This window comes from Pandoraea horticolens (assembly GCF_902459555.1).
Classification (GTDB): Bacteria; Pseudomonadota; Gammaproteobacteria; order Burkholderiales; family Burkholderiaceae; genus Pandoraea; species Pandoraea horticolens.
The window spans coordinates 108,149-165,819 of sequence record NZ_CABPSM010000002.1 but is presented as its reverse complement, the minus strand read 5'-3'; the positions used below and the strand labels follow the sequence as shown (position 1 = coordinate 165,819).

50 protein-coding genes and 2 pseudogenes (2 of these 52 running past the window's edge) are annotated in these 57,671 nt (G+C 62.3%); 27 read left to right on the top strand and 25 right to left on the bottom strand.

Annotated elements, in window-relative coordinates; genetic code table 11:
* From PHO31112_RS04565 to PHO31112_RS04550, 4 genes are all read right to left on the bottom strand, one after another.
* Window positions 1-1,830: the 5' portion of an aconitase family protein gene (locus PHO31112_RS04565; protein WP_150619426.1), read on the bottom strand. Its footprint begins 198 nt before the window's first position; only the first 1,830 of its 2,028 coding nucleotides appear in the window; the start codon lies at window positions 1,828-1,830; the stop codon falls past the left edge of the window.
* 128 nt (window positions 1,831-1,958) lie between these two features.
* Window positions 1,959-3,035, bottom strand: a complete 1,077-nt coding sequence (locus PHO31112_RS04560) for an ABC transporter substrate-binding protein (RefSeq protein ID WP_150619425.1) — start codon at window positions 3,033-3,035, stop codon at window positions 1,959-1,961.
* 162 nt (window positions 3,036-3,197) lie between these two features.
* Entirely contained in the window at window positions 3,198-4,121 is a 924-nt protein-coding gene (locus tag PHO31112_RS04555; RefSeq protein WP_150619424.1) for a LysR family transcriptional regulator, read from the bottom strand.
* Window positions 4,122-4,680: 559 nt separating this feature from the next.
* A complete protein-coding gene (locus PHO31112_RS04550; RefSeq protein WP_150619423.1) occupies window positions 4,681-6,480 on the bottom strand; it encodes an ABC transporter permease in 1,800 nt (599 codons plus the stop codon).
* Between the two features lie 269 nt (window positions 6,481-6,749).
* Between PHO31112_RS04550 and PHO31112_RS04545 the strand changes: the two genes are divergently transcribed.
* The 3 genes from PHO31112_RS04545 to PHO31112_RS04535 are packed head-to-tail and all read left to right on the top strand — an operon-like array spanning window position 6,750 to window position 9,198.
* The gene (locus PHO31112_RS04545; RefSeq protein WP_150619422.1) at window positions 6,750-7,859 is read left to right on the top strand and encodes an ABC transporter ATP-binding protein; all 1,110 of its coding nucleotides are present in this window, start codon (window positions 6,750-6,752) and stop codon (window positions 7,857-7,859) included.
* 59 nt (window positions 7,860-7,918) lie between these two features.
* A complete protein-coding gene (locus tag PHO31112_RS04540; RefSeq protein WP_150619421.1) occupies window positions 7,919-8,713 on the top strand; it encodes a thymidylate synthase in 795 nt (264 codons plus the stop codon).
* On the top strand, window positions 8,710-9,198 hold the full coding sequence (locus tag PHO31112_RS04535; RefSeq protein WP_150619420.1) for a dihydrofolate reductase: 489 nt from the start codon (window positions 8,710-8,712) through the stop codon (window positions 9,196-9,198). The genes PHO31112_RS04540 and PHO31112_RS04535 overlap by 4 nt, the downstream gene beginning before the upstream one ends.
* Before the next feature lie 58 nt (window positions 9,199-9,256).
* Here PHO31112_RS04535 and PHO31112_RS04530 read toward each other — a convergent pair whose 3' ends face one another.
* From PHO31112_RS04530 to pmbA, 7 genes are all read right to left on the bottom strand, one after another.
* On the bottom strand, window positions 9,257-10,696 hold the full coding sequence (locus PHO31112_RS04530) for a sensor domain-containing diguanylate cyclase (RefSeq protein ID WP_150619419.1): 1,440 nt from the start codon (window positions 10,694-10,696) through the stop codon (window positions 9,257-9,259).
* Between the two features lie 417 nt (window positions 10,697-11,113).
* Window positions 11,114-11,827, bottom strand: a complete 714-nt coding sequence (locus PHO31112_RS04525) for an ABC transporter ATP-binding protein (protein WP_150619418.1) — start codon at window positions 11,825-11,827, stop codon at window positions 11,114-11,116.
* The gene (locus PHO31112_RS04520; protein WP_150619417.1) at window positions 11,824-12,624 is read right to left on the bottom strand and encodes an ABC transporter ATP-binding protein; all 801 of its coding nucleotides are present in this window, start codon (window positions 12,622-12,624) and stop codon (window positions 11,824-11,826) included. The genes PHO31112_RS04525 and PHO31112_RS04520 overlap by 4 nt, the downstream gene beginning before the upstream one ends.
* A gap of 18 nt (window positions 12,625-12,642) precedes the next feature.
* Window positions 12,643-13,518: a branched-chain amino acid ABC transporter permease gene (locus tag PHO31112_RS04515; RefSeq protein ID WP_150619416.1), complete on the bottom strand. Its 876-nt coding sequence runs from the start codon at window positions 13,516-13,518 to the stop codon at window positions 12,643-12,645.
* A gap of 13 nt (window positions 13,519-13,531) precedes the next feature.
* On the bottom strand, window positions 13,532-14,413 hold the full coding sequence (locus PHO31112_RS04510; protein ID WP_150619415.1) for a branched-chain amino acid ABC transporter permease: 882 nt from the start codon (window positions 14,411-14,413) through the stop codon (window positions 13,532-13,534).
* A gap of 130 nt (window positions 14,414-14,543) precedes the next feature.
* Window positions 14,544-15,695 (bottom strand): ABC transporter substrate-binding protein, encoded by a 1,152-nt coding sequence (locus PHO31112_RS04505; RefSeq protein ID WP_150619414.1) that lies wholly within the window; start codon window positions 15,693-15,695, stop codon window positions 14,544-14,546.
* A gap of 219 nt (window positions 15,696-15,914) precedes the next feature.
* The gene (pmbA, locus tag PHO31112_RS04500) at window positions 15,915-17,273 is read right to left on the bottom strand and encodes a metalloprotease PmbA (RefSeq protein WP_150619413.1); all 1,359 of its coding nucleotides are present in this window, start codon (window positions 17,271-17,273) and stop codon (window positions 15,915-15,917) included.
* A 106-nt stretch (window positions 17,274-17,379) separates the two neighbouring features.
* Between pmbA and yjgA the strand changes: the two genes are divergently transcribed.
* Window positions 17,380-17,997 carry a ribosome biogenesis factor YjgA gene (gene yjgA, locus PHO31112_RS04495; RefSeq protein ID WP_425495160.1) on the top strand — a complete coding sequence of 206 codons (618 nt, stop codon included), beginning with the start codon at window positions 17,380-17,382 and terminating at the stop codon, window positions 17,995-17,997.
* Window positions 17,997-18,617, top strand: a complete 621-nt coding sequence (gene mog / locus PHO31112_RS04490) for a molybdopterin adenylyltransferase (RefSeq protein ID WP_150619411.1) — start codon at window positions 17,997-17,999, stop codon at window positions 18,615-18,617. Before yjgA ends, mog begins: the two co-directional genes overlap by 1 nt.
* Before the next feature lie 102 nt (window positions 18,618-18,719).
* Here the strand turns inward: mog and orn are convergent, their stop codons facing one another.
* On the bottom strand, window positions 18,720-19,358 hold the full coding sequence (gene orn, locus PHO31112_RS04485) for an oligoribonuclease (protein WP_150619410.1): 639 nt from the start codon (window positions 19,356-19,358) through the stop codon (window positions 18,720-18,722).
* A gap of 102 nt (window positions 19,359-19,460) precedes the next feature.
* On the opposite strand from orn, the gene PHO31112_RS04480 reads away from it, so the two are divergent.
* Together PHO31112_RS04480 and rsgA are read left to right on the top strand one after the other, a co-directional pair.
* The gene (locus tag PHO31112_RS04480) at window positions 19,461-20,708 is read left to right on the top strand and encodes a M48 family metallopeptidase (RefSeq protein WP_150619409.1); all 1,248 of its coding nucleotides are present in this window, start codon (window positions 19,461-19,463) and stop codon (window positions 20,706-20,708) included.
* Window positions 20,705-21,646 carry a ribosome small subunit-dependent GTPase A gene (gene rsgA, locus PHO31112_RS04475; RefSeq protein ID WP_150619408.1) on the top strand — a complete coding sequence of 314 codons (942 nt, stop codon included), beginning with the start codon at window positions 20,705-20,707 and terminating at the stop codon, window positions 21,644-21,646. The genes PHO31112_RS04480 and rsgA overlap by 4 nt, the downstream gene beginning before the upstream one ends.
* A gap of 77 nt (window positions 21,647-21,723) precedes the next feature.
* Here rsgA and PHO31112_RS04470 read toward each other — a convergent pair whose 3' ends face one another.
* The 6 genes from PHO31112_RS04470 to rpsP all read right to left on the bottom strand — a co-directional run bounded on the left by PHO31112_RS04470 (window position 21,724) and on the right by rpsP (window position 26,073).
* Entirely contained in the window at window positions 21,724-22,662 is a 939-nt protein-coding gene (locus PHO31112_RS04470; protein ID WP_150619407.1) for a CobD/CbiB family protein, read from the bottom strand.
* A 135-nt stretch (window positions 22,663-22,797) separates the two neighbouring features.
* A complete protein-coding gene (locus tag PHO31112_RS04465; RefSeq protein ID WP_246177748.1) occupies window positions 22,798-23,484 on the bottom strand; it encodes a CoA pyrophosphatase in 687 nt (228 codons plus the stop codon).
* A gap of 233 nt (window positions 23,485-23,717) precedes the next feature.
* The gene (gene rplS / locus PHO31112_RS04460) at window positions 23,718-24,107 is read right to left on the bottom strand and encodes a 50S ribosomal protein L19 (protein ID WP_010807534.1); all 390 of its coding nucleotides are present in this window, start codon (window positions 24,105-24,107) and stop codon (window positions 23,718-23,720) included.
* A gap of 103 nt (window positions 24,108-24,210) precedes the next feature.
* Window positions 24,211-24,981 carry a tRNA (guanosine(37)-N1)-methyltransferase TrmD gene (trmD, locus tag PHO31112_RS04455; protein ID WP_150619406.1) on the bottom strand — a complete coding sequence of 257 codons (771 nt, stop codon included), beginning with the start codon at window positions 24,979-24,981 and terminating at the stop codon, window positions 24,211-24,213.
* Window positions 24,982-25,041: 60 nt separating this feature from the next.
* Complete coding sequence (gene rimM, locus PHO31112_RS04450; protein ID WP_246177746.1) at window positions 25,042-25,692, bottom strand: ribosome maturation factor RimM; 651 nt, start codon at window positions 25,690-25,692, stop codon at window positions 25,042-25,044.
* Window positions 25,693-25,821: 129 nt separating this feature from the next.
* On the bottom strand, window positions 25,822-26,073 hold the full coding sequence (gene rpsP / locus PHO31112_RS04445) for a 30S ribosomal protein S16 (protein ID WP_150612512.1): 252 nt from the start codon (window positions 26,071-26,073) through the stop codon (window positions 25,822-25,824).
* A gap of 310 nt (window positions 26,074-26,383) precedes the next feature.
* On the opposite strand from rpsP, the gene PHO31112_RS04440 reads away from it, so the two are divergent.
* The 4 genes from PHO31112_RS04440 to PHO31112_RS04425 all read left to right on the top strand — a co-directional run bounded on the left by PHO31112_RS04440 (window position 26,384) and on the right by PHO31112_RS04425 (window position 29,889).
* Window positions 26,384-27,481, top strand: coding sequence for a PQQ-dependent sugar dehydrogenase (locus tag PHO31112_RS04440; protein WP_150619765.1), 1,098 nt, complete (start codon window positions 26,384-26,386; stop codon window positions 27,479-27,481).
* A gap of 188 nt (window positions 27,482-27,669) precedes the next feature.
* On the top strand, window positions 27,670-28,482 hold the full coding sequence (locus tag PHO31112_RS04435) for an META and DUF4377 domain-containing protein (protein ID WP_150619405.1): 813 nt from the start codon (window positions 27,670-27,672) through the stop codon (window positions 28,480-28,482).
* A 9-nt stretch (window positions 28,483-28,491) separates the two neighbouring features.
* The gene (locus tag PHO31112_RS04430) at window positions 28,492-28,941 is read left to right on the top strand and encodes a TM2 domain-containing protein (protein WP_150619404.1); all 450 of its coding nucleotides are present in this window, start codon (window positions 28,492-28,494) and stop codon (window positions 28,939-28,941) included.
* Window positions 28,942-28,956: 15 nt separating this feature from the next.
* A complete protein-coding gene (locus tag PHO31112_RS04425; RefSeq protein WP_150619403.1) occupies window positions 28,957-29,889 on the top strand; it encodes a Rossmann-like and DUF2520 domain-containing protein in 933 nt (310 codons plus the stop codon).
* 417 nt (window positions 29,890-30,306) lie between these two features.
* Here PHO31112_RS04425 and PHO31112_RS04420 read toward each other — a convergent pair whose 3' ends face one another.
* Complete coding sequence (locus PHO31112_RS04420; protein WP_150619402.1) at window positions 30,307-30,765, bottom strand: SgcJ/EcaC family oxidoreductase; 459 nt, start codon at window positions 30,763-30,765, stop codon at window positions 30,307-30,309.
* Window positions 30,766-30,942: 177 nt separating this feature from the next.
* On the opposite strand from PHO31112_RS04420, the pseudogene PHO31112_RS27495 reads away from it, so the two are divergent.
* A pseudogene (locus PHO31112_RS27495) lies at window positions 30,943-31,390 on the top strand (integrase core domain-containing protein); the annotation flags it as partial.
* Window positions 31,391-31,549: 159 nt separating this feature from the next.
* A complete protein-coding gene (locus PHO31112_RS04410; protein WP_150619763.1) occupies window positions 31,550-37,057 on the top strand; it encodes a trifunctional serine/threonine-protein kinase/ATP-binding protein/sensor histidine kinase in 5,508 nt (1,835 codons plus the stop codon).
* Between the two features lie 36 nt (window positions 37,058-37,093).
* On the opposite strand, the gene PHO31112_RS04405 is transcribed toward PHO31112_RS04410, so the two are convergent.
* Window positions 37,094-37,702: a response regulator transcription factor gene (locus tag PHO31112_RS04405; protein WP_150619762.1), complete on the bottom strand. Its 609-nt coding sequence runs from the start codon at window positions 37,700-37,702 to the stop codon at window positions 37,094-37,096.
* 520 nt (window positions 37,703-38,222) lie between these two features.
* Between PHO31112_RS04405 and PHO31112_RS04400 the strand changes: the two genes are divergently transcribed.
* From PHO31112_RS04400 to PHO31112_RS04355, 10 genes are all read left to right on the top strand, one after another.
* Window positions 38,223-38,909, top strand: a complete 687-nt coding sequence (locus PHO31112_RS04400; RefSeq protein ID WP_150619401.1) for a hydrolase — start codon at window positions 38,223-38,225, stop codon at window positions 38,907-38,909.
* 115 nt (window positions 38,910-39,024) lie between these two features.
* Window positions 39,025-40,014 (top strand): alpha/beta fold hydrolase, encoded by a 990-nt coding sequence (locus PHO31112_RS04395; RefSeq protein ID WP_150619400.1) that lies wholly within the window; start codon window positions 39,025-39,027, stop codon window positions 40,012-40,014.
* 81 nt (window positions 40,015-40,095) lie between these two features.
* Window positions 40,096-41,967: an amidohydrolase gene (locus PHO31112_RS04390; protein ID WP_217427006.1), complete on the top strand. Its 1,872-nt coding sequence runs from the start codon at window positions 40,096-40,098 to the stop codon at window positions 41,965-41,967.
* 48 nt (window positions 41,968-42,015) lie between these two features.
* The gene (locus PHO31112_RS04385) at window positions 42,016-42,450 is read left to right on the top strand and encodes a DoxX family protein (protein WP_150619398.1); all 435 of its coding nucleotides are present in this window, start codon (window positions 42,016-42,018) and stop codon (window positions 42,448-42,450) included.
* Window positions 42,447-44,060, top strand: a complete 1,614-nt coding sequence (locus PHO31112_RS04380) for an MFS transporter (protein WP_150619397.1) — start codon at window positions 42,447-42,449, stop codon at window positions 44,058-44,060. Before PHO31112_RS04385 ends, PHO31112_RS04380 begins: the two co-directional genes overlap by 4 nt.
* 37 nt (window positions 44,061-44,097) lie before the next feature.
* The gene (locus PHO31112_RS04375; protein ID WP_150619396.1) at window positions 44,098-44,391 is read left to right on the top strand and encodes a XapX domain-containing protein; all 294 of its coding nucleotides are present in this window, start codon (window positions 44,098-44,100) and stop codon (window positions 44,389-44,391) included.
* 4 nt (window positions 44,392-44,395) lie between these two features.
* A complete protein-coding gene (locus PHO31112_RS04370) occupies window positions 44,396-45,544 on the top strand; it encodes a porin (protein WP_150619395.1) in 1,149 nt (382 codons plus the stop codon).
* A gap of 33 nt (window positions 45,545-45,577) precedes the next feature.
* Window positions 45,578-46,306 (top strand): YoaK family protein, encoded by a 729-nt coding sequence (locus PHO31112_RS04365; protein WP_150619394.1) that lies wholly within the window; start codon window positions 45,578-45,580, stop codon window positions 46,304-46,306.
* 341 nt (window positions 46,307-46,647) lie between these two features.
* Window positions 46,648-48,090, top strand: coding sequence for a catalase (locus PHO31112_RS04360; protein WP_150619393.1), 1,443 nt, complete (start codon window positions 46,648-46,650; stop codon window positions 48,088-48,090).
* Between the two features lie 531 nt (window positions 48,091-48,621).
* Window positions 48,622-49,014 carry a response regulator transcription factor gene (locus tag PHO31112_RS04355; RefSeq protein ID WP_150619392.1) on the top strand — a complete coding sequence of 131 codons (393 nt, stop codon included), beginning with the start codon at window positions 48,622-48,624 and terminating at the stop codon, window positions 49,012-49,014.
* 72 nt (window positions 49,015-49,086) lie between these two features.
* Here the strand turns inward: PHO31112_RS04355 and PHO31112_RS04350 are convergent, their stop codons facing one another.
* Together PHO31112_RS04350 and PHO31112_RS04345 are read right to left on the bottom strand one after the other, a co-directional pair.
* Window positions 49,087-49,791, bottom strand: coding sequence for a response regulator transcription factor (locus PHO31112_RS04350; protein ID WP_150619761.1), 705 nt, complete (start codon window positions 49,789-49,791; stop codon window positions 49,087-49,089).
* Between the two features lie 210 nt (window positions 49,792-50,001).
* Window positions 50,002-50,922, bottom strand: a complete 921-nt coding sequence (locus PHO31112_RS04345; RefSeq protein ID WP_246177743.1) for an AraC family transcriptional regulator — start codon at window positions 50,920-50,922, stop codon at window positions 50,002-50,004.
* Window positions 50,923-51,274: 352 nt separating this feature from the next.
* On the opposite strand from PHO31112_RS04345, the gene PHO31112_RS04340 reads away from it, so the two are divergent.
* Window positions 51,275-51,535 (top strand): hypothetical protein, encoded by a 261-nt coding sequence (locus PHO31112_RS04340; protein WP_150619391.1) that lies wholly within the window; start codon window positions 51,275-51,277, stop codon window positions 51,533-51,535.
* A 152-nt stretch (window positions 51,536-51,687) separates the two neighbouring features.
* Here the strand turns inward: PHO31112_RS04340 and PHO31112_RS04335 are convergent, their stop codons facing one another.
* The gene (locus PHO31112_RS04335; protein WP_150619390.1) at window positions 51,688-52,773 is read right to left on the bottom strand and encodes a PA0069 family radical SAM protein; all 1,086 of its coding nucleotides are present in this window, start codon (window positions 52,771-52,773) and stop codon (window positions 51,688-51,690) included.
* A gap of 87 nt (window positions 52,774-52,860) precedes the next feature.
* On the bottom strand, window positions 52,861-53,349 hold the full coding sequence (locus PHO31112_RS04330) for an Lrp/AsnC ligand binding domain-containing protein (RefSeq protein WP_010805128.1): 489 nt from the start codon (window positions 53,347-53,349) through the stop codon (window positions 52,861-52,863).
* Between the two features lie 104 nt (window positions 53,350-53,453).
* On the opposite strand from PHO31112_RS04330, the gene PHO31112_RS04325 reads away from it, so the two are divergent.
* Window positions 53,454-54,740, top strand: coding sequence for a D-amino acid dehydrogenase (locus PHO31112_RS04325; RefSeq protein ID WP_150619389.1), 1,287 nt, complete (start codon window positions 53,454-53,456; stop codon window positions 54,738-54,740).
* Between the two features lie 108 nt (window positions 54,741-54,848).
* Window positions 54,849-55,982, top strand: a complete 1,134-nt coding sequence (gene ald, locus PHO31112_RS04320) for an alanine dehydrogenase (RefSeq protein ID WP_150619388.1) — start codon at window positions 54,849-54,851, stop codon at window positions 55,980-55,982.
* A 61-nt stretch (window positions 55,983-56,043) separates the two neighbouring features.
* Here the strand turns inward: ald and PHO31112_RS04315 are convergent.
* Window positions 56,044-56,454: pseudogene (locus tag PHO31112_RS04315) on the bottom strand (efflux RND transporter permease subunit); the annotation flags it as partial.
* Window positions 56,455-57,004: 550 nt separating this feature from the next.
* On the opposite strand from PHO31112_RS04315, the gene ubiG reads away from it, so the two are divergent.
* A protein-coding gene (ubiG, locus tag PHO31112_RS04310) for a bifunctional 2-polyprenyl-6-hydroxyphenol methylase/3-demethylubiquinol 3-O-methyltransferase UbiG (protein WP_150619387.1) crosses the window boundary here: on the top strand, window positions 57,005-57,671 show its 5' portion. It continues 32 nt past the right edge of the window; only the first 667 of its 699 coding nucleotides appear in the window; its start codon is at window positions 57,005-57,007; the stop codon falls past the right edge of the window.

Here is a 57,671-nt window from a genome sequence, read left to right as displayed (position 1 = left end):
GCTGATGACCACTTCGCCCGGGGCGCGCGACACGCCGGGACCGGCGTTCACACACGCGCCGCACCCCGGCGAGAGCATCGTCACGCCTGCCGCCGCGAACACTTCGGCGTAGCCCTGTCCCTCGCACCATGCCCGCACGTCTTCGCTACCGTATTGCAGGTAGAAGCGCACGCCATCGGCCACGCAATGTCCATGCGACAGCCCCCACGCGAGCACGTCACGACAAGCCCGCAAATCGTCGCGCTTGCTGCCCGTGCAAGACCCGCCGTAAGCAATATCGATGGGCACCACCGCCGTCAGATCAGTCAGCGCCACGCCGTTGCCCGGATCGCCGGGACTCGCCACCATCGCCCCGAGACATGCGCAATCGATCTCGATGACGTGCGCGTACGACGCCTGCGCATCGTTGGTCATCCACGGCGCCAGCGAGAAGTCGATGCGGCGCCGCTCGCGCAGATACCGGACGGTCTCGGCATCGGGCACGATCAGCCCCGTCAGCCCGCCGATCTCCGCGACCATGTTGGTCAGTGTGGCGCGCTCGTCGGTCGACAGGTGCGCCACCGCCTCACCGGCGAATTCGATGATCTGGCCGATCGCACGGCCGTCGCGGATATACGGCAGACGCAGCAAGTGCAGCGCCAGATCCTTCGCCCCCGCGCCCGCCGGCAAAGACGAGCGCAGATGCACGAGGCAGGTGCCGGGTACCGCCAGACGCGCGTCCCCCGTCAGCCAGGCGTTCGCCATTTCCGTCGCACCGACACCGAAGGCGAACGCACCAACGGCGCCGCAATGCGGCGTGTGCGAATCGGTGCCGACGATCACCTGCCCCGGCAGGGCGTAGCGCTCGAGCATCAGCGCGTGACAGATGCCTTCCGAGCCGCCGCCAGCCGCGCGCCCGTGCAGACGCAGATCGTGCTGCGCGCAGAATTCACGCTGCACCGCGCCCAGACGTTTCGCCGCATCCACCAACGCCGGCGGCCGGCTGGCGTCGGCGGACACCGCGTCGAGATGGGTGAGGTGGTCCTCGAAGCACAATATCGATGCCGGATCGTGTAACTCGGGCACCGCGTCGCCGAAGGCGTGGCGCAGGAAGCTCACGGCCATCGGTGTCACATATTCATGAGAGAAGCGCCAGTCGGCGGGCACGAACACGGCGTCGCCCGCGCGCACGCGAGCCACGCCCAGCGCCTTCGCAATGAGCTTCTCGCCGTAGGTCATCGGGCCCGGCGTATGGGCGGGACGTGGCGGTACGGTGTCTCCCGCCAGACGACGCCGCGTGTAGCCGAACAGGCCCCCGCTGCGCACGATGGCTTCCCCCAACGAATCGCAGTCCTCGAGAAAGGCCTCGATCGGCACCGCTTCGCCCGCCTGCAAGCGCTCCGCAAGCGTCACGTCGGTCGACATCAGCAGCCCGAGGTTTTGACAGTTCTGCGCGTAGATGCGCTCGAAACTCTCGGCAATCACCACGCGAATGCCTGCACACCATTCGGCGAACGGACTGGCCTCCCGCGACGATCCCTTACCCCGGCGCAGCCCCGCGACGGAGAGCGCAAAACCGCCTTCACGCACCGCCTTTGGCCTGACAGGAAACACCCCGGCAGGATCTGCCGAGTCGGCACCGCACCGCAATCCGACGTAGACGTAGTCGCCCAGCGTTTCGTCGAACGCCAGACAGACCCATGCCGGTGTCATCTCGTCGGTGGAAATCTGGTCGCGTAAGGGGCCGGCTTCGGCCCGCGTCAGTGACTCGCCCTTGAGCTGCCGGGCCATGACGTCGGCACGGTCGCTCAACCACAGCACACGTCCGTTCAGTTTCACGGTGTCTTGCATAAGAGCGCTCCTCGAATGTTCCCGCATGGGTTCACCCGTTTCGATCGCAAGTTCCGTGCCGAATTGTCGTGCGGCAACGTGGGGAATGTGAAGTCATGACGTCCAAACGCGCGTTCGTCAGCAAACGCTCAGGGGTACTGCCGATTCGCCTGTATCGCGAAAGTGTTGGTCCACGTGTCGCTCAGCCGGATCTGCGACGGCTTGACCTCGGGCGTGAACGACGCGAGCGCCTTCAACGCCGTGGCGGGACCGTCGACAGGCATCATGCCGTCCGGCGAAAACGCCTCGCGGCAGTTGGCGAAGGCTTTCAGATAGAGTGTCTTGTCGCCCAGTAGATAGGGCTCAGGCACCGTCCTCAGGAGATCGGCGGCAGAGGCGCGCTGGAGCCATTTGTCCGCCCGCACGATGGCATTGGCCAGCGCCTGCACCGTACGCGGATTCTTCTGGATAAAACTTTGCGGCGCGTACATCACGGCGGCGGGCATCGGTCCGCCGAACATGGCGCGGGTGCCGGCTTGCGTACGTGTGTCGACGAGCACCTTGAGGTCGCCCGACTCCTGCAACAGTGTCATCATCGGATCGACGTTGGAGATCGCGTCGACCTGTCCGCCGCGGGCGGCGGCTACCACCGTCGCATTGCTCCCGACGCCGACTATGGACACATCGCTCGGCTTGAGCCCCACTTTCGCGAGCGCCACGTTCACCAGCATGTGCGTGCTCGATCCCGGCGCGCTGACGCCGATTCGCATCCCCTTCAGATCCTTGACCGACTTGACCTCCCCGGCCTTGGCCTTCACCACGCCGAGCACCAGTTGCGGCGCCGCGCCCAACACGGCGAACGCCTGATAGGTGAGCCCCTTGGTCTGCATCAGCAGCGTGTGTTCGAAGGCGCCGGCGCCCACGTCCGCGCTGCCGCCGACGACGGCCTGCAAGGCCTTCGAGCCGCCGGCAAAGTCGTCGATGGTGACGTCGAGCCCTTCATCCTTGAAGTAGCCGAGTTGTTCGGCGATGGTCAGCGGCAGGTAATAGAGGCCGGGCTTTCCGCCGACGGCAATCGTGACCTTCGGCTTTTCGAGCGGCTGGGCGGGCGCGGCAGACGCCCCGGCGCTTAGGCTCAATGCCACGAAGCCCAACGCAATCAGTGTGAAAACGAAAATCAGACGTCCCACGGCATCGCGCACTCGGCGCGCTTCGGCATGTGTCATCGCGTGTCTCCTCCCGCACAATGCAGGACACAGGCGCGCTCCGGCTCGTCGGCTGGAATCGCTATCGGCCCTCCCAAGCATCCACTGCCCCCAATGCCACGGCAAGTTGTGTTTCGGCATGCCAGACATCGCCAACCACGATGCTTGCCGCTACACCCTGCTTCAGGCGTTACGCTCTGTTACGTTACGCGCGCACAAATGATCGACCAGCATGCGCGATGCCACGGGCAGGGCGTCGTAGCGGCGCACGCACACGATCAGACGCCGCTGAGCCCACGGGTCGGTCAGCGGCACGATGCGCAGCGCCTCACCGTCCGTCACCTGCGAGTAGATGCCGACCGCCTCGCGCGGCGCCACCGCCAGCCCGAGATTGGCGCGCACCATGCGGCACACGGCTTCGAACGTCGACACATGGATGCGGAATTTGACGGTCTTGCCCTGCTCGGCGGCCAGGCGGCGCAGCACGGTGTACATGGCGCTGTCCGGATGCACGCCGACTTGATCGAAATCGAGCGTTTCGACGAAAGAGAGTTGCTCCGCGCTGGCCAGCGGATGTTCACGGTGCAGCACGGCCACGATCTGGTCGTGGCGATAGGGAAAGACTTCGACGTCGCGGGTATCGACGGCGTCCCAGCAAATGCCGATGTCCGTGGCGCCGTCGGCCACGCCGCGCACGACCTGCGCACTGGTGTGTTCTTCGAGGTCGACCTTCACCCCTTCATGCCGGCGCAGGAAAGCACCGAGTTCATCGGGCAGGGTTTCGACGATCGAGGAAACGTTGGCGAAGATGCGGATGTGTCCACGCACACCACTGGTGTACTCGGACAGATCGCCCTGCATCTTCTCCAGACTTCGCAGCACGTTGCGCGCGTGATGCAGCAAGGCCTCGCCCGCCGGGGTGGCACGCACGCCCCATTTGTGGCGCTGGAGAAGTGCCGAACCGACAAGTGATTCGAGGTCGTTGATACGCTTGCTGACGGCCGAGGGCGCGATGAATTCGCGCTCGGCAGCGCGGGCAATGCTGCTCTCTTCGCAAACGGCGACGAACAGTCGCAGCGAGACAAGATCGATCCGCCATAGCGCCATGCCTATCTCCCGGAGGCACTGCATTGACAGCGATTTTGCGGTGCATGTCGCAAAAACGCCACTCGCGGCCGCCCCTGACGACGCCGGAAAACAACGCCGAACCGCCAGCGAACGTTCGCAAACCCTCATGAACGACGATGAACGAACGCGGAATCCGGGGAAAAAACGGTGATTCGACGACGCGAAGGGGGAGAACGCGTCAGGCGCCGAACAACACGAAATCGACTTCAAGGCAGCAGGTTGCACGCCGCCATCAGACGTCGGGCGTCCGTCTCAACTGCCTGCGCCGGTCCCTCCCAGGACAGCCACTAGCGCATCGCTCCTGCGAGCAGAACGGCACTCCAGCCGCCGTCCGCCGTGTCGAACGATACCTCGGGCGGTGGTGCCGACGCCAAGGCCATGAACAGCCAACATTTGCAAATGACAATCGCAATCATTTTGTTGACGCTCAATCATCCCGGCTTCGTTGCCGGGTCTGCTTTGACTATAGTGCGGCACTATCAGGGCGGCAACCACCAATCCTGTCGAGAGATCACGAGACTGGGGGAGTGTTGTGCGCTCACCCGCGCCGCGCAATGGCACGGGCCAGCACCAGCACCGGCAGCAGTCCCACGAGCACGAGCGTCAAGGCCGGCACAGCGGCCTCGGCAAGGCGCTCGTCGGCCGCCAGATGGCTCGTGACGACCGCCAGCGTGTCCATGTTGAACGGCCGCAGCGCGAGCGTGGCAGGCAGTTCTTTCATAACGTCGACGAACACGAGCAGTGCCGCCGTCAGCACGCTGCCGCGCAGCAGCGGCAGATGCACCCGGCGCAGCATCGACCAGCCGCCCACACCAAGGCTGCGGGCGCTGGCGTCGAGACTGGGGGCGATGCGGGCGAAACCGGCATCTACACTTTGCAACGCCGCCGGCAGGAATCTCACGACATAGGCATAAATCAGCACGCCCCCCGTGCCCGCGAGCACCAGACCATCCGCGCCGAATACGTTGCCCAGCCAGGTGTCGAGATGCAGCACGGGTGTGAGAATGCCCAAGGCGATAACCGCACCGGGGATCGCGTAGCCAACACCCACGAGCCGTACGGCGATGCGTGTCACGCGCCCCGGCGCCAGTCGCTGGGCGTAACCAAGCACGATGGCAAAGACGCTCGCGACGAACGCCGCCACGCCCGCCAGACGCACGGTGTTGTAGACCCATTCGCCATAACGCGGCCAAGGCACCTGATCCAGTTCGGAGACCGCGAGTCGCAGCATGATGAGCGCGGGCAGCACGAAGCCGATGACGAGCGGCAGCGCGCAGGCAAGCGTTGCCAGTGCCGCACGTCCGCCTCGCAGGCGAGTGCGTCTCGACGTCGTCGGCGCCCGTCCCGGCGCCCCGTAATACCGCAGCCGCGTCCGGCTGCGCGCTTCCGCGATCAACAAGACGAGGACGGCAAACAGCAGGCACGCAGAGAGTTGCGCCGCGGCCACCCGGTCCCCCATCGACAACCACGCACGGTAGATACCCGTCGTAAACGTCGGCACCCCGAAGTAAGCGACCGCCCCGTAGTCGGCGAGCGTCTCCATGAGCACGAGCGCCACCCCCGCGACTAACGCGGGTCGCGCGAGCGGCAACGCCACGCGCACAAACGCCTGCACAGGCGTACACCCGAGCGTGCGTGCCGCCTCGAAGAAGCGCTGGCTGTGCTCCATAAAAGCGGTGCGCGCCAGCAGATAGACGTAGGGATAGAAGGCCCCCGTGAAAACCCACGCCGCGCCATACCACGAACGCACCTCCGGAAACCACGCCACACGGTCGACCGAGAGCAGCTTGCGCAATACGCTCTGCACCGGCCCGGCGAACTGGAGGAAGTCGGTGTACGCGTAGGCGGTCACATACGCGGGCATCGCGAGCGGCAGGATCAGTGCCCACTCGAGCAGACGTCGTCCGGGAAACGCATAGTGAACAACAAGCCATGCACTTGCCACGCCCATGACGAGTACCCCGGCACTCACCGCCAGCGAGATGCGCAGCGAATTGAGGGCATATTCGGGCAGCACGGTGTCCAGCATATGGGTGAGGATGGCGCGCGTATCGGCATCTCCCGCCCCCAGCGCCGCCACGATGCCGAACATCGGCACAAGCACGATCAGCGCCGGGGCCCACGCCACCCACCGCCACGCCCACACGCCGCAGAGCCTGCGCGCACGCCCGCGCCGGGCGGCAGGGGAGGCATAAGCTGAACTGCCGGGTAACGGCGTGTGTGCGGCCCCGGCGAGCGCAGCAGGCGTGACCCGGCCCTCAGCCGGATCACTCGCCCCGGGCGAAGTATCGACGAAAACAGAATCGGTGGCGGCGCGTGACGGAGGCGTCGATGACATCGGCAAATCGAGACGGGTAGCAGTGAATGGGCGGACGATCCGGTGGTGGCTTGAAATACGCCGGTGACGGCCAGTCGCCGTGCGCCTTGCATCGCCGCAAGGGAACCAGCGGACGTTCACCGGTCTAAAGCGGTGTAAATTATACGCATTCGCGATTAGGACTCTGACGCAGCAGGAAATAGAAAGTGCCCGGCCGTCAAACCAAGCCACCGATTCGCCCCCGTTCATCTGTTTCCGTTGACGTGCTCGCGTCGACACACGCTACGCCAATGCCTCTGCCTTATCTGCTGCTCGACCACATCTGTGTGAATTACGATGCCGCCGGCCACGTCCATACGGCCGTTCGCGACCTGTCGTTATCGCTTGCGCGCGGCGAAATCGGCTGCCTTCTTGGCCCGTCCGGCTGCGGCAAGACGACGGTGCTGCGCGCCGTGTGCGGCTTCGAGCCGCTGGCGGGTGGCCGCATCGTCCTCGACGCACACGAGGTGGCCAACGCGCAGTTGAGCGAGCCGCCCGAGCGTCGTCACGTCGGCGTGGTGTTTCAGGATTACGCGTTGTTCCCGCATCTGAATGTGGCCCAGAATATCGGCTTCGGCCTTGGGCGCATGGCGCGAGCCGAGCGTCAGGACCGGGTGCAGACACTCGCCGAACGGGTCGGACTGGGGGGTGCGTTGCGCAAGTATCCGCACGAACTTTCCGGCGGCCAGCAGCAACGCGTGGCGCTTGCGCGCGCACTGGCGCCTTCCCCCGCCCTGCTGCTGCTCGACGAGCCGTTTTCGAATCTCGATCTCGATCTGCGTGAACGGCTGGCGGTGGAGGTGCGCGAGATCATCCGGGAGAGCGGTGCGACGGCGATTCTTGTCACGCACGATCAGCACGAAGCCTTCGCAATGGCCGATCGCATCGGGGTGATGCATGCGGGCGCAATTGCCCAGTGGTCGCCCGCGCGTGAGCTGTGGCGTACGCCCGCCAATCGTGTGGTTGCGGATTTCATCGGCCGCGGCGCGCTGATTCCGGGCACGTTCCGGGGCAATGCCGAGGGTGGCGGCATCTCGCTCGAACTGGGGGAAATTGCCGTCGTGCCGGCGCTGGCGGATAAATTGTTGCGCGCGGCGGCGAAAGACGCGTATCCGGTGAACGTCGACGTGCTGCTGCGAGCGGACGACATTGTGCACGACCCCGCCAGTCCGTTCGAAGCCACGCTCGTGAGGCGTGCGTTCCGCGGTGCCGACCAGCTTTACACGCTGCGTCTGGCGTCGGGCCGGGAGGTGATCGCACGCGTCGACGGCGAGTTGATACACGAGGCGGGCGAGCGCGTGGGGTTACGTCTGGCGGTGCAGCATCCGGTGGCATTCACGGTCAGTGGTACCCCGGCCTGACGCGCCGGCAGCACACCGTCACTCAGAGGCTGGTAAAATCCGGCAAAATGGATGGGCCTATGAAACAGTACCTCGACTTCATGCGCCATGTACTCGAACATGGCACAGACAAGACCGACCGCACGGGCACGGGCACGCGCTCGGTGTTCGGTTATCAAATGCGCTTCGACCTGCAGGAAGGATTTCCGCTCGTCACGACCAAGAAAGTGCATATCAAGTCCATCGTGCATGAACTCCTGTGGTTTCTGCAGGGCAGCACGAACGTGCGCTATCTGCAGGAAAACGGGGTGTCGATCTGGAACGAATGGGCCAATGCCGACGGCGAACTCGGTCCGGTCTACGGCGCCCAGTGGCGCTCGTGGCCGACGCCTGACGGCGGTCATATCGACCAGATCACGCAAATCGTTGACCAAATCCGCGCCACACCGGACTCCCGCCGCCTGATCGTCTCTGCATGGAACGTCGGAGAGATTCCGCGCATGGCGCTGCCGCCGTGCCACGCGTTCTTCCAGTTCTACGTGGCAAACGGCAAGCTGTCGTGCCAGCTTTACCAGCGCAGCGCGGATATCTTCCTCGGCGTGCCGTTCAATATCGCAAGCTACGCACTGCTCACGCACATGATGGCGCAGCAGACGGGGTTGGATGTCGGCGACTTCGTGTGGACGGGCGGCGACTGCCATCTGTACAACAATCATTTGGAACAGGTCGCCACGCAACTCGCGCGTGAGCCGTTCCCGCTGCCGAAGCTCGAGATCGCGCGCAAGCCCGACTCGATTTTCGATTACCGTTTCGAAGACTTCCAGATCGCCGGGTACGAAGCGCATCCGCACATCAAGGCGCCGGTGGCCGTATGACGATTCTCACGCTGGTCGTTGCCCGCGCCGAAAACGGCGTGATCGGGCGCGACAACCAATTGCCGTGGCGTTTGCCGGAAGATCTCGCCCACTTCAAGCGGACAACGCTCGGCAAGCCGATCGTCATGGGACGCAAGACCTACGATTCGATCGGCCGTCCGCTGCCGGGACGCCGCAATATCGTAGTGTCGCGCAATCCGGATCTGAAAATCGATGGCTGCGAAGTGGCCGGCTCGCTCGTCGATGCGATGCGGCTATGTGTGGGCGCCGAGGAAATCTGCCTGATCGGCGGCGCGCAGTTGTACGCGGAGTCGCTGGCGAGCGCGGACAAGGTGATCGTCACGGAGATTGCGAGAGTTTTCGAAGGCGATGCTCACTTCCCCGATCTACCTGCGACTCAATGGCGGGAAACGGCACGTGAGACGCACCACTCCCCCGCCCCGAACGACTTCGATTACGCATTCGTCACCTACGAGCGAATTTGATGTGACGGCGCGCACGCGCGCGCCGTTCTCGCTCTCGTTCTCACGCCGGGCATCCGGGTCAGACGTGCAGGTTGGCGTGCGGCACATGCGCTGCCGCACCGCCTCCACCGTCGGCCTCCGGCACAATTCCCTCGGAAACATACACGCGGTCACGGCCGAGGCGCTTGGCCGCGTACAACGCTTCATCGGCCAATGCGATCAGGCGCTCCGGCGTATCGCCGGCATTCCCCTGCTGTGGCACGTGCGTCGCACACCCGACACTGACGGTCACAACCCCCCGTGGCCCCGGAGCGGGCCTCGCCAACGCCCGCACGCCCTCCGTTACACGCGTGGCGACGAAATATGCGCCACTCGCATCGGTTTCGGGCAGAACGATCACGAACTCTTCGCCACCGTAACGCGCCACGATATCCGCCGGCCTATGCGTCGCCCGCATGATGGCCAGCGCGACATGCTCAAGGCACTCGTCACCCACGGGGTGGCCGTACTGGTCGTTGTAACGCTTGAAGTAATCGACGTCGATCATCAACAGCGATAACGGGTGCCCGGAGCGACGTGCCTGCTCGAAGTCCTGCGGAAACCGGTCGTTGAAGTAGCGACGATTGAAGATGCCGGTGAGCGCATCGCGGTTGCTGTATTCGATCAATCGCAGATGCGCACGCGTGAGTTCTCGATACAACCGCGAGACTTCCCATACGAGCACGCAAACGAGTAACCCCGGCGCCGACATGCTGAACAGCCGCGCCATGTACCAGCCCAGCGAGAATCGCACGGTGCTCATCAGGCTGAGCACGGTGTCCGTCACGCACGCAAGGACTGCCAGCGCCATCCACAAATCCAGCACGGTACGCAGACGGCCGATCGCCAGCACGGCACCCAGCGCGACGAGATTCACCACCAGCAACACCACGCCCGCGCCCCGCGCGGAGAAGTCCCCCGGTGCCGTCGCCTGTGCCAGCGCCGGCGGCAACTGCACGGCCAATACCGTCACGCAGAGCAACACACCTACGATCAGCGGCAAGCCGACGAAAAGCCACAACGCCCGCCCCGTCGGTAGCAATTGCGTCACGGACTGCAACACGAAAAGACGCCGCGAGATCATGGCGATGAGCACAAGCAAGGGAAAACCCATGTGCCAAATCGCCCAGATCCAGCCGGATGTCGTCGGAAACGCACCAAATAAACCCTGCGGCGAGAACAGGCCCGGGAACGTCAACAACTGCATTGCAACGGTCAACGCCGTGAACGCATAGGCACCGGCAAGCAGCCCGAACACCGGTAGCCGGCTCACCTGAAACTGCGCCGCCAACAGAAACGATGCAATCGCCGCCGTCGTGAACACGGTCAACCCGCACATGGGCAAAAATGGCGCGACCGCCGGCAACGCCGCCGTCGCCCGCGGTGCCGTCAATATCAGAGCGGCAAGGATCGCGATCGCCAAACAGCCAGCCAATGCCCGCTGCCCCCTCGATGCCCGCTCCATCAGAAAGCCGTCCATGTCCGTCCCCTTCGCCGTTTTTTCGAAGCCCCGTGCAGCCCCATGCAGCCCCGGCATCATGTGGCACCGTGAACGCCCCCCCCTTCCGACTACCGTTTAGCCGCAGCATGCACCAATTCATCCCCCCTGCCAATGTGCCTTTTTTTCTCTTCGATTGTCGCTCTGACTTACCCTTAACACCCCCCTCCAGACGGATCGGGGCCCCTTTCCGCCTCTCAGACATAAACCCAACTCGCTGCAGAAAGGAGCCCCGATCCGTCTCCACCCTCGCCTTCGGGAGTCTGTTCCTTCCCCCCCCCCCATGCAAAAAACGGCGTCGACCAGCTATCGTCAGATAACCCGTCGACGCCGCATTGTCTACGTCGTCCGCTCTCCCCCCCCTCACCTGGATGAGGGGTTATGTGCTTTTTGAAGTACTCAACCGCCTAGGTACGCTTCCAGTACTCGAGGGTTACCCAGCAGGTTGCGGCCCGTGTCCTCCAACACCACTTTGCCAGTCTCCAGCACGTAACCGTGTTGCGCGATTTTCAACGCCTGCCTCACATTCTGCTCCACCAGGAAAATGGTCAGCCCATCCGCGTTGATCTCTTTTAATGTGCTGAAAATGCCCTGCACGATGATCGGCGCGAGACCCATCGACGGCTCGTCAAGCAACAGCAAGCGCGGACGCGCCATCAATGCACGACCAATCGCCAACATCTGCTGCTCGCCCCCCGACAAGTTGCCCGCCATCTGGTCGATTCGCTCCGCCAGTCGCGGGAATCGCTCCAGCACCTTGTCCAGATCCGGCTTCACGTTCTGCTTGTCTCTACGCGTGTAGGCGCCCAGCTCGAGGTTCTCGCGTACCGACATTGTCGTAAGCGTAGCTCGGCCCTCCGCCACCTGCACCAAGCCGCGCTGCACGATCTTGTTCGGCGCCAAACCACCTATCTCTTCGCCCTGGAACAGAATCGAACCGGACTGCCTCTTGATGAGTCCGGACAGCGCCAGCAGCGTCGTCGACTTGCCCGCGCCATTGGCCCCCACAAGTGAAGTGATTTCATGCTCGCGCAACGAGAAATCAACACCTTTCACCGCTTCGATATGCCCATAGGCCACCTTCAGGCCCTTCACTTCGAGCAACACACTCATGCCTTGTCCTCCGCGCCAGCCGCAAGCGCAGCCATATCGTCGTCGTCATCACGGCCAAGATATGCCTCGATGACCTGCGGGTTGTGCTTGATCTCGTCAGGGTTGCCCTCGGCAATGATGCGGCCGAAGTTCAACACCGCGATGCGTTCGCATAACCCCATCACGAAGCGCATGTCGTGCTCGATCATGAAAATCGTGTAACCACGCGCCTTGATGTTCTCGATCTCGCTCATGAGATCGACCTTCTCACCCGTATTCATGCCCGCCACCGGCTCGTCGAGCAGCAACAGCTTGGGCTCGGTCGCAAGCGCACGCGCCAGTTCGAGCTTGCGCTGGTCGCCATACGAGAGGTTGTCGGCAATGTCGTACGCCTTGTGATCGAGCTTTACCCACGAAAGCAACTCGTGAGCGCGCTCGCGCGATCGCTTCTCCATCTCCCGAAAACCCGGCAGCGAAAGCAGCAGGCCAGCCGGGCCGTAGGAAAGATGGCGGTGCATGCCAACCACCACGTTCTCGATCAGCGTCATCTCCTTGAAGATGCGAATGTTCTGGAACGTGCGGGCAATGCCCCGCTGCGTGATCTTGTGCGGCTTCTGCCCCACAAGACTCTCGCCGTCGAACGTGATGCTGCCGCCCGTCGGTTGCAACAGGCCGGTGATCAGGTTGAAAACGGTCGTCTTACCCGCACCGTTCGGGCCGATCAGACCGAAGATGGTGCCCTGCGGCACCTCGATGTTCACGTCCTGCAGAACGTGCAATCCACCGAATCGTTTGGAAATATTGGAAAGCTTGAGCATGTCGTGTCCCCCGTCCGCTTACGTGGAAGAGGCCGAACGCGCCTTGTCGGCACGGAACCAACGGCGAAATCGCATCGGATCCCAAATACCCTTGGGCAGAAACAGCACGATCAGCACCAGAATCAGGCCGTTGACCACAAGGCGGAAGTCGTTGAACGCACGCAGCAATTCGGGCAACAACGTAAGAATGGTGCTGCCCAGTACAGGCCCCACCAATCCGTTGATACCGCCCAGAATTGCCATCGTCAGAATCTCGACGCCACGGTCGAAACCGAATTCGTTCGGTCCGATGAAGAACGTCAGATGCGCATTGAGCGCCCCTGCCAACCCGGCAAGCACCGCCCCCAGCACGAACGCCAGCATCTTGTAGCCCGTGACATTGATGCCCATGAGGCCCGCTGCCGTCTCGTCTTCCTTGATGGCCTCGAAGGCACGACCGACCTTCGAGCGGCGCAGACGCCACAGCGCGGCCAGTACGATCACCACGGCAGCCGCCACGTGCCACCACTGGGTGAGCTGCGGAATGCCGTTCAGGCCCAACGCACCGCCTGTCAGGTCTTCGGTGTTGAGAATCAGCACACGCACGACTTCACCGAAGCCGAGCGTCGCCATCGCCAGATACACACCCGACAGACGCAGCGTCGGCTTGCCGATGATGAACGCGACAAGCGCCGGCGCCGCCATGCCACCCGCGAGCGACACCGCGAACGGCGTGTCGTAGTTCATCGTGAGCAACGCGGCGGTGTAGGCACCAATGCCCATGAACGCCGCATTGGCCATGGCCAGCATGCCGCACGAGAGCGTGAGGTAAATCGACAGGGCCAGCAACGCGTTGGTGCCAAGAGTCAGCACCAGATTGCTGTAAACCGCCCAGAAATTATTGAACCAGTCCATTGCGCCCCCGTGATTACGCTTTGCGTTCGAGCACTTTGCCGAACAACCCCTGCGGACGCACCAGCAGGATCAGGAACAGCAGGCCGAACGCCACAGCGTCGCGCATGTTCGAACCGATGTACGCGACCGACATGACCTCGGCAAAGCCAAGAAACAAGCCACCGATCATCGCACCACGGATGTCGCCCATACCGCCCAGAATGATCACCGCGATACCTTTGTGCAGCATCGGCTGCCCCATCAGCGGGAACACCGCGTTGGAGTACAACCCGATCAGCACGCCAGCCATGCCACCCAACCCCGCCGCCGCAAACGACGTCGCCAGGAACAGACCCTCGACGTTGATCCCGAGCAAATAGGCTGCCTTCGGCGATTCGGCGATGGCACGCAGCGCGCGGCCCAGTTGCGTCTTCTTGATCGTGGCGATAAGCACGGCCATGAGCGCAAACGAGATGAAGATGATCGCGAGTTCGAGCACCGTCATGTGAACGCCGGCGACCGTCAGGGTCTCCTGCGACACGACGTCGTACGGGAAACGCAGATTTTCCGCACCGAAAATGCCCTGCACACCGTTGTTGAGCAGAATGCCCACGCCAATGGTGGCGATCATCGGGATCAGGTGAGGCGCGCCGCGTTTGCGCAACGGCTTGAGCACCAGCACGTCGATGAGCAAACCCAGCGAGCCGGCCACGATAACCGCCGTCAGGATGGCCGCCCAAAGCGGCAGATGAAGACGCACGACGGCTTGCAGTGCCGCATAGGCGCCGACCATGAAGACCGCGCCGTGCGAAAGATTGATGACGCCAAGGATGCCGAACACGAGTGTGAACCCGAGCGCGAACAAGGCGTACACGCACCCGAGGGAGAGCGCGTTGACGAGTTGCTGTTCCAGCATGGTGTGTATTCCAGCCTGAGGGACAAAGGCACGCACCGCAAGGGGGTACGGCGTGCGCCAGAAACGCCGATGGGCGTAGCGCCTTTCGGCCCTACGCCCATGCGGACTTCTTCAAGTACTGCCGGGCTGCTTACTTCTCGATGACGTACTTGCCACCCTTCGTCACACTGACGATCGGTGCCTGTTGCGCATCGTAGCCAGCCGGCTTGCCGTTCTTGCCCATGGCCTGACGGAACGCAAACTTGCCCGTAGCACCTTCGTGCGTAACCTTCGGCAACGCGTCGCGCAGTGCCTTACGATCCGCTTCCAGGTTGCCCGAGATCTTCACGTTCTTGATGGCACCAGCCGCAATGTACATCGCGTCATACGCCTGCGCCGCGAACTGATCCGGAGTCACGTTGTACTTGGCCTTGTAGGCACCGATGAACTTCGTGTTGGCCGGCGTGTTGTTCTCGATCGACCACGGGCTACCCACCCACAGGCCATCCGAGCTGCCCTTGGCCAGATCGAACACCTTGACCGAGTTCATGCCGTTACCACCAATGAACGGCACGTTGATACCCAGTTGGCGGGCCTGCACCATGATCGGCGCACCTTCGGCAATCAGCGCCGACAGCACGATGGCGTCGGGCTTGCTCGCCTTGATCTTCGTGAGCTGTGCCTTGAAGTCCACGTCGCCCTTGGCGAACGTTTCGGTCGTCGTGACCGGGATCTTCAGATCCTCAAGCGCCTTCTTGAAGTTGTCGTAGCCGCTCTTGGTGAACACGTCGTCGTTACCGTACAGCACCGCAACCTTCTTGATGCCCGTGTGCTTGGCCGCCACCTTGATGGTCTCCGGCAGCACGTCGGCTTCCGTCACCGAGTTGCGGAAGATGAAGTCGCCGATCGACGTAATGCCGTCAGCCGTGTTCGACGTACCGAACGCCACCGTCTTGCCGGCTTGTGCGATCGGATCGGCAGCCTGTGCCGAATTCGACAGCGTCGGGCCGAACACCATGAGCACCTTGTCCTGGAAGATCAACTTCTTGAAGACGTTGATCGCCTCTTCCTTCTTACCCTGCTCATCTTCAACCTGAAGGACGAGCTTGTTGCCATTGATGCCGCCGGCAGCGTTGATTTCGTCAGCAGCCAGCTGGAAACCGTTCTTGATGGCCGCGCCATATTGCGCAGCACCGCCCGACAGTGCTTCGGCCACACCAATCTTCAGATCGGCTGCGTGGGCCGCAGCCACCATCCCCGTAGCGACAAGCGCGCTCAGCAACTTGGTCATGGTGCTTTTCATGAGTCCTCTTCCTCCAATACCTAGTCTCTAGTTATGAGAAGGCGCGCCTTATGAGCGCGCCCATTACCCTAACTACCGTGTCTGTTCTTAAGCCACGGCTTAAGAAAACTCCTAAGGATAACGCAAACCGCCTGTACCGGACACGGGGCAAAGGGTTTTTGCATTGTTATGGCGCATAAACGCAACGCGTTTATCGCGCCATAACGGCTTTTTGCAGCATCAATGACCGGCGATGGTCATTTGTTCAATCAGGATTGACCCGACCTCTTTCGTACCGCGCACGAGCGTATCGGCCCCAATCGCAACGATCTGGCGAAACATGTCGGTCAGGTTGCCCGCCAGCGTGATTTCCTCAACCGGGTATTGAATCTCGCCGTTCTCGACCCAGAAGCCCGACGCGCCACGCGAATAGTCACCCGTCACGTAGTTCACGCCCTGCCCCATCAGTTCGGTAACGAGCAGGCCCGTACCCAGCTTGCGCAACATCGCACGGAAGTCGTCCGTCGGCGCCGTGAGCTTGCTGTACATGCGCAGGTTGTGGGAACCGCCAGCGTTGCCGGTCGTCTGCATACTCAGCTTGCGCGCCGAGTACGTTGAAAGGAAGTAGCCCTGGACCACGCCGTCGCTCACGACATCGCGTGCGCGCGTCTTCACGCCTTCCTCGTCGTACGGGGCACTGCCCATGGCACGCGGCACATGCGGATCTTCGTGAATGCCCACGTGGTCGGCGAACACCGGCTTGCCCAGCGTGTCGACAAGGAACGTGGCCTTGCGGTACAGTGCGCCGCCACTCACCCCCTGCACGAACGCCCCCAGCAAACCGGCGGCGAGTGGCGCTTCGAACAGCACAGCGCATTTGCGTGTGGAGAGCTTGCGGGCGTGCAGGCGCGCCAGCGCACGCTCGGCGGCGTAGCGGCCCACCGCCTCGGGCGACGCCAGATCCTCGGCAGCGCGCTTGGACGAATACCAGTCGTCGCGCTGCATATGGCTGCCCGAACCCGCGATCGGCGAAACCGACAGGTAATGGCGCGAATACGGATAGCCCGAGAGGAAACCACGGGTCGTGCCGAGCATGAACTGCGAATGCTGCGCCGACACGCTCGCGCCTTCGGAATTGCGGATGACCGGGCTCACGTCGAGCGCCGCCTTCTCGGCGCGACGCGCCAGTTCCACCGCTTCATCCGCCGTGATGCGCCACGGATGGAACAGCGACAGATCCCGCGGATGCATTTCCAGCAGTTCGGACTCGGCGAGCCCGGCACAGTCATCCTCCGCCGTAAAACGGGCGATGTTGTAGGCGGCGTCGACCGTGTCGTGCAATGCCTTGCGCGAGAAGTCCGACGTGCTGGCGTTGCCGCGACGCTGACCGATGAAGACCGTCACGCCCACGAGCTTGTCGCGGTTGCGCTCGATGGTCTCGACCTTGCCGCGCCGCACCGAGACCGACAGACCGTCGCCCTCAGAGATTTCGGCGGCCGCATCGGTTGCGCCGAGCGAACGGGCGTATTGCAGTACGTCGCTGACGATTTCCTTGAGTTGATCCTGGGTATGCGTGAAGTGCTGGGTCGCTTGGGACATCGGCGCGATTGGGTCAGTGGCTGAATAGGAACCGCCATCTTAGCGCGACTTCCCCACCGTCGTGCGTGGGCCCAGCAACTATTTGGACGGCGCGCGCCGCGTTACAATAACGCCCATGACGCACATTCAACGCTTTAACCGTATCGCCCACAGCGAGCTTGCCGACGAAGGCCCGAGCAAATCCCAGCGCAAGCGCGAGTCGCATGCCCTCCAGGATCTGGGCGAAGAACTGGTCAACCTTGGCAAGGACGCGCTCGCCCGCGTGCCTATGCCCGATAACCTTGAACGGGCCGTCCGCGACTGCCGCAAGATCACCGCACACGAAGGCCGCCGTCGACAGATGCAGTACGTGGGCAAGCAAATGCGCACCCTCGATGAGTCCGAAGTCGAAGCAATTCGCCGCGCCCTGGATGTCATCAACGGTGTCTCGAAGGCGGAAACGGCCAAGCTGCACGCGCTCGAACGCTGGCGCGAACGCCTGCTGACCAAGGACGAAGCCCTCACCGAGCTGCTCGCCCAGCATCCGGGGGCCGATGCTCAGCAACTGCGCACGCTCGTTCGCAATGCTCGCCGTGAACAGGCTGCGCAAAAGCCGCCCAAGGCCTTCCGTGAACTGTTCCAGGCCCTCAAGGACCTGCTTGGCACCGGATCGCCCAGTACCGCCGAGTCTTCGGAAAATGCGGATAACGATTTGCCGGAATTCCCAACTCGTGAGGAAGATTGATGATCGCGCGCTCACATCCGGACGAACTCCGCGTAGGCCTCGTCTCGATCAGTGACCGGGCGAGTCAGGGCACGTACGAGGATCAGGGCATCCCGGCGCTCAAGGACTGGCTTGCCAGCGCGCTCGCCTCACCGTGGGTGGCCGAAACCCGCCTGATTCCCGACGACGCCGATGGCATCACCGCAACGCTGATCGAGCTTGTCGACACCATGGCGTGCGATCTGGTGCTCACGACCGGAGGAACAGGACCCTCGCGGCGCGACGTCACGCCGGAAGCCACGCTGCGCGCGGGCACGAAGGAAATGCCGGGCTTCGGGGAGCAGATGCGCCAGATCAGCCTTCGCTTTGTACCGACTGCGATCCTCTCGCGCCAGGTGGCCGTGATCCGCGAGACGGCAGATCACGCCGCGCTCATTGTCAACCTGCCTGGTCAGCCCAAGTCGATCAAGGAAACCCTCGAAGGGTTGCGCGACGCCGACGGCAAGTCGGTCGTGCCCGGCATTTTTGCCGCCGTGCCGTATTGCATCGACCTGATCGGCGGGCCGTACATCGAGACGGACGAAGGCATCTGCAAAGCCTTCCGCCCCAAAAGCGCGATTCGCGCACCGAAATCGGCGTGACCGTCTGCCATCCTGATTTTCCGGATCGCCCGGTTCGGTAATCCAAAACAAAACGCCAGCGATATCGCTGGCGTTCGTTATCATGCGGCGGGCATCAGGGCATCAGGCCGGGGCCGATGCCGGGGTGTCAGGTGCGCCGGGCACGGCCGTTTTCAGGAAATGCTCGCGGTAATACACCAATTCGTCGATCGACTCGTGGATGTCGGCCAACGCAGTGTGAGCCGCGCGCTTGGTAAAGCCCTTGTAGACCGTGGGTTCCCAGCGCCGGCACAGCTCCTTGAGCGTGCTGACGTCCAGATTCCGGTAGTGGAAGAACGCCTCGAGCTTGGGCATGTACCGCGCCATGAAACGGCGATCCTGACAGATCGAGTTACCACACATCGGCGACTTGTTCGGCGGTACGTACTGGGACAGGAACTCGATCAACTGGGCTTCGGCCGAGGCTTCGTCAACGGTTGACGCCTTCACGCGGTCGATCAGCCCCGAACGGCCATGCGTCGACTTGTTCCAGTCGTCCATGCCGTCCAGAACGGCGTCCGACTGATGAATCGCGAAGACCGGTCCTTCGATACGACGCGTCAGCGCAGAATCCGTGACGACGACCGCCACTTCGATAATCCGGTCGCTATCGGGCTGCAAACCGGTCATTTCCATGTCGAGCCAGACCAAATTGAACTCGGCCCGTGCGAGCGTCGTCTCTGCAGCGGCAGACGTGGGATTTTGGGATGGAGTGACAGACATGATCGGAAGACTCTGGAAAACGCATCGGTAGGCGACCGGCGCGGCGCCTGGCCGGTCGAAAGAACTTATAATTCTCGCATACTTCGGATTCTTCTTAAGCGCATGTTCACTTATCTCTTCGTGATCTTCCTGCTGGCGATGGTCATGACCAAACTCTGGCTGGCCGCTCGTCAGGTTCGCCACGTGGTCGCCCATCGGGCGGCCGTCCCCGAGCGGTTCGCCGACACGATCACGCTGACCGACCACCAGCGCGCCGCCGATTACACGGTCGCTCGCACGCGCCTGGGCATGGCGGAGATCTTCGCTCAGGCGGTGCTGCTCGTCGCATTCACACTGCTTGGCGGGCTGAATCTACTGCACATCGGCATCTCGGAATGGCTCGGCGAAGGGTATGTGGGCCAGATCGCGCTGATCGCCGCCGTCCTGCTGATCTCCGGCATCGTCGACCTGCCCTTCACTTACGTGCGGCAGTTCGTGATCGAACAGCGGTTCGGCTTCAACCACATGTCACTCGGGCTATTCATTGCCGACTTGCTCAAGGGCACGGCCATCGGCATCGTGCTCGGGCTGCCGCTGCTCTTTGTCGTGCTGTGGCTGATGGAACGCGCGGGGCCACTGTGGTGGATATACACCTGGATCGTGTGGGTCGCGTTCAACCTGTTCGTGCAGTTCATCTTCCCGCACGTGATCGCACCGATGTTCAACAAGTTCGAACCGCTCTCGGACGCATCGCTGGCACAACGCATCGAAGGACTCATGCAGCGATGCGGTTTCGCAGCTCGTGGCCTCTTCGTGATGGACGGCTCGAAGCGTTCGGCACACGGCAACGCGTACTTCAGCGGATTCGGCCGCGCCAAGCGCATCGTGTTCTTCGATACGCTGATCGAGCGACTCTCCCCCGCAGAAATCGAAGCTGTGCTGGCGCACGAGTTGGGCCACTTCAAGCGCCGCCACATCACCCAACGTCTGATCACCGCCTTCGCGTTATCGCTGGCGTTCCTTGCTCTGCTTGGATGGCTGGCCGGACGCACGTGGTTCTACACCGAACTCGGCGTGATGCCATTGATGACCGGCAGCAACAATGGGTTGGCGCTGGTGCTGTTCTTCCTCGTGCTGCCCGTGTTCGGCTTCTTCGCGAGCCCGCTGAACAGCCTGACGTCTCGCAAGCACGAATTCGAGGCCGACGCGTTCGCCGCCAGCCAGACCCAAGCGAGTGATCTGATCAATGCCCTCGTGAAGCTCTACCAGGACAACGCATCAACGCTCACGCCCGACCCGGTGTACACCGCTTTCTACTACTCGCATCCGCCTGCATCCCAGCGCATCGACCGTCTGCTGGGGCATGCATGAAGCGAAACAGCAGAAGTAAGGCCACGCCGGTCGAGACGACAGACCAGGAACGACGCCACGGCCGTGTGGCGGCAGCCCACGGCCGCCACTATGTCGTGGAAGCCGACGATGGCGAAACGGTGCTGTGCTTCCCGCGCGGCAAAAAAAGCGAAATTGCCGTTGGCGACGAAGTTGCCTGGGCCCGCACGGGCGATCAGGGGGTCATCGAAGAGATTCTGCCGCGCCGCAATCTGCTCTATCGTTCGGACCAGTTCAAAAGCAAGCTCTTCGCCGCCAACATTGACCAGTTGGTCATTATGCTGGCGACCGAACCGTACTTCAGCGAAGATCTGCTCGGCCGCGCGCTCGTGGCCGCCGAAGCCAATGAGTTGCGCCCGTTGATCGTGCTCAACAAGACGGATGTGGTGGATGCCCTGCCTGCAGCGCGCGAGCGCCTGGCGCCATATCGCGCGTTGGGTTACGAGGTGCTGGAGCTTTCCGTGCGCGCCGATCCGGACACTGCGACGCGGTTGTTGCTGCCGCGCCTCGCGCATCAGGCATCGTTGTTGCTCGGGCAATCGGGCATGGGTAAATCCAGCCTCGTGAATCTCGTAGTGCCCGACGCCGACGCTGCAACGCGCGAAATCTCTACGGTGTTGAACTCAGGTAAGCACACGACTACCTTCACACGCATCTTCCATCTGCCCGAAGGCGGCCTGCTCATCGACTCACCGGGCTTTCAGGAGTTTGGTCTGCACCACCTCAAAGAAGGGGCGCTGGAGCGTGCATTTCCCGAGTTTCGCCCGCTGCTCACCGGGTGCCGGTTCTACAACTGCCATCACCTGAAAGAGCCGGGTTGCGCCATTCTTGAGGCCGTCGCCGACGGACGGATCTCGAAACAGCGGCATGCGCTTTACGCACAGCTCGTCCACGAATCGGAGCAACAGATCCCATATTGAGGCGTCCCTCAGACTCCGATCCGCAATAAGAAACCCCGCCTCTGCGGGGTTTTTCATAGGTGCTGCCGCTTGAACTATCAGCCCAGCCACACAGCGAGGGTCAGGAGCAACAGCAGGAGCATCCACAACAGGACAGCGCGCCACACCAGACCCACGGCCGCTTGAAGCGTGCGAGGCGTGCATTCGCTGCCGACCGGCAAGACAGCGTCATCGACTTGATTAAGCGCGTCGACGCTGGAGACTTCCGCCAACGGCCCCGTGAGTCGCGCGCCGAGGGCACCGCTACCCGCCGCCAGCAGAATGCCTTCGTTTTCGTTCGGCCACTGCTTTGCGTAGTGACGCCATGCGTAAATCGCGTCTTCAAAGTTGCCGACGATAGCAAAACCGATCGCCGTCAAACGTGCCGGCACCCAGTCAATGACATAGAACGCCTTGCGTGCAAAGGCGCCGAACGCCGGGCTACGATCAGGCGCGTTTTCCGTCCAACGTCGCGACAGGTATTCCGCAAGGCGGTACAGCACCGCCCCCGCCGGACCAACCGGCATCAGGAACCAGAAGAACACGCCGAATACGTGACGATGTGAGGCAATGACCGCATGCAACAGCGTGTGGCGCACGATTTCGTCCACCGGCATGTCGACCGTGTCGATACCAATCCACTGGCGCAAGATCTCACGCGCCTCGTTCACGTTGTCGTTGTTCAGTGCGACGTGAATGTCAGTGAAGTAGTGACTGAACTGACGGAATCCCATCGTCAGATAAACGATGAACACGTTCCAGGCGAAGCCCAGGAAAATATTCACCCGCATAAGCAGGTAATAGATGACGCCGACCGCCAGCACAAACGGCAACACGACGACCATCCACGCCAGCACACCGTGACGCGGCTGCCCCGCATCGAAGGTCTGCGACGTGTGGATCGCGTGGGAGCGAATCAGGTTGTAGATCGGGTTTTGCGTGGAGAGCGCACGCACCTGCTCGAGGATCAGCGCGAGGAGTACCGAAAAGAATGTCATGCGTGCGTTCAGATCACCAGACGGAATGGTGTAACGATAGCACAGCTTCTCGCGAATGCCCGCCCCAAGCGCCTCTGCGGCGCACTCACTTCACCATTCGAGCAGACAACGCGCAAAAACGATTCGCCTTTCGCATCAGGCCCGCAAGAGTTGGTAAAAATTACGCAGCATGCCGGCCGTCGCGCCCCAGATGAAATACTCTCCCCCCGTTGGCTTCGGATAAGGCATCGCGTAAAAGCGACGCTCGCCCACCTGATAGTTGAAAACGCGGATCTGATGATGTGCAGGGTCCATCAGGAAATCGAGCGGAACCTCGAAAATCTCGTCCACTTCACCAGCATCGGCGACAAGATCGAATGGCGGCTTGACCAGACCCACGACCGGGGCGACGCGAAAACCCGTTCCCGTGATGTAGTCCGGCAAGCGGCCGATCACTTCCACCGCTCCCGAATCAAGTCCGATTTCTTCTCGCGATTCGCGTAGGGCTGTCGCGATCGGCGTGGGGTCATCAGGCTCGCGGCTGCCGCCAGGGAAACTCACCTGTCCGGCATGCGTGCTGAGATGTTGCGTTCGTCTGGTGAGCAATACCGTGGTGCCGTGCGGACGCATGACCAGCGGCACGAGCACGGCGGCGGCGCGCGGCGTGAACAGTGACGGGGAGACGACCTCGATAGCACCCGACTCCGGTGTCCAGATCGGCGGACTGGCAAGGCGGTCTCGCAATGCTTCGGGGGTCAACCGCTCTGCCGGCACCGTGGGCTCCCCTTCGCCCGTCGAGACGATGGGTAACGCTTCAGGATGCAGAATGAGAGGCGGCGCCACGTAGACCTTTGAACGAGGGAGAACTTTGCTATTTTAGCGAGGAAGCCAGAAATGCGTACACGCAAAGAAAATGCCAATCCCCCGGCAATTCGACGCATTCGATGGCGATGACGCGCTGCCGCATTTAAATATATGTGGCGCAGCACAATGAAAAAAGCACCCCGAAGGGTGCTTTTTCCATGCGGCTTTGGCTGCGCCCGGCCACGAGGTCGCCAAGCGCAGCGGCGTCCGATTTACTCGGCAGCAGCAGTGGTCTTGCTCTTGAACGTGAGCTTTTCCTTGATACGTGCCGACTTGCCCGAACGCTCGCGCAGGTAGTACAGCTTGGCGCGGCGAACATCACCACGACGCTTGACTTCGATGCTGGCGATCAGCGGCGAGTACGTCTGGAACGTACGCTCAACGCCTTCACCCGACGAAATCTTGCGAACGATGAACGCCGAGTTCAGGCCACGGTTACGCTTGGCGATCACAACGCCTTCGTAAGCCTGCACACGCTTGCGCGTGCCTTCCACAACGTTCACGTTGACGATCACGGTGTCGCCCGGGGCGAAGTCGGGGATCGTCTTGTTCGCGGTCAGACGCGCGATTTCTTCCTGCTCGATCTTAGCGATCAGATTCATTTACCACTCCTTGTGCCATCGTATCGGCGTTATATACCGGCATGCCGGCCCCGACAGAGGATGGGTTCAAACCGAATGCCGTCCCCATGACGACACCCGCTACCTACTTGGCCGACGTATCGGCCCGCAGGCTTGCCAGCCACGCCTCATCGGCACGGCTGAGCAATCCGTTGGCGCGTGCGCTCTCGATCAGATCGGGACGCTTGCGCCAGGTATTGGTCAACGCCTCGCGGCGCCGCCATTTTTCAATCTCTGCGTGATGCCCGCCCAACAGCACATCCGGCACGCGCACACCTTCGTACTCTTCCGGCCGCGTGTAATGCGGGCAATCGAGCAGTCCGTTCACGAAACTGTCCTGCTCGGCCGACTGTTCGTCGTTCAGCGCGCCCGGCAACAGCCGGATCAGCGAGTCCATCAAGGCCATGGCGGGCAACTCCCCCCCCGACAGCACGAAATCGCCAACGCTGACCTCTTCGTCCACCACTCGATCAATCAAACGTTGATCGATAGCTTCGTAGCGGCCACAGAGCAGAATCAGCCCCTGCTCCTGTTCGCGCAACTCGACAACCCGGCGGTGCGTGAGCGGCTTGCCTTGCGGTGACATCAACAGCACACGACCCCGTGACACGCCGGCTTCAGCCTGCGCCGCTTTCGCTGCGATAATCGCATCGTCAAGCGGCTTGGCGAGCATCACCATGCCGGGGCCGCCGCCATAGGGCCGATCGTCGATCGTGCGGTAATTGTTATGCGTGAAATCACGCGGATTCCAAAACCGCAGACCGTAGCGCGACTGCTTGAGCGCCCGGCTGGTGACGCCCCAGTCGGTCAGCGCCCGAAACATCTCGGGAAAGAGCGTGACGACGTCAAACTGCATCAGACCGGTTCCGTCCAGAGGTGCCCGGACGCAACAACGGCCGGGCGATCAATCGGTATCTCAGTAATCGAGACCCCAGTCAGCCACAATGCGTCCAGCCTCGACATCGACCGTCTGCACATATTGGCTTACGAACGGGATCAACCGCTCGGCGGTCTTCGCCGGCTTATCGTCGGCGGCAGGCACGTCATAGACGACACGCAATACAGTGTGCACACCGTTATCGAGCAAACCGACGACCTTACCCAGCGATTCGTCCTGCAAATTCGTTACCTGGGCGCCAATCAGGTCCACCCAGTAGAACTCGTCTTCGCCAGCGCTCGGGAACGCACTGCGCGGCACCCAGACCTGAAGGCCCTTGAGCGCCTCGGCAGCAGTCCGGCTGTCGCTGCCGCGCAATTGCGCAACGACCGTACCGGAATGCCCCCGGCTGTGCAGCACATTGGCCTTAGTGTAGACCGACTCACCGGGACGACGGAAATACCAGCATTCCGCAGCCAAGAGCCCATCGCCCTTACCTGTGTGCGGCTGCACCTTAATCCAGCCGCGAATCCCGTAGGCGTCGCCGATATAACCCAGCTCGACGAGATCGTCGGGCACTTCGGCCACCGGGGCGAGCACCTGCTCTGCGCGCATGCCAGCGGCACGCCGTGCCTCAGCACCGATTTTCAGCGGTACCCGCTCACGCGCGGGTCGAGCGGAACGAACCATGCCAATCCAACGTTGTGACGAACACACGGCGGCGCCCGTTCCAGATCACTCGGGAACAGGCACCGCCGTTCAATTCTCATGCCGCCGGCAAACCGACAGCAATGCGTACAGCTCGACTAGCCGAAGCGCTTAGGCAGCAGCCTTGGCGCCTTGCTTGATCAGACGAGCCACGGTCGGCGACAGTTGCGCGCCAACGCCTTGCCAGTAGGTCAGACGGTCTTGAGCAATACGCAGACCTTCCGTGCCTTCGGTAGCAACCGGGTTGTAGAAGCCAATACGCTCGATGAAGCGGCCATCGCGACGGTTACGCGAGTCGGTTGCAACGATGTTGTAGAACGGGCGCTTCTTCGCGCCGCCGCGAGCCAGGCGGATAACGACCATAATAAATCCTTGTGAATCCAGAAGTGTTCGAACAGAAAACGCGTGATTATAGCGCAAAACCCTCGTCAAAACAAACACTTCCCCCGGCACCGGCCACATCCCGCCCAGCCGCGCCCCTATTAGGCCAGCGACGGGGGGAACATGAGCCGCCCGCTGGCACTAGACTACAATGCAGCCATCCTGTGAGCGGAGCGAGTCTGGCATGCGACGATTTCTCGATGGATGGTACCCCCCCTTCCGGCGGCAAAGGCCGACACGGGTCGACACGCCACTCGGCCGCCTTGTTCGATACGCGCGCCGGACCCGCCTGATGATCGGCGCAGCTCTGGCAGTCGCGCCACAGTTTGCGACCGCACGCGACGCCCTTCCCATCGAACGCCTCACGCTACCTCCCGGCTTTCACGTCGAAGTTCTCTCGGACCAGGTTCCCGGTGCGCGAGGCATGGTGCTTGGCCCGAAGGGCACGTTGTTCGTCGGCAGCCGGGCGCAGGGCGACGTTTATGCCATTACCCTTGACCCGTCTCGCGCCTATGCCGCAAAAGTCCGGACCGTGGCCTCCGGGCTGAACATGCCCGTTGGGGTCGCCATGCGCAACGGCGCACTCTATATCTCTGCCGTTTCCCGCATCGTCAAACTCGACGACATCGAGAACCGTCTCGACAATCCCGGCAAGCCAGCCGTCGTCTACGACAAACTGCCGGGCGAGAGTCATCACGGCTGGCGGTATATGGCATTCGGCCCCGATCAACGTCTATACATAGGCGTTGGCGCCCCCTGCAATGTTTGCAAACGCGACGAGAACCGCTACGCGATGATCGGCAGCATAAAGCCGGACGGCACCGACTGGCGAGTCGTCGCTCGCGGCGTGCGCAACACCGTAGGATTCGACTGGCAACCCGGGACCAATACCCTCTGGTTCACCGACAACGGCCGCGACCTGCTCGGCGACGATGTCCCCGACGACAAGCTCAACCGACTCACTCGTGTTGGCGAGCACTTCGGATTCCCCTATTGCCATGCCGGCGACGTCTCGGATCCGGAATTCGGACAGGAGAAGCGCTGCTCGGCCTTCACGCCGCCGATGGCGAAGCTGGGCGCGCACGTTGCTGCGCTCGGCATGAAGTTCTATACCGGCAAGCAGTTCCCGGAGGCCTATCGCGGTAGCATCTTTATTGCCGAACATGGCTCCTGGAACCGGAGCCGCAAGGTTGGCTACCGGGTCGAGCGCGTCGTTCTCGATACCAAAGGCAACGTCGCGAAGCAGGAAGTGTTCGCGCAAGGCTGGTTAGGCAACGACGAATCAGTCTGGGGCCGTCCCGTCGATCTTCTCACCCTGCCGGACGGCTCACTCTTAATCAGCGACGACTATGCAGGCGCCATTTATCGCATCACCTACCGAAAACCGTGAGGCATGCTGATGACCCGCCCCGGCATCGATACGGAAATCCGGCTGCAACGAGTGCGCAAGGAACTGTCCCGCTCCCTGCCCGGTCAATCTTTCACGGTACTTACGGCGCCGTTCGGACATGCCCGCCCCCGTCCGTCGTGACTTTTTTCGCCGCCCCCCCATCTTCGCAACTACGTCGACATAAGATCATGACCCAACGCCTACTCTCGTTCCTGCCATCCTCCTTCGCTTCTTATGTGGCTACGCTGCTGGTACCGGCCGCCATGCTGGCAGGCTGTGCCTCGCCGTCAGGCGGCGGCGCCACGCCGCCTTCGGATACCTCCGGCGCCACCGCTGCGGCAACGGCCCCGGCCGACATTCTCGGCACTTGGCAACTCGTGAGATGGGAAGGCACGAGCGACGTTCCGAGCCTGCCGGAGGGACGTGCGATCAACCTCACCTTCAACGACAAAGGAGCGTTCTCGGGCACGGGCGGATGCAACCGCATCTTCGGTCAATACACGATTGGCCCGGGCAATGGAAACGTCAGCCTCAAGGCCCCGGCCACCACCCGGATGGCGTGCCCCGATTCGATGGCGTTCGAAGACCGCTATCTGAAGACGCTTCCCCTTGTCACCCGCTTCGAACGCCGCGACACACAGTTGATTCTGAGCACCTCGAATGGCGAAACGCTGACCTACGCCTCGCAAACGTTGCTCAATCGCCCTGTCGCAGGTACCGGTGCCTTGAGCAAGACGGAAGACCGCATCCTCGATGTCGATTCGCAAATGGCGGATTGCGTCGGCGTCGCGCCGCGCAAGTGTCTGCGCGTGCGCAATGCCGACGATTCCGGCAAGACGCAGTGGGAGCTCTGGTATGCCCACATCGATGGATTCGAGTGGAAGCCCGGCGTAGAATACCGCGTGAAAATTCACGGCGAACCCGTCGCCAATCCGCCCGCCGACGCTTCGAGCATGCGCTGGACGCTCGTCGAAGTCATTCGCGAAATGCCTGCCCGATAACCATTCCAAATGAACGCAGTCGCCTATAAATCCAAGACCCTGACCGCTGGCCTGGCGATGCTGTTCGGTACGCTCGGCCTGCATCGCTTCTATCTGTATGGTCTGCGAGACCGCTTCGGCTGGGCCCACATCGCGGGTTCGGCATGCGGCGTGGCGGGCTGGGGGCTTTTGGTGACGAGCGAACTGCGTTCTCCCGCAGGGTGGGGGCTCACGATTCTCGGCGCCATCTCGTTGTTCTCGGCGTTCCTTGCGGCCATCGTCTACGGACTTCGCCCCGATGAACGTTGGGATGCCCAGTTCAATAGCCGCGCCAGGCACAAGTCGCGCTCGGGCTGGATTGCCGTCATCATCGTCAGCCTGTCGCTGTTCGTCGGTGCGCTGTTGATGATGGTCGGCCTCGCCGTCGCGTTTCAGACCTATTTCGAAACGCACGACACGCCCAACCGGCTGTCGCAATAACACGCGACCGTGACAATGCCCCCCGTCCCCACTCCCGCCCATCGGCCGACACTGGGTTTCATCGGTGCAGGTCGCGTCGCTCGTGCGCTTGCCGCTGCGGCCAGTCGCGCCGGTTATGAGGTGACGGCGGTTGCAAGCCGCCGGATCGACGCGGCGCAGCGCATCGCGTCCGCACTGCCAGGATGTGAGGCAATGTCAGTCCACCGTCCGGAAGACATGAATACCGTCTTCTCGCGCGCGGATCTGATTTTCCTGACCGTTCCCGATGATGCCATCGCCACGTGTGCCGCGCATCTCAACCCGCGCGCCGGTCAGGCGCTGGTGCATTGCAGCGGGGCCTCCGAGGTCGAGTTGCTCGCGCCCGCGACGCAACAAGGCGCGCAGATCGGCGGCTTTCATCCGTTGTTTCTCTTCGCGGGGCTCGACGACGACGCTGCGCGTATGGCAGGCAGTGCGATCACCATTGAGGCTGACGCTCCGCTGAGCGATAGGTTGCATGACCTTGCGAACGCCATCGGCTGTCGTGCCCTGTCGATCCCCGCCGGCGAGCGGATGCGCTATCACGCAGGGGCCAACTACGCCGCCAGTTTTCTGCTCTGCCTGCTCGACGAAGCCACCCTGCTGTGGAAAGCGATCGGCATGTCCGAAGACGACGCGCGCGAAGCCATGTGGCCGCTCGTCATGGGCACCCTCAACGCGGCTCGCGAGCGCGGCCTCTCCGGAGCACTTGCGGGGCCGGTCTCGCGCGGCGATGCCGGCATCGTCACGCGTCACACGGAAGCCCTTGCCTCCATGGGCGGCAATCACGCCACCCTTTACTCGCTACTGACGCTGCGCGCCATTCACCTCGCTCGTCAGCGGCCGACTGCGGACAACGCCGCACTTGATGCGATCGCGCACAGCATCGCCCCCTATCTGCCGCCTTTCGCCCCCAAAGGCGACGCATAACGACACCTGGCCCCCAGCACGTCAAACGGCCGGATGCCGGCCGTCAGGGTCAACCTGCCACGCATCCCAGCCCGATCTCCATCACTCTCGCCTCTCACCCGAATACCGCATAAAAACATGGGCTATCTTCTTAGCTCCACCGCATCTATTTTTGATTTATTTTCGTTGTTAGCGATGTACTAATAGTCGACCGGCGCGGAGACGACAGATTATTCCAACAATCAATGAAACAGCATTCCTCTGAATAGGCAAAGCAGGATATCTCAAAACCACACCACTTAGAGAATTAACTCCAGCCTTCAGAAATTCACCCTCAACTGGAATTTTATGGATTTCTTTAACTTCCACCTCAAACAAATTTAATTTATCCAACCCTTTCAATTCTGTCGGAATTTCAATCGTCGTTACGCCACACCCCTAGTTATTTTCCGGCATGGCGGACGAGTGATGGCTAGAAATAAGCCATTGTTTTCCATTCCACTTATAAGTGAATGTGTAGCGGGCCTTCACTTCTGAACCGTCCGCAAACTTGAACGTGTACAAGCCTGCGTCGATCGCGCTATTGCAGTCAATTTCGATAGAACGGCTGTCGATCGTCCCCACTGGCTTACCCGCGAGAAAATGTGCGAAGTAGTCCTCCTTCTCTTCTGCTGTCAGACGCGGCTTGTTAGAGACAGTCGGCAACAGGATTGAATTTTTGGCATAGTTGGCAACAACCTTCTTTGGATCGCCAGTTTTCAACGATGTATTCCATCGGTCGAATAATGAGGCAATTTCCTTCTTGGAAGCCGCATGACAAACCTCAGACCTGGCATGGGCATTTGTTGCCGCGACAAGCGCAAGAGCAGCCAAAGGAAGAGAACGCAAAAGACGCATGAAATTCCCCAGTAAAAGGAAGTTGATTTTGCAGTTGGAGAGCTGAACTTCGTGAGTGCCTCTTGCCTCTGCGGGCAAGTCTTATTGAAAACGCAACGCCGATAATAGCATCGGCGGTTCTAAATGGTTACAGATCGGAGATCTCGCTGCGGATGCGGCCTCGAACATGACCACGGCGACATCGTCATCGACCACGGCATCTCAGACTTATATGTCGCTCGGACACTGACACTTGCCGCGTGCTTCCGTGGCCATCCGAGGGCCGTGTGAACAAGCCTTGGGGGCCAAATTCACCAGCCGCGCGCTCGCACAATAGGCGTAGGCAAGTGGCGTCACTCTGAAGTTGCTTCCAGCGGGCAATACAACGCAGAATGCGTACATCGAATCGTTCAACGGCGAGTTCCTCGATGCGTGCGTGAACGAGCGCTGATTCACGCGCCTGACACAGGCTCGGGCGGTCGCCGCGACACGACGCCGGGACGACAATGAGCAAAGGCCACGCAGCGCACTGAACGATCTTTCGCCCGCAGCGTTTGCGGCGCAACATTGGGCGACAGCGGATGCTCCTGCCGCTTTCCAGGAACTGATTTATGGGACTTTGCCAGAAGCGCTTTTGCCCTACTGAAGGGGGCAGGTCAGTTGAGACCTCGATATGGCGAAAATGGCTTCGCCCGGCCGCCGCGACCCGCTCACCGGTATGACAGTTGCGGGGACGACAGTTGTTCGACGCATCCGGTGCAGAAACCCCAAAAGCAGTGACCGAATTGAGAGCGAATTACAGCAGATGAACTCATTGTTTTCTTTCGGCAACGAGATGGCCGCCGGCTTCCAAGCCGCATGGGAGGACGGCGATCGCGTTGTCGGTCGAGGCTCACGCCCCGGCCCGGATGGTGTGCCGAGGGCTGTGTTGGCTGTATGGTCCGCAGCCGAGCACCCGACGCCCTCCAGCCTCGCTCGCCTCACACACGAATACGGCTTGAGGGGCGAGTTGGACGGCAGTTGGGCAGTGCGACCGCTGGAACTTGTGCGGGAACATGGCCGGACTGTTTTGCTGCTTGAGGACCCCGGCGGCGAGCCACTTGCCGCCCGACTGGGCGCCCCCATGGAGGTGGGTCGTTTCTTGCGCCTGGCCGTCAGTATCACGGCGGCCTTGGACCAGCTCCACCAGCGGGGTCTTATACACAAGGACATCAAGCCGGCCCATATCCTGGTGAACGATGCCCCTGTCGAGGCGCGGCTCACGGGCTTCGGCATTACCTCGCGCCAGTCGCGCAAGCGTCGGGCACTGACGCCACCGGAAGAGATCGCCGGCACGCCGGCCTACATGGCCCCCGAGCAGACGGGGCGCATGAACCGATCGATCGATGCGCGCAGCGACCTCTATTCGCTCGGCGTCACGCTCTATCAAATGCTCACGGGTGTGCTGCCGTTCGCCACCGACGATCCGATGGACCTGTTGCATAGCCATCTCGCCCGGCAGCCCGTGCCGCCGGCGGAACGGGTACCGTCGATCCCGCCATTGCTTTGCGCCATCGTAATGAAGCTGCTCTCCAAAACGGCGGAGGAGCGCTACCAGACCGCGGCGGGGCTGGAGGCCGATCTACGGCGCAGTCTGGCTGCATGGGAATGCCAGGGAAGCATTGACGCTTTCCCGCTCGGCGAGCACGACCTGCCTGATCGCCCACTGATTCCAGAGCGACTCTATGGACGGGAGCGCGAGATTGAGACCTTGCTCGCTGCCTTCGACAGAGTCGTCACCCAGGGCACGCCGGAGATTGTGCTGGTCTCCGGCTACGCCGGTATCGGGAAGACGTCGGCCGTGCTTGCGTTGCGCAGCGCACTGGCTCACAGGAATGGCCTCTTTGCCTCGGGCAAGTTCGATCAGTACAAGCGAGACATCCCATATGCGACGTTAGCGCAGGCTTTCCAGAATCTGATCCGCCCACTATTGGGCAAGAGCGAGGCCGACTTGGCACCCTGGCGCGCCGCACTGGCGGAGGCGATGGGCCCAAATGGCGGCCTTATGGTGCCGCTCATCCCCGAACTCGAGCTGATTCTGGGGTCGCAGGCCCCGGTTCCGGAGCTGCCGCCGCGCGACGAACAGCACCGGTTCCAGATGGTTTTCCAGCGCCTGCTTGCCGTCTTTGCCCAACCCGCGCATCCGCTGGCGCTCTTTCTCGATGACTTGCAATGGCTGGACGCGGCAACCCTTGATCTGCTCGAGTATCTGGCGACCCAGCCGGAGGTAAGCCACGTGCTGCTTATCGGCGCCTATCGGAACGACGACGTCAAGCCCGGACACCCTTTGCTACTGCGATTGCCCACCATCCGCCAGGCTGGGGGGCGAATCAATGACATCGCACTTTCCCCCCTCGGCCTCGACGATGTAAGCCGACTCATCGTCGATGCCTTGCATTGCGCCCCCGCAGACGCCGCGCCTCTGGCCCGCCTGGTGCACGAGAAGACCGGAGGTAACCCGTTTTTCGCCATCCAGTTCCTTACCGCCCTGACAGAAGAGGGGCTACTCGTTTTCGATCATCGTGGCGCGCGCTGGTCTTGGGACCTTGAGCAGATTCGGGCCAAGGGCTTCACCGACAATGTGGTCGATCTCATGCTCGCCAAGCTGAGACGCCTTCCCGCCGCAACCCGTAACGCCCTGAAGCAGTTGGCGTGTCTCGGTAACGACGCGACGATCGCGACTCTGGCCATGGTTCAGGATGCCAGCGAGGCGGAACTGGACGCGGCGCTGTGGCCGGCGGTACGCGCCGGACTTGTGTTGCGTTTGGGAAATGTCTACCGATTCCTGCACGATCGTATCCAGGAGGCGGCCTACGCCCTGATTCCTGAAGGCGCACGACCGGCCATGCACCTCGCGATTGGCAGACAGCTAGTTGCAAGCACGCCGCCTGAGGCAATCGCGGAGTGTGTCTTCGAGATCGTCGGCCAGCTCAACCATGGTGCCGGCCTTATCACCACGCCCCACGAGCGGGAGCAAGTGGCCGAGCTGAATCTGCTCGCCGGCCAGCGCGCCAAGGCGTCCACGGCGTATGCCTCGGCGCTGGCCTATCTCACCGCCGGTGCAGCGCTCGTACAGGGGGACGCCTGGAAGTGCCGGCCAAAGTTTGCTTTCGCGCTCGAGTTCCACCTCGCCGAATGCGAATTTCTGACCAGCGCGGTGGCTGCGGCGGACGCGCGCCTGGCCGAGCTTGCGGGCCGTGCCGCCAACCTCCCCGACCTGGCCTCCGTCACCCAACTGCGGCTGGAGCTGTTTCTGGCCCTCGGCCAGCGCGAGCGTGCCGTCGAGGTGGGCCTCGACTACCTGTACCGCGCCGGCGTCCAGTGTCCGGCACACCCGACAGATGAGGAGGTCCGGCAGGAATACGATCGGATGTGGCGCCAACTTGGCGACCGCCCGATCGAGGCATTGCTCGACCTGCCGATGATGACCAACGCGGTCGCATGCGAGACGATGGATGTCCTGACCGCGCTGATGCTGCCGGCCTGGTACACCGACGCGAAGCTGGGCTCCCTCATCATCGGACGGATGGCGAACATCAGCCTCGAACATGGCAACAGCGACGCGTCGTGCCTCGCCTATACCTGGCTCGGCATGCTGCTGGGGCCTCAGTCCGGCGACTACAAGGCGGCATTCCGCTTCGGCCAGCTCGGCCTGAATCTGGTCGAGCAACGCGGGCTGGACCGCTTCAGAGCTCGCGTCTACCAGGCTTTCGCGGGTCACGTGATGCAATGGACCCAACCCATCCGTGCCTCGCGCGGTCTGGTGCGGCGCGCGTTCGACGTGGCCAGCAAGGCCGGTGACCTTACCTATGCGTCTTTTGCGCGTAACAACCTCATTACGCAATTGCTCGCCTGTGGCGATCCGCTTGCAGAGGTGCAGAACGAAGCCGAGGCCACGATCGGCTTCGCGCGCCGGGCGAGCTTCGGTCTCGCCGTCGACCGGGTGATCCCCCAGCTCCAGCTAGCGCGAACGCTACGCGGACTGACCCCGGAGTTCGGCGTCTTCGATGACGATGATTTCAACGAGGCGCAGTTCGAGCGGTATCTGGACGAGGCACCGAGCCCTGCCCTCGCCACCTGCTGGTACTGGATCCGGAAACTGCAGGCACGCTTGCTCGCCGACGACTACGCGACTGCCATAACGGCGGCAGACAGGGCAGCCCGTCTTCTCTGGACATCGCCGTCGTTCTTCGAGCAGGCGGAATACCATTTCTACGCGGCGTTGGCGCGAGCGGCATGCTGCGGCACGGCCACCGCGCCAGAACGAGCCCGGCATCTGGAGGCATTAGCCGCACATCATCGCCAACTCCTTGTCTGGTCCGAGCATTGTCCCGAGAATTTCGAGAACAGAGCCGCATTGGTTGGCGCGGAAATCGCGCGCCTCGAGGGGCGCGAAACGGATGCAATGCGCCTCTACGAGTTGGCCATCCGCGCCGCACAGGACAATGATTTCATCCATAACCAGGCACTCGCCAACGAGTTGGCTGCGCGATTCTATGCTGCGCGAGGCTTTGAAAAAATTGCCCGCGTGTACTTGCAAGATGCCCGGGGTGGCTATCTCCACTGGGGCGCCAGCGCCAAGGTGCGGCAACTCGATGCGTTGTATCCGCACCTCTGCGGGGAAGAGCGAGCACCCGCGCCGACGACGACGATCGGGGCGCCGGTCGATCACCTGGACCTCGCCACCGTGATTGCCGTGTCACAAGCGGTGTCCGGCGAAATCGTCCTGGACAAATTGCTCGACACACTCATGCGCACCGCGCTTGAACAGGCCGGCGCGGAACGGGGACTGCTGATCCTGCCCCAAGGGGCCGAGCAGCGCATCGCGGCAGAGGCGACGACCGGTGGCGACATTGTCACGGTGCAGCTCCGCGACGAGCGCGTGACTGCGACTGCGCTGCCGGAATCGGTGCTCCACTATGTCTTGCGCACCCGCGAGAACATCATTCTCGACAATGCCGCGACACAGCACCCGTTTTCTGCCGATCCATACGTTCGGCAGCATCACGCCCGATCGATTCTCTGCCTGCCCTTGCTCACACGGGCCAAGCTCATCGGGGTGCTCTACCTCGAGAACAACCTCTCGCCACGCGTCTTCGCACCGAGCCGAACCGCCGTGCTGAAGATGCTCGCCTCCCAGGCCGCGATCGCGCTGGAGATAACTTGTTTGTATCGGGATCTCGCGCAACGCGAAGCAAAGATCCAGCGCCTGGTTGAGGCCAACATCATCGGGATCTGCATCTGGCACCTGGACGGTCGAATCCTCGAGGCCAACGACGCGTTCCTCAGCATGCTGGGCTATGATCGCGAGGACCTCGCCTCGGGCCCCTTGCTCTGGACGGACCTGACGCCCCCCGACTGGCGCGAGCGTGACGCCAAGTTGATACAGGACCTTCAGGCCAGTGGAACCTTGCCGCCATTCGAAAAGGAGTTCTTCCACAAGGATGGAAGCCGCGTGCCCGTCCTGCTAGGGTGTGCGACATTCGAAGAGGGTGGGGATCAAGGTGTTTCCTACACGCTGGATCTCACCGAGCGCAAGCGCGCCGAAGAAGCGCTGCATCAGGCACAGGCCGAACTGGCACATGTGACCCGCGTGACGACGTTGAACGCACTGACCGCCTCGATCGCTCACGAGGTCAACCAGCCGTTGGCCGCCATCGTCACCAACGCCAATGCTGCCCTGCGCTGGCTCGCCCGCCAGCCCCCCGATCTCGCCGAAGTGCGAGAGTCGTTGGGGCGCATCGTTCAGGATGGCCATCGGGCCGGCGCAGTGATTGCAGGAATGCGTGCGTTGCTCAAGAAGACGGCCGCCGTCACGGCGCGCATTGACCTGAACCCCCTGATCGAAGACACGATTGCGCTTATCCAGGGAGAGGTCGGCCGCCATCAGATCCTGCTCCGCACAGAGCTGGCGCCTGACCTGCCGCCGGTTGTCGGTGACAGGGTGCAGTTGCAGCAGGTGCTCCTGAACCTGATGATGAATGGCATCGAGGCAATGAAAGAGGTCGCCGAGCGGCCGCGGGAACTGCTGATTCGCTCGCACATCGACGCATCGGGGGCGGTGCGGATTGCCGTTCAGGATGCCGGCATCGGGTTGGTGCAAAAAGATCTGGAGCGTGTTTTCCAGACCTTCTTCACGACCAAGGCGGACGGTCTGGGCATGGGCCTGGCGATCTGCCGGTTGATCGTCGAGGCACACGGAGGGCGGCTATGGGCGAGCCCCAATGTGCCTTACGGGGCCGTGTTTCAGTTCACCCTGCCGCCTCGCGACTAGATATGCCTCCCGCCGATGGCGGGAGGCGGCGGGGACTCAAAGCGGCGCCTCGCAAATGCCGAGTTGCTGTGCCATCAAGACAAGCTCGGCAAAGGTGCGCGCCTTCATCTTGCGCATGGCCTGACCACGATGAATTTTCACGGTGACCTCGCTGATACCTAGCTCGCCGGCGATCTGCTTATTCAGCAGACCGGCCACGGCCTTGCGCATGACCTCGGCCTCACGCGGTGTCAGGCCCAGGTAGCTGGCTCGCAGTTCATCCAGCTTACGCATGCCATGGCGGCGATGCCGATCCTTTTGCAAGGCGGCCGCCACAGCGTCGAGCAGGTCCTGCTCGCGGAATGGCTTCGCCAGAAAATCCTCGGCCCCCGCCTTCATGGCGGCAACCGTCATAGGGATGTCGCCGTAACCCGTCATGAAGATGATTGGGATCTGGATGCCCATTTGGGACAGCCGAGTCTGTAGGTCCAGGCCGCTCTGACCGTGGAGCCTGACATCGAGCAGAAGGCAAGTGGGTGCGTCCGGGAATGCGAACGTCAGCAGTTCGGCAGCGGATGCGAACAGGGTGACGCGCATCCCGACGGAGCGGAAGAGGTTCTCCAACGCACCGCGAAGCATCGCGTCGTCATCAACGATCAGCACCATCGCTTCATCACTCGCACGGGTGTCTGCGGTTACGAAGCCGTCGATTGTCACAGTCTATCTCCAGCGCACCCATCGGCGCGCGCGGTTTGGGCAGGCTCGCTCTCGCCGCCACGACCCCGCAAAACTGTTCATTACAGCACACGACCGGGATCGTGGGCCACTTATACCATGGGGTTAGTCAGGCGTGAAAGTGAGTGGCTGGTCCAGCCGGTCTAGTTGCAGACTAACGCACATCGAACTCGCACGCAGCCCCGGTGCTTCCCTACGCTGCAAGGGTGGCGAAGCCATTCCCTATTGGCTGTAGCACGGCCTTGCGGCGTCGCGATGAAATCGAGATAGCGCGCGGCTAATACGATTCGACAATAGCGACGGCCGACCGCGCCGACTATTCTTCGCCTCAGGTTGCGCTCCGGACACAAACGCCGGTCGCGGCCCTTACGCCAAGCTGCCCCGACGCGGCTCTGCCTCGGCGGGGATGCCACGGCAGTCTCACTCTCGCCCCCCTAACAGGAGCAACGCAATGTCGAACCCCAAGCTTGAAGTCCTCACCCCGCAGAACAGCCAATTGATCTTCATCGACCATCAGCCGCAGATGGCTTTCGGCGTCCAGTCGATGGATCGCCAGGCAATGAAGAACAACGTCGTCGGCCTGGCCAAGGCGGCAAAGATCTTCAATATCCCGACGACGATCACCACCGTCGAGAGCGAGTCGTTCTCGGGCTTCACCTATCCGGAACTGCTCGACGTGTTCCCGAACCAGAAGACGCTGGAACGCACCTCGATGAACTCGTGGGACGACCAGAAGGTGCGCGATGCGCTCGCCGCCAACGGCCGCAAGAAGGTCGTCGTCGCCGGTCTGTGGACCGAAGTCTGTAACACCACCTTCGCGCTGTGCGCCATGCTCGAAGGCGACTACGAGATCTACATGGTCGCCGATGCTTCGGGCGGCACCAGCAAGGAAGCCCACGACTACGCCATGCAACGCATGGTCCAGGCCGGCGTGGTGCCGGTGACCTGGCAGCAAGTGCTGCTCGAATGGCAACGCGACTGGGCTCACCGCGACACGTATGACGCCGTAATGAAGGTGGCGAAGGAACACTCGGGTGCCTATGGCATGGGCGTCGACTACGCCTACACGATGGTTCACAAGGCCGCCCAGCGCACGGCGACGGGGCATGAGTCCATCGCCCCGGTGCCCGCACGCTAAACAGCCGTTCAAGAAGAGATCGCCATCGGCCTGCGCACGACTCCCGTGCCTGGGCCGATGCAACCCGCGATCTCATCCTCCAGGATTTCGAGCCAACTTTCCGCTAGCCCTAATCATGCAAACAGAACATACCCAGGAATCAGGTCACAACATCGACGCATCGCGCCGGCAGCTGCTGGTAGGTAGCACTATCGGCGCTGCGGCCGCATCGGTGGCATCGCTTGCCGCACTGACGCCCACGGCCGCGGAAGCCGCGCCGGCCAGCGGCCACGCCACGAAGCAAGACAATTTCGTCACGACCAAAGACGGCACGCGCATCTTCTACAAAGATTGGGGCTCGGGCACCCCAGTGGTGTTCTCGCACGGCTGGCCGCTCAATGCCGACGCCTGGGACGCCCAGATGCTGTTCCTGGTGCAGAAGGGCTTTCGCGTGATCGCCCATGACCGGCGCGGCCATGGCCGCTCGGACCAGCCCGCGCAGGGCAACAACATGGACACCTACGCCGACGACCTGGCCGCGCTGCTGGACGCCCTCGACATCAAAGGCGCAACGCTGGTCGGTCACTCCACCGGCGGCGGCGAAGTGGCGCACTACATCGGCCGTCACGGCACGAAGCGCGTGGCCAAGGCGGTGTTGATCGGCGCGGTGCCGCCCATCATGGTCAAGACTGCGGCCTATCCGAACGGTCTGCCGATGGAAGTCTTCGACGGCATTCGCAAGGGTGTCGCGGAAAACCGCTCGCAATTCTACAAAGACCTGACCACGCCGTTCTTCGGTTTCAACCGGCCCGGCGCCAAGATTTCGCAAGGCACCATCGATGCGTTCTGGGCACAGGGCATGAGCGGCGGCATTCTGGGCCAGTACGTCTGCATCAAGGAGTTCTCAGAAGTGGACTACACCGAGGACCTGAAGAAGATCACCGTGCCGACGCTGATCCTGCACGGCGCCGACGACCAGATCGTGCCCATCGATAATTCGGCCCGCCTGTCGGCCAAGATCATCAAGAACGCCACGCTCAAGGTATATCCGGGTGCGTCGCACGGCATGTGCGTGATCAACGCCGACCAGGTCAATGCCGACCTGCTGGCCTTCCTGAACACGTAAGCCGAAATGTCCTCAACCCGCCGGCCTTTCATCGCCTCGGCTACCGCCCCCGGGGCGGTAGCCTCTTCGGAACCCTTCGCTATGTCATCGAACCTGACTCCCGACCTCATTCTCGTTAACGGCAAGTTCACCACGCTCGACCGTGCCAATCCGCAGGCCGACGCCGTGGCCATCCAGGACGGCCGCTTCGTGGAAGTGGGCACGCGCCAGGACATCATGAAACTGGCAGGAACGCAGACCAAGGTGATCGATCTGAACGGCCGGCGGGCCATTCCCGGACTGATTGACAGTCACATGCACATCATCCGGGGTGGCCTGAACTACAACATGGAGTTGCGATGGGATGGCGTTCGTTCGCTGGCCGACGCCATGCGCATGTTGAAAGACCAGGTCGACCGCACGCCCGCGCCGCAATGGGTTCGCGTGGTGGGCGGCTTTACCGAACATCAATTCGCCGAGAAGCGTCTGCCGACCATCGACGAACTGAACGCCGTCGCCCCCGACACGCCGGTGTTCATCCTGCACCTGTACGACCGCGCGATACTCAACGGCGCCGCACTGCGCACCGTGGGCTACACGAAAGACACGCCCAACCCGCCGGGCGGCGAGATCGTGCGCGACGCGTCGGGCAATCCGACCGGATTGCTGCTTGCCAAACCGAACGCGACCATTCTCTATGCCACGCTGGCGAAAGGCCCGAAGCTGCCGATCGAGTATCAGAAGAACTCGACGCGCCACTTCATGCGCGAGGTGAACCGCCTCGGTGTGACCGGCGTGATCGACGCCGGCGGCGGCTACCAGAATTACCCCGACGACTACAACGTCATCGAGGAACTGCACAAGGAAGGCCACCTGAGCGTGCGCCTGGCCTACAACCTGTTCACGCAGAAGCCCAAGGAAGAGCTGAGCGACTTCAAGACCTGGACGTCGACCGTCAAGCCCGGCCAGGGCGACGACCTCTATCGCCACAATGGCGCAGGCGAAATGCTCGTGTACACGGCGGCCGACTTCGAGGACTTCCGTGTCGAGCGTCCCGACATGGCGCCGTCGATGGAAGCCGATCTGGAGCCCGTGATCCGCTTGCTGGCGGAGAAGCGCTGGCCGTGGCGGCTGCATGCGACCTATGACCAGACCATCACGCGCGCGCTCGATGTCTACGAGAAGGTCGCCAAGGACATCCCGTTCGACGGCCTGAACTGGTTCTTCGATCACGCCGAGACCATCTCAGACCGCAACATCGACCGCATCGCGGCGCTTGGCGGCGGCATCGCCGTGCAGCACCGCATGGCCTACCAAGGCGAGTATTTTGTCGAGCGCTACGGTGCCCGGGCCGCCGAAGCCACGCCGCCGATCAAGAAGATGCTCGAGAAGGGCGTCATGGTCGGCGCCGGCACCGACGCCACACGCGTGGCTTCGTACAACCCGTGGGTATCGCTGTACTGGCTGACCACGGGCAAGACCGTGGGCGGTATGTCGATGTATCCGCCGGCCAACCTGCTCGATCGCGATACGGCGTTGCGCCTGTGGACCGAGGCCAACACGTGGTTCTCATCCGAAGTGGGCAAGAAGGGCCAGATCAAGGTGGGCCAGTTGGCCGACCTGGCCGTGTTGTCGGCCGACTACTTCTCGGTGCCGGGCGACGACATCCAGGACATCACGTCGGTGCTGACCGTGCTCGGCGGCAAGGTGGTCTATGGCGACAGCGAATTCGGCAAACATTCGCCCGACATCCCGCCCGCGATGCCCGACTGGTCGCCGGCCCGCCACGGCAGCCAGTACCAGCCGCGCCCGCAGACTCAGGCGCGCGCCATGGCGCTGAACACCGCGTGCGGCTGCGCCAGTTCGTGCGGCGTGCATGGCCACGCGCATGCCAAGGCCTGGACCTCGGGCGTGCCAGCGTCGGACGAAAGCACGTTCTGGGGCGCGCTGGGCTGCTCGTGCTGGGCATTCTGATCCGCTGATCCACCGATACACGTTAACCACCCCCATTGGAGAGCGGCCATGACCATCTCGACACCCCCGCCAGGTGCAGCCGGCAACAACACACACCGGCTGCCTCGCTGGCTACGCTGGATCGCCCTGCTCTTGCTGTGCGCCGCCTACCTGCAGGGGGGATGGGTCAAGCTGTTCGACTTCTCCAGCGCAATGGCAGAAATGCAGCACTTCGGCCTGTCGCCCTCCGCGCCGCTGGCGGCGGCGACGATTGCGCTGGAGCTTGGCGCGTCGGCCGCGATCCTGACCGGCATCTGGCGCTGGCTCGGCGCACTGGCGCTGGCAGCGTTCACGCTGATGGCCACGTTCCTGGCCAACCGGTTTTGGAGCGCACCGCCCGAAGCACAGTTCGCGATGGCTAACGCCTTCTTCGAACATCTGGGCCTGGTGGGTGGATTCCTGCTCGTGGCGTGGGATGACCTTCGCACGCGGAGACAACCATGACGCAGCCCGCCACCTCGGCGGCCAAGCCTGCATCGGGCGGCACGTTTGCTCCGCTGGCCAAACCCACGTTTGCGGTCATGTGGGTGGCCACGATCCTCGGTAACATCGGTAGCTTCATGCGCGACGTGGCCAGCGCCTGGCTGGCAACCGATCTTTCCACGTCGCCGGCGGCGGTCGCCACGATTCAGGTGGCCGCCACGCTACCCGTCTTCCTGCTTGCGATTCCGGCCGGTGTGCTCTCCGACATCCTCGACCGGCGCCGCTTTCTGATCGTGATCCAGATCGGACTGGCCATGGTCAGCGGCACGCTGATGCTGCTCGCGTGGCGCCATGCGCTGACCATCGAAATCCTGATTGCGCTGGCGTTCGTCGGCGGTGTGGGTGCGGCGATGATGGGGCCGACGTGGCAGTCGATCGTGCCCGAACTCGTGCCGCCGAGCACGCTGCGACAGGCCGTGGCGCTGAATTCGCTGGGCGTGAACGTCTCCCGTGCGATCGGGCCGGCTGCCGGGGGTCTGCTGCTTGCGGCATTCGGCGCGGCCGCCACGTATAGCGCAGACCTGATCAGCTACGTGTTCGTCGTCGCTGCGCTGATCTGGTGGAAACGCCCCGAACAACCCAGCGATCCGCTGCGCGAGCACTTCTTCAGCGCTTTCCGAGCGGGCTTACGCTTCACGCGCGCGCACAGCAAGCTGCACATCGTATTGGCGCGCGCCGCCGTGTATTTTGCTTTCGGCAGCGGCGTGTGGGCGTTGTTGCCGCTGATTGCCCGTCAGTTGTTACATGGCGGTGCCAGCCTCTATGGTGTGTTGCTGGGCGCAGTGGGCGCAGGCGCAATCCTTGGTGCGCTGACAATGCCCAGACTACAGCAGCGGCTTGATGCCGATGGCATGGTGCTATTGTCCGCGATCGTCACAGCGGTCGTCATGGCGGCACTGTCGAGCGCGCCCCCGATAGGGTTGGCATTGCCGCTACTGCTGCTGCTCGGCGCTGCGTGGATCATTGCGCTGACCACGCTTGGCGGCGCGGCGCAGGCGATCCTGCCGAACTGGGTGCGCGGCCGTGCGCTGGCGGTCTACCAAATGGTGTTCAACGGCGCGCTGGCCGGTGGCAGCCTGGTCTGGGGCTTTGTGGCACAGGCACTGGGCACACCGCACGCGCTACTGATCGCCGCGGCGGGGCTGGTCGTTACCGCGCTGATCCTGCGCCGCATGCGGCTGCCGCGTGGTGAGGAAGACCTCGGCCCCGCACGTCGCTGGCCCGAACCGGAAATGGCCGGCGAAATTGCGCATGACCGTGGTCCGGTGATGATCCTGATCGAGTATTGCATCCCGCCCGCCAACCGCGATGCGTTCCTGCACGTGGTGCACAAGCTCTCGGAAGAGCGTCTGCGCGACGGCGCGTTCAGTTGGGGCGTGATGGAAGATCCGGCCGACCCCGAACTACTGACCGAGTGGTTCCTGGTCGAGTCCTGGGCCGAACATTTGCGCCAGCACCAGCGAGTGCCCAATGCCGATGCCGATCTGCAACGCGACGTGATCGGTTTCCATGTGGGCGCCGAGCCACCTCACGTCCGGCACCTGCTCGGGGTGGGCCTGCCGCCAGCGTAGCGCCACACCGATTTCCCCCTTTTCAATCTGGTCTTATATGAAACTCTATATCGTCTCCCTCGGCGCCGGCATCCTGGTCGGCATCATTTATGCACTGATGCAGGTCCGCTCGCCTGCCCCCCCCGCAATTGCTTTGATCGGGCTGCTGGGCATGCTCCTTGGCGAGCAGGTCGTGCCGCCGGTCAAGCGCATGCTGGCGGGAGAGCCCGTCACCATGGCATGGTTCCGCGGCGAATGCGTCCCGAAGATTACGGGTACCCCGCCCAATGCGGCCACGGCCGTCGAACAGTCGGCATCCCTCCCCGCGCGTAGCAAAGAAGGGAACCAATAACAGCATGCGTCGTTCCCGAAAACAGCCTGAAGTCCATTCCCGCCGTACTTACGCGATCGCGCCCCGGCGCGTTCACGTTGCCTTGGCAGCGTTGTTGTCCGCAGCCGCAGCACCTGCCGTGGCAGACGGCAACGTTACGATCTATGGCCGGCTGAACACGGCAATCGAGTATGTGACCGTGACCACCGCAACCGATGGAACCCAATTAGGCGATGCTGCGCGCCTCACGAATAACCGCTCTGTGTTCGGCATGCTGGGCGAAGAACCGCTGGGCAATGGGATCAAGGCGATCTGGCAAATCGAAAGCGCCCTGTCGATCAACAACGGCGCTGGGGAAATCGCCGCGCGAGATAGCCGGCTGGGCCTTCAGGGCCCGTATGGCACACTCTTCGTGGGCAACTGGGACACACCGTACACAAGTGCAACCAAGAGTTACGACCCGTATTACGCCACCACTGCGGGTTACATGGCGTTGATGGGTAATGGCTCTGCGTCCACCAGCGACAATGTTCAGAACACCAGCGCATTCGATCGACGCCAGAAGAACTCGTTGCACTATCAGTCGCCGAAGTGGCACGGTTTCAGCGGCGCCATCGCCTGGGGACTGCCGCAGGAAAAGACAACGGTGCCGCGCAATCCAGCACTGTATTCCTTTGCCTCTGCCTATGACCAGGGCAACCTGAACCTGACGCTTGCCTACGAAATCCACCAGCACTACCAGACCAGCGGACGCAACGACGATGCCATCAAGGCAGGCGTTTCCTACCAGTTCCCGTCGACGCGCATCAGTGCCGTGTATGAACGCCTGCACTATCGCACCGCCACGGGAGACCTGACGCGTAATGGCTACTATGTCTCGCTGATACAGCAGCTTGGTACCGGTAGCCTACGTGCAGGCCTCGCCTTCGTCGGCAACGGCGCTGGCACGGCGACGGAAACGATCGGCGCCGTTCGAAGCGGTTCGCAGACCGGCGCATTTCAGGTAACCGTCGGCTATGACTACCCCCTTTCCAAGCGAACCGGGCTATACGCTTACTACAGCCGCATCAACAACCGCAGCAACGCGACCTATGACTTCGCCATCAATAACGTCGGCATCAAGGCTGGCGCCGACCCGCAGACGTTCGCCATTGCGCTGCGCCACAGCTTCTGAGCGTCAGGTGAACCACTTTCGCGGGAGACCGCATTGACACCCGCACAGCTTCCAGACACGGGCCGCCGCGCTGCGCTTTCGGGACCAGCGTTCGGCAGCATCCTGGCCTTCGTCGCAGGCTATGTGGACGTGGTCGGGTTCATTTCACTGTTCGGCCTGTTTACGGCGCACGTGACAGGGAACTTCGTGATGATCGGCGTCGACATCGCCGGTGATTCGACGGGCCTGCTCGCCAAACTGCTCGCGCTGCCCACGTTTGCCCTGGCGGTTGCAGCCACCCGGTTGGCCGAGTCGCGCATGGTACGGAACAGCCAATCGGCACCGCCGCTGTTGCTATTTGCCGAGGCCACTGCGCTGGTTCTTTTCATGATTGCCGGACTGCACGCCTCCCCCATGTCCGATCCGGATACGCCGATGGCCATCGGCGCCGGGATGCTTGCCGTCGTGGCCATGGGGATTCAGAACGCACTGTCCAGGACGTCTTTGTCAGACCTGGGCCCCACCACGATCATGACGGGAAATACCACGCAAATCGTCATTGATCTGGTGGACCTGCCATGCGCATCCGAAGTGGAACGCAAAGCCATACGCGGCAGGCTCAAAAAGATGCTACCGGCGCTCGCGGGTTTTGCATCGGGCGCCGCGCTCGGTGCCCTCGGCTATTCGATGCTTTCGCTCTGGTGTGTAGTTCTGCCAATCGTATTGCTGATGGCGCTCAGTCTCCTGACCTGGCGCGATGAAGCCAACAGCCTTCAGAAGTGAATTGGCAGACGAGTGAACCCGAGACGCCCTCGCCTTCTCGCGGTTCACCCTTCTCACCTCGCCGCTGTCGGTGCCGATCTGAGCGACCAGCATTCCAAAGTCCGCGCCCCGGCCGAAGACGCGGCCAGCTAATACGAACAGACAATGGTCACAGCCTGCGTCGCCAATTAATCTCTCCTGGTTTTGCACGCTCACGACACGCTGCAACTGCCATTGACCTGAACCGGCGTCTGGAAGACTGCCCGGTCACCTTGCTGAGCGAGCCCGGCGTTCGCCTCCAAACCAGGGTTGGCCATAGACAGATCCCGCTCCAAGACCCTTCACCGACAAGAAGATCCACGATGAACAGAGACACTCTCACCACGGCTGCGGGCGCCCCTGTCGCCGACAATCAGAACTCACAGACCGCCGGGCCCCGCGGGCCGATGCTGCTGCAGGATGTCTGGTTCCTGGAGAAGCTGGCCCATTTCGACCGCGAGGTGATTCCAGAGCGCCGCGTGCACGCCAAGGGTTCAGGCGCGTATGGCACGTTCCGCGTGACGCACGACATCACGAAGTACACGAAGGCGTCGATCTTCGCTGAGATCGGCAAGGAGACGCCGCTGTTCATTCGCTTCTCGACCGTGGCAGGCGAGCGCGGCGCGGCGGATGCCGAGCGAGACGTGCGCGGCTTCTCGATCAAGTTCTACACGGACGAAGGCAATTGGGATGTCGTCGGCAACAACACGCCGGTGTTCTTCGTACGTGATCCGCTCAAGTTTCCGGACTTCATCCACACGCAGAAACGCAATCCGCGCACCAACCTGCGCGACCCGATCGCCGTGTGGGATTTCTGGTCGAAGCATCCGGAGTCGCTGCATCAGGTCACGATCCTCATGAGCGACCGCGGCCTGCCGCAGAACTACCGTCAGATCCACGGCTTCGGCTCGCACACGTACTCGTTCGTCAATGCGAACAACGAGCGCTTCTGGGTCAAATTCCACTTCAAGTCGCAGCAGGGCATCGCGAACTGGACCAACGAGGAGGCGGCGAAGGTCGTGAGCGCTGACCGCGAAAGCGCACAGCGCGACTTATACGAGAACATCGAGAGTGGAAATTTCCCGCGCTGGAACCTGCGCGTGCAGATCATGCCGGAAGCCGATGCGGCGAAATACCATATCAATCCTTTCGACCTGACCAAGGTGTGGCCGCACAAGGACTATCCGCTGATCGACGTCGGCGTGCTCGAGCTGAACCGTAATCCGGCGAACTATTTCGCCGAGGTGGAGCAGGTGGCGATGAATCCGGCCAACATCGTGCCGGGCATCGGCTTCTCGCCGGACAAGATGCTACAGGGCCGGCTGTTCTCATATGGCGACACGCAGCGTTATCGCCTGGGGATCAACCACCACCAGATCCCGGTCAACGCGCCAAAATGCCCGTTCCACAACAGCTTCCACCGTGACGGCGCGATGCGCGTAGACGGCAATCAGGGCGGCAAGCTCAACTACGAACCGAACCGCCAGGGCGCCTTCACGGCGAGCGAGCGCGCGCTCGAGCCGCCACTGGCGCTCGAGGGTGCGGCAGACCGTTGGGATCACCGCGTCGACACGGACTACTACAGTCAGCCGGGGGCACTGTTCCGCCTGTTCGACGAGGGTCAGCGGCAGCGGCTGTTCGCCAACATCGCGGCGGCAATGCAGGGCGTGCCCGAAGACATTGCGCGCGCGCAGATTGAGCATTTCACCAAGGCCGACCCGGCCTATGGTGAAGGAATCCGGCGAGCACTGGACGGTCTGAAGTAAGCTATCCGATCCACCGCTGTCCTTCTCAGGAGGACAGCGGGCACTTGAGGCGGTACGAACAAGGCAGCCACTCTCTTGCGGTCTGCGGTGGCGATACCCAAGCAAGCCAAGCTCGTACCTTCGAGCACTTCAGCAAGATAACGTGCTACTGCGGGCGAGCAGGCCGACTGATGTTTAAGGGCGCCACGTTGCTCCCCGATTACGGCAGCATCGACAATCAAAATAGCGCCGTCTACCGTCAATCATCAAACGGCCCCGGCGCCGCTCGCCCCTACAAGGACTTGTAAATATGCAGCGCCATTTCGACGCAGCCATGCATGTAATACCTTGGGATGAATCGGACAGAATCGCTGGCTGGCGCGCTATCGCGGGAGAACCGGCTTTCCCGGCCGGCGTGACTTCATCGCAATGTCGCGTGAGATGTGCCCCAGAGGCATCGGCAATACGATCGTATGATGGGGTACGCACGGATTTGGCGTTACGCTCGCTGCAGAGCATTGCCGGCGCTCAGCGCGGACACAAGGAGTCAGTGTGATAGCTCGCCCCACGATCGCCATAGTTGACGACGATGTCGCCGTCCGAAATGCCATGGGGGGGCTGCTGCGTTCGCTCGATCTTGGCGTGCAATTGTTCGGAGGGGGGCAGGAGCTACTGCGGTGCGTTTCACTGCCTTGCCTGGCCTGCGTGATCACAGACGCGCAAATGCCTGGCATGGACGGCTTCGCTTTGATAGAGGCCCTGCGCGCACGCAATCTCGATATGCCGGTCATTTTCATGACGGCCTTTGCGCCTGAGGGATTCGATCAGCGTGCCAAGGCATTGGGTGCGACGTGCGTCCTTCACAAGCCCTTCCAGGACACGGCCATAATCCAGTGCATTGAAAGCGCATTACGTCTTCGCAAGACGGGCGATTCTCCATCGTGAGTGTGTCGTGCAGTGGATCAACGAGACGTCCTGAGACGATCTTCGTCCTCTGCACGCTGCCCGATGCTGGCGCTACGCTATCGCGGCACCAAGCTGCCGCGCCTGCCATCGGATGGCAGGCTCATCAGCGTCGGACCCAGAGGAAAGCAGCACGAGACCCAGCGTTTGCGCAAGAAGCACCAGATCGGCGAAACTCCGAGCCCTCATTTTTCGCATTGCCTGGCATCGGTGAGCTTTGACAGTCACGACGCTGATGCACATGGCGGCGGCAATCTCCTTGTTTGTCAAACCCGATGCGGCATGCGTCATGACCTCACTCTCTCGTGGCGTCAGCGAACGAAAGCAGTCGCGCACCGCAGCCAATCGGCGCATGCGCTCACGTCGCAAGCGCTCCTTGCGCAGTGCCTCGGTGACGACATCGAGCAGTTCCTGCTCACGGAACGGCTTGGAAAGAAAGTGCTCCGCTCCCGCTTTCATCGCAGCAACCGTCATCGGAATATCTCCGTGGCCGCTCATGAAGATGATGGGGATAGGAATACGAAGCTCCGCCATGCGGGCTTGCACATCCAGACCACTTCGCCCCTTCAGGCGCACATCGAGCACCAGACAACAAGGCGCATCGGGAAAGCCGAAGTCAAAAAGCTCGGCCGCAGAGCCGAGCAGCACGGCCCGAATGCCGACTGAACGAAATAGACTTCCCAGCGCGTTTCTCACCTGCAAGTCATCATCGACAACAAGGACCACCGCGTCGTCCTGCCGCGCTGATTCGACGCGCATCGGTAATACAGCAGTCACGGTAGAGCCTCCACATAGCATCGACATCAGAGGCGCGAATCACCCCATGACGACACGTGGGGAGATAGAGCGCGCCCGACAGCAATGTAGTGTTACCCCAGCCCTTTGGCTTGAACGCGTGCGCGCTCTATTGTCGTTTTGTGCTCCGCGCGGACCAGATAATGGCTGGCATGTGCTGGCACCCAGCCGAGCCTAGTCCCGCCGACCGCTCCGCCAGTCGCCCGGCGTCAGACCAAGCTTCCTGGAGAAGCTGCGCGTGAGATGGCTCTGATCCGCAAAGCCGCAGGACGCAGCAATCCCGGCGATCGGCAAGTCAGTGGTGCGCAGCAGTGCCGCCGCGCGCTCGAGGCGACGCTCCAGCAGCCATTCGTGCGGTGTTTTGCCGGTACTCTGCCGAAATGCCCGGGAAAAATGGCTTCGGGACAATTGACACGCATCAGCGACGGCCGCAATGGACACGTTTCCGTCGTCAAGTCGCGCCGCGAGGTACTCCTGCGCCCGCGCGAGTATGCGAGGCGAAAGGCGGCCCATGGAGTGAATGCGTCCCCGGTTGACACCTCCGTAGTGTTCAACCAGATATGTGCCGATCGCGTGTCCGAGTTGATCGATAAACAGCCTGCTGGCACCTTCAGGTCGCGCGAGCGCAGGTAAGAGCGCTTGGGCGAGATGCGCCAGCACAGCGTCCGTCTGCGCTGCGGCATGTTGCAGTTCGAAACCTCCGGGGCAGCCGAGTTCCAGCGCGGTGCGCTCCATGAAGGGGCGCGGCAGTTCGATGAGTACGAAATCGAACGTCCCATACATATCCGCCTTGTAGTCGTCCTGGAAGTTCCGCAGATAGATGGAACCCGCCTCGAATGCATGCATGTTCGACTGATTCGGACGGAAAATGCGTCGGCGGTGGCCTTCCATCAGAGAGACCCCCACCAGAAACCCTCGCGCTGAAGCTGGGGTCACGACCTGACTCGTCCGCTCAATCACGGAACTCTTGCGGTAGAAATGAAGATCGCCGGCGGTCAGCGCCTGATCGTATCGCAACGCCGCCGACAAGCAACCCAATGAGTCGCGCTGAATGGCCGGTTTGACAGATTGGTGAGTCGATGTGGAGAGTTGCATGGCCAAGTACTCATGATCGTCGCGCCAATCCAGACACAACTGGGCGACCTTGCATTACTGAAAACACCATCGACGCAAGCAGCTCGAAAAGCGCCCGTCTTCCTGCAGTCAAACGATTGCTTGGCGAATACTATCATCGGCAACCATGAAGGAATTAAGGCTGTCGATTTCATGTCGCCGGGGGGCGACACCGAGCACTCATGCCCCCATCATTTTCCGGTGACAGACGCGCCAAACGTGTAGGCCAGTCATACCAGAAGACGATGGAAACCGTGGACTCATCCGAATAAAGTACACAAGCCCCAAGTCAGCATTTGGCTGCGCAGGGCCGGCACTTTGAGACAGACACGGGATGAGCAAGCACGGAGATTTCACGAATGGCAATATCCGCTTGAGGATGGCCCAGCTCCAGGCAGCGGCCCATGCCAATGAACAAGACGCGACGTTGTGGCGCTGGTTCTCAGATCAGATGGAGGACCAGACGATGCGTTGCGAACGCAAAAAGGGAGACTGGATCATTTGCGTGGCCGGTCGCGAGCTGGCGCGCGACCCGTCCTTCGACCTGGCGGTTCGCGCCGCTTACATCCTTTGCCGCGCACTGAGAGCCTTGTAGACGAGCCGGTGCGATGTACGCGCTGCGGCTCACGCGGTCGACAACGGCGCTCTTACGGCTCGAAATCGCCCCCAGTCCGCCGCAGCAAACCACTTATGGTGACAGCCGCGAGTCGATGGCCAACGAAGTCAGCTCAAGTATCCCAGACGGCCTCAGAACAAGCTTCCCTGGGGGGAAGGCTTAATGGGTACCTGGAATAGGTCGGTGCGCAGTTTTCTGCGTTCCTGATTGAGGCCGAGCCGTTTGCACGCGAGTTCGAATCGTTTGGCAATCAACTCCGAGAATATGCCCGTGCCGCGCATTCTGCGCCCGAATTCAGCGTCGTAATGCTTGCCCTCTCTCATGCTTTCAATAATGCTCAGGACATGATTCTTCCGGCCGGGGTAGTGTTGTTCGAGCCATTCGATGAAGATGTCGTGCACCTCCAGCGGTAATCTGAGCAACACATACGCGGCAGCGGACGCACCGGCATTTGCCGTTGCGCTCAGGATATTCTCCGGTTCATGGTCGTTAAGCGCGGGAATCATAGGCGCAACCAATACGCCGGTGGGTATCCCGGCGGCCGCCAACAGACGAATAGCGTCCACTCGCCTCGATGGAGTGCTGGCACGCGGCTCCATCTTCCGAGCAAGCTCCGCGTCCAGCGTGGTGACTGAGAGAAAGACGCGAGCAAGACCCTTCTCCGCCATCCGCGAGAGGATGTCGATGTCGCGTGTCACGAGATGCGACTTGGTCGTAATCGCCACCGGATGATTGAACGCATCGAGAACCTCGAGGATTCCACGAGTCAACTGGTGCTCTCGCTCAATAGGCTGGTATGGGTCGGTATTCGTACCGAGGGCAATTACGCTCGGTATATAGGTACGCTTCGAAAGCGCTTTCTCGAGTAACGCAGCAGCATTTGGCTTTGCTATCAGCTTGGTCTCAAAATCAAGGCCGGGAGAAAGACCTAAATAAGCGTGCGTCGGCCGGGCAAAACAGTACGAGCAACCATGTTCACACCCCCGGTAAGCATTAATCGACTGGTCGAACGGAAGGTCTGGCGATTGGTTTCTCGAGATGATTGATTTTGCATCCTCAAATGCAACCGTTGTTTTGGGCGCAGGGCGTTCACCCTCAAGCGCCAAGATGGCGGCAAGTCCATCGTCGTCGGGCGCTCTGTTCCAATTGTCGAATCTGGATTCAATGTTGGACAGCGCGCCTCGGCCTTTGCGAAGTCCCCGGCGAAGTGAAGTCATCAACGCCTCTCCTAATGGTCTCGATGTACTGTATATATATACAGTACATCGCCGTGAAAGACAATGTCCGCCCCCCCCCCTTCCCGCTCACTCTTCGACGTGGATAGTCAGCGTCTCCTTGATTTCCTCCATCACGACGTAGCTCTTCGACTGCACGGCGCCGGGCAACTGTAAAAGGATGTCGCCGAGCAACTTGCGGTACTCGGACATCTCCCGGATGCGCGCCTTGATCAGGTAATCGAAGTCACCCGAGATCAAGTGACACTCCATCACCTCGGGAATCCTCAGAACTTCCCGGCGGAACTGATCGAACATGTTGCCGGACTTGTGATCGAGCGTGATCTCGACGAATACCAGCAACGACGCCCCCAGCGCCGCCGGATTTACCCGCGCGAAGTAGCCCATGATCACGCCGTCGCGCTCCATGCGCTTCACGCGCTCGATACAGGGCGTGATCGACAGACCGACCTGCTCCGAGAGGTCTTTCATCGACATCCGACCGTCTTGCTGAAGCAACGTGAGGATGCGCCGATCGAGCCGGTCCAGTGTCCGGACCGATTGCTGCTGAACTCTCATTATTTATTCCTGAATTTTTGAGATATACATTAACTAAACCTGGCAATCCCAGAATAGCATGCGAATTATTACTGGATAGCTATGGTTTTACAGGAGTCAACGCAATGAAGGTCATCGTTCTCGGAAGCGGCGTCATTGGTGTCACCAGCGCCTACTACCTGGCCAAGGCCGGGCACGACGTCACGGTGCTCGATCGTCAGGCGGGCCCGGCACTCGAGACCAGCTTCGGTAACGCCGGCCAGATTTCACCGGGCTACGCCTCCCCGTGGGCGGCACCGGGCATTCCGACGAAGGCCGTCAAGTGGTTGTTCCAGAACCACGCCCCGCTCGCCATCCGCCCGGACGGCACGCTCACGCAGCTCAAGTGGCTCTATCGGATGCTGCGCAATTGCACGCCTGAGCGTTACGCCGTCAACAAAGAGCGCATGGTGCGGATCGCCGAATACAGCCGCGACTGCTTCCGTTCGCTGCGTGCCGAGACCGGCATTCCCTACGAGGGCCGTCAAGCGGGCACGCTGCAACTGTTCCGTACCGACGAGCAACTGGCGAACGCCGCACGCGACATTGCAGTGCTCGAAGAGGCGGGTGTGCCGTTCGAACTGCTCGACAGCACAGCGCTCGCCAGCGCAGAACCCGCGCTGGCAGCGGTGTCGCACAAACTTACCGGCGGCCTGCGGTTGCCTAACGACGAGACAGGCGACTGCCAGTTGTTCACGACGCGTCTCGCGGCAATGGCCGAAGCTCTCGGCGTGAAATTCCGTTACGACATGCCGATCGACGGCCTGCAAGTCGCAGGCGACAAGATCGAAGGCGTGGTCTGCGCGGGCATGATGCAGCGCGCCGACGCCTTCGTGGTCGCGCTCGGCTCGTATTCCACGCCGTTCCTTCGCGGCCTCGTCGACATTCCCGTCTACCCGCTCAAGGGATACTCGATCACTGTGCCGATCATGGACGCATCGCGCGCCCCGGTGTCGACCGTGCTCGACGAGACCTACAAGATCGCCGTCACCCGTTTCGACGACCGCATCCGCGTCGGTGGCATGGCCGAAGTGGTCGGTTATGACAAGACGCTCAACCCGGCACGCCGCGCGACGCTGGAAATGGTGGTGAACGACCTGTATCCGGGCGCTGGCAACACGGCTGAAGCGTCGTTCTGGACCGGCCTGCGCCCGATGACCCCGGACGGCACGCCGATTGTCGGCGCCACCGCCCTGCGCAATCTGTTCCTGAATACGGGGCACGGCACACTGGGCTGGACGATGTCCTGTGGTTCCGGCCAGTTACTGGCCGATCTGATGTCGGGGCGCCGGCCTGCGATTCTGGCCGACGATCTGTCGGTGGCGCGCTACAGCGGCGCGCCTCAGGCCCAGGCCCAACCGGCCTTCGCCTGACCCCACGAACGGCACCTTCGGGTGCCGTTTTTTGTTGGTGTCACCGAAAGGTAGGTGTATGAGAAGTACCCGCTTTTTGCCGTCACATCACGACAAAGGAGACACATCATGAAAATCGGCGTACCGAAGGAGATCAAGAACCACGAATACCGCGTAGGCATGACGCCCGCAGCCGTACGCGAAGTGGTAGCACGCGGGCACGAAGTGTGGGTCGAGACGCAGGCGGGTGCAGGCATCGGCATGGACGACTCGGTCTACGCTGGCGCCGGTGCGCGCATCGCCGCCAACGCTGTCGACGTGTTCGAGCACGCCGAACTCATCGTCAAGGTCAAGGAGCCCCAGGCGGTGGAGCGCACCCGGCTAGGCCCCCATCACACGCTCTTCACCTATCTCCACCTGGCCCCCGATCCCGACCAGACCCGAGACCTGATCAAGAGCGGCGCCACGTGCATCGCGTATGAAACGGTGACGTCCGCGAGTGGCGGCCTGCCGCTGCTCGCGCCGATGTCCGAGGTTGCGGGACGCATGTCGATTCAGGCCGGGGCAACCGCCCTTGAAAAGACGCACGGCGGACTGGGGCTGCTGCTCTCCGGCGTGCCTGGTGTGGAAGCCGGCAAGGTGGTGATTCTGGGCGGTGGTGTCGTCGGCACCAACGCCGCAACGGTGGCGGTGGGCATGGGTGCACAGGTCACGGTCATCGACAGATCGGTCGACGCGTTGCGCCGCATCAGTGCCCAGTTCGGTGGCCGCGTGCAGACGGTCTACTCAACGCAGCACGCCATCGAGACCCATTTGCGCGAAGCCGATCTCGTGATCGGCGGTGTGCTTATTCCGGGTGCCGCGGCGCCCAGACTCGTCACCCGCAAGATGCTCGGCCTCATGCGCAAAGGCGCGGTGATTGTCGATGTGGCGATCGATCAGGGCGGTTGCTGCGAGACGTCGCATGCCACAACGCATGCCGATCCGGTGTACGTGGTGGAGGGCATCGTGCACTACTGTGTGGCCAATATGCCGGGCGGCGTGCCGCGTACCTCGACGTTCGCCCTCAACAACGTGACGCTACCTTTCATTCTGCAACTGGCCGATCACGGACCGGTCGCGGCCATGCTTGCCGACCCACACCTGCTGGCAGGGCTCAATGTGGCGCGCGGCATGGTGACTAACCAAGGCGTCGCCGACGCGCTGGGTCTGGTCTATCACGACCCGCATGCCGTGTTGGCGAACTTGCCGGCCGCAGCGTAATCTTGCTGCCCCTTAGTCGCGGTGCAGGACGACGTTATGCCCGGCACCGCGCCCCCTCCACTCAGACGTTCGTGCCCCGCTCCTTCGCTCTACGCGCCTTGCGCGCCCGAAACCAGAGACTCGCCCGGTCGAGATAGAGGTAGATGACGGGGGTCGTAAAAAGCGTAAGCGCCTGCGAGAGCACCAACCCGCCGACCATTGCGTACCCCAGCGGACACCGCAACTCCGCCCCGGCCCCGGTGCCGAGCATCAGCGGCAACCCGGCGAGCAAGGCGCACATCGTCGTCATCATGATGGGACGAAATCGCAGCAGGCATGCCTGATAGATCGACTCCTGCGGTGACAGCCCCTGGTCGCGCTCAGCCGTGAGCGCGAAGTCGACCATCATGATCCCGGTCAGCAAGATGATGCCGATCAGCGCGATCACGCTCAAATCGTACCCTCCGAGCATCAGAATCAGCAGCGCACCGACGACCAACGCGACGAGTGCGGGCCAGCGCCAGCGATGCAACGGGCCAGGCCGGCGTGGGTCGTCGGGCACGGGGCCGGAATTGTCTTGCGCCGTGGGTTGTGTCATGGCGCCTCCCTGGGAAGTCCGATCCAGAATGGCCGGGGCTTGTCGCCGCGACGGTCGGTGCCGTCGGACGCTGCAACAAACACGATGTCGTCCCGGCCACATGGCAGGACGTGCCCCCGAGGGTGTCGCATCTGCGCAGGGCTCGCAGTTGGCATTTTCCCCTGCCTACACAAGGCGTTGCCATGTGACGGACAGCGGGCTGCCATGCTCGCGCCATGCATGCGGGAGAGCAGATCCGTCCGAATTTCAAACGTCTGTTTTATCGACACCGAACGCACGACGAATTGGCTGTCGGCCCGCACCACGCCTCGCGCTTTGGACATGGGTACGCTCACTTCGTTATACTTGCCCCATCTCGACGGCCCCCGCCGGTCAGCCCCGGTACACCGGCACGCGCTGCGGCACCGCTTCCCGTCTGTCCCGAGCCGTCAATGTCCATGAGCAAGTGATGAACGCCGATCCGCAAGAACTCAATAAATTCAGTGAACTGGCCCACCGCTGGTGGGATCCGCACAGCGAATTCAAGCCGCTGCACGAGATCAACCCGCTGCGCCTCGACTGGATCGAGCAACATGTGCCGTTGCAAGGCAAGCGCGTACTGGATATTGGTTGCGGTGGCGGCATCCTCTCCGAATCGATGGCCCGCCAGGGGGCGAGCGTCAAAGGGATCGACCTGTCGAAGAAGGCGCTCGGCGTGGCGGATCTGCACAGCCTGGAAGCCGGCCTCTCCATCGATTACGAGGAAATTTCCGCCGAGGCGCTTGCCGCCCGCGACGCGGGGACGTACGACGTGGTGACGTGCATGGAAATGCTCGAACACGTGCCGTCGCCGGCGTCGGTGGTGGCGGCCTGCGCAACGCTCGTCAAACCGGGCGGCCACGTCTTCTTCTCGACGCTCAATCGCAAACCGAAAGCCTGGTTGCTGGCCGTGGTCGGCGCCGAGTACGTGCTGCGGATGCTGCCGCGCGGCACACACGATTACGCCAAGTTCATCCGCCCGTCGGAACTCGCGTCGTTTGCCCGCGCAAGCGGCCTGACGGTGCGCGACCTGCGCGGCATGACGTACAACCCGCTGAGCAAGCGTTACGCGATCAATCGCGACACCGACGTCA

Coding starts and splice junctions, on each gene's coding strand:
- PHO31112_RS04540 (WP_150619421.1), top strand. CDS start 7,919: ATGAAACAGTACCTCGACTTCATGCGCCATGTACTCGAACATGGCACA.
- rplS (WP_010807534.1), bottom strand. CDS start 24,107: ATGAATCTGATCGCTAAGATCGAGCAGGAAGAAATCGCGCGTCTGACC.
- PHO31112_RS04405 (WP_150619762.1), bottom strand. CDS start 37,702: ATGGTGCTGATCGTTGATGACGACGCGATGCTTCGCGGTGCGTTGGAG.
- PHO31112_RS04375 (WP_150619396.1), top strand. CDS start 44,098: ATGAAACTCTATATCGTCTCCCTCGGCGCCGGCATCCTGGTCGGCATC.
- PHO31112_RS04350 (WP_150619761.1), bottom strand. CDS start 49,791: ATGCGCGTCGAATCAGCGCGGCAGGACGACGCGGTGGTCCTTGTTGTC.
- PHO31112_RS04410 (WP_150619763.1), top strand. CDS start 31,550: ATGAACTCATTGTTTTCTTTCGGCAACGAGATGGCCGCCGGCTTCCAA.
- PHO31112_RS04535 (WP_150619420.1), top strand. CDS start 8,710: ATGACGATTCTCACGCTGGTCGTTGCCCGCGCCGAAAACGGCGTGATC.
- PHO31112_RS04370 (WP_150619395.1), top strand. CDS start 44,396: ATGCGTCGTTCCCGAAAACAGCCTGAAGTCCATTCCCGCCGTACTTAC.
- PHO31112_RS04440 (WP_150619765.1), top strand. CDS start 26,384: ATGATCGGCGCAGCTCTGGCAGTCGCGCCACAGTTTGCGACCGCACGC.
- PHO31112_RS04360 (WP_150619393.1), top strand. CDS start 46,648: ATGAACAGAGACACTCTCACCACGGCTGCGGGCGCCCCTGTCGCCGAC.
- pmbA (WP_150619413.1), bottom strand. CDS start 17,273: ATGTCCCAAGCGACCCAGCACTTCACGCATACCCAGGATCAACTCAAG.
- orn (WP_150619410.1), bottom strand. CDS start 19,358: ATGTCTGTCACTCCATCCCAAAATCCCACGTCTGCCGCTGCAGAGACG.
- PHO31112_RS04335 (WP_150619390.1), bottom strand. CDS start 52,773: ATGACTTCACTTCGCCGGGGACTTCGCAAAGGCCGAGGCGCGCTGTCC.
- PHO31112_RS04400 (WP_150619401.1), top strand. CDS start 38,223: ATGTCGAACCCCAAGCTTGAAGTCCTCACCCCGCAGAACAGCCAATTG.
- trmD (WP_150619406.1), bottom strand. CDS start 24,981: ATGCAGTTTGACGTCGTCACGCTCTTTCCCGAGATGTTTCGGGCGCTG.
- PHO31112_RS04525 (WP_150619418.1), bottom strand. CDS start 11,827: ATGAGTGTGTTGCTCGAAGTGAAGGGCCTGAAGGTGGCCTATGGGCAT.
- PHO31112_RS04325 (WP_150619389.1), top strand. CDS start 53,454: ATGAAGGTCATCGTTCTCGGAAGCGGCGTCATTGGTGTCACCAGCGCC.
- PHO31112_RS04505 (WP_150619414.1), bottom strand. CDS start 15,695: ATGAAAAGCACCATGACCAAGTTGCTGAGCGCGCTTGTCGCTACGGGG.
- PHO31112_RS04330 (WP_010805128.1), bottom strand. CDS start 53,349: ATGAGAGTTCAGCAGCAATCGGTCCGGACACTGGACCGGCTCGATCGG.
- PHO31112_RS04340 (WP_150619391.1), top strand. CDS start 51,275: ATGAGCAAGCACGGAGATTTCACGAATGGCAATATCCGCTTGAGGATG.
- PHO31112_RS04515 (WP_150619416.1), bottom strand. CDS start 13,518: ATGGACTGGTTCAATAATTTCTGGGCGGTTTACAGCAATCTGGTGCTG.
- rpsP (WP_150612512.1), bottom strand. CDS start 26,073: ATGGTCGTTATCCGCCTGGCTCGCGGCGGCGCGAAGAAGCGCCCGTTC.
- PHO31112_RS04430 (WP_150619404.1), top strand. CDS start 28,492: ATGAACGCAGTCGCCTATAAATCCAAGACCCTGACCGCTGGCCTGGCG.
- PHO31112_RS04510 (WP_150619415.1), bottom strand. CDS start 14,413: ATGCTGGAACAGCAACTCGTCAACGCGCTCTCCCTCGGGTGCGTGTAC.
- PHO31112_RS04555 (WP_150619424.1), bottom strand. CDS start 4,121: ATGGCGCTATGGCGGATCGATCTTGTCTCGCTGCGACTGTTCGTCGCC.
- PHO31112_RS04545 (WP_150619422.1), top strand. CDS start 6,750: ATGCCTCTGCCTTATCTGCTGCTCGACCACATCTGTGTGAATTACGAT.
- PHO31112_RS04470 (WP_150619407.1), bottom strand. CDS start 22,662: ATGACATTCTTTTCGGTACTCCTCGCGCTGATCCTCGAGCAGGTGCGT.
- PHO31112_RS04420 (WP_150619402.1), bottom strand. CDS start 30,765: ATGCGTCTTTTGCGTTCTCTTCCTTTGGCTGCTCTTGCGCTTGTCGCG.
- rsgA (WP_150619408.1), top strand. CDS start 20,705: ATGAAGCGAAACAGCAGAAGTAAGGCCACGCCGGTCGAGACGACAGAC.
- PHO31112_RS04520 (WP_150619417.1), bottom strand. CDS start 12,624: ATGCTCAAGCTTTCCAATATTTCCAAACGATTCGGTGGATTGCACGTT.
- PHO31112_RS04480 (WP_150619409.1), top strand. CDS start 19,461: ATGTTCACTTATCTCTTCGTGATCTTCCTGCTGGCGATGGTCATGACC.
- PHO31112_RS04345 (WP_246177743.1), bottom strand. CDS start 50,922: ATGCAACTCTCCACATCGACTCACCAATCTGTCAAACCGGCCATTCAG.
- PHO31112_RS04550 (WP_150619423.1), bottom strand. CDS start 6,480: ATGTCATCGACGCCTCCGTCACGCGCCGCCACCGATTCTGTTTTCGTC.
- PHO31112_RS04530 (WP_150619419.1), bottom strand. CDS start 10,696: ATGGACGGCTTTCTGATGGAGCGGGCATCGAGGGGGCAGCGGGCATTG.
- PHO31112_RS04380 (WP_150619397.1), top strand. CDS start 42,447: ATGACGCAGCCCGCCACCTCGGCGGCCAAGCCTGCATCGGGCGGCACG.
- PHO31112_RS04560 (WP_150619425.1), bottom strand. CDS start 3,035: ATGACACATGCCGAAGCGCGCCGAGTGCGCGATGCCGTGGGACGTCTG.
- ald (WP_150619388.1), top strand. CDS start 54,849: ATGAAAATCGGCGTACCGAAGGAGATCAAGAACCACGAATACCGCGTA.
- PHO31112_RS04385 (WP_150619398.1), top strand. CDS start 42,016: ATGACCATCTCGACACCCCCGCCAGGTGCAGCCGGCAACAACACACAC.
- PHO31112_RS04390 (WP_217427006.1), top strand. CDS start 40,096: ATGTCATCGAACCTGACTCCCGACCTCATTCTCGTTAACGGCAAGTTC.
- rimM (WP_246177746.1), bottom strand. CDS start 25,692: ATGGTTCGTTCCGCTCGACCCGCGCGTGAGCGGGTACCGCTGAAAATC.
- PHO31112_RS04435 (WP_150619405.1), top strand. CDS start 27,670: ATGACCCAACGCCTACTCTCGTTCCTGCCATCCTCCTTCGCTTCTTAT.
- PHO31112_RS04425 (WP_150619403.1), top strand. CDS start 28,957: ATGCCCCCCGTCCCCACTCCCGCCCATCGGCCGACACTGGGTTTCATC.
- PHO31112_RS04395 (WP_150619400.1), top strand. CDS start 39,025: ATGCAAACAGAACATACCCAGGAATCAGGTCACAACATCGACGCATCG.
- mog (WP_150619411.1), top strand. CDS start 17,997: ATGATCGCGCGCTCACATCCGGACGAACTCCGCGTAGGCCTCGTCTCG.